Origin of the sequence: Arthrobacter sp. KNU-44, from assembly GCF_051843155.1 — a bacterium.
Classification (GTDB): domain Bacteria; phylum Actinomycetota; class Actinomycetes; order Actinomycetales; family Micrococcaceae; genus Arthrobacter.
In genome coordinates, this window is the sequence record NZ_JBPXNG010000002.1 from 3,743,502 (window position 1) to 3,799,986 (window position 56,485).

The following is a 56,485-nucleotide window of genomic DNA, read 5'->3' on the forward strand; positions in this document are numbered from 1 at the left end:
GTAGTCGACCCACTGGGCATGCCGATCGACGACCTCGGCGAGATCAAAGCCGAGACCACCCGTGCACTGGAACTCCAGGCTCCGGGCGTTACCCAGCGTAAGTCGGTCCACGAGCCCATGCAGACCGGTCTCAAGGCTATCGACGCCATGATTCCGATCGGCCGCGGCCAGCGCCAGCTGATCATCGGTGACCGCCAGACCGGCAAGACTGCCATCGCCGTGGACACCATCATCAACCAGAAGGCCAACTGGGCTTCGGGCGATGTCACCAAGCAGGTGCGCTGCGTTTACGTCGGTGTCGGCCAGAAGGCTTCCACCATTGCCGCTGTCCGCCAGACCCTGGAAGACCACGGCGCGCTGGAATACACCACCATCGTGGCTTCCCCGGCATCCGACCCCGCCGGCTTCAAGTACTTGGCTCCGTACGCCGGCTCGGCCATCGGCCAGCACTGGATGTACGGCGGCAAGCACGTACTGGTGATCTTCGATGATCTGTCGAAGCAGGCCGAAGCCTACCGCGCAGTGTCGCTGCTGCTCCGCCGTCCGCCGGGACGCGAAGCGTACCCGGGTGACGTTTTCTACTTGCACTCCCGCCTGCTGGAGCGTTGTGCCAAGCTCTCCGACGAGCTGGGCGCAGGCTCGATGACCGGTCTTCCGATCGTCGAAACCAAGGCGAACGACGTTTCGGCTTACATCCCGACCAACGTCATCTCCATCACCGACGGCCAGATCTTCCTGCAGTCGGACCTCTTCAACGCCAACCAGCGCCCCGCTGTTGACGTCGGTGTGTCCGTGTCCCGTGTTGGTGGTGCGGCACAGGTCAAGTCCATGAAGAAGGTCTCCGGTACCTTGAAGCTGGACCTGGCGCAGTACCGCGACATGCAGGCGTTCGCGATGTTCGCGTCCGACCTCGACGCGGCTTCACGCCAGCAGCTGACCCGTGGCGCCCGCCTGATGGAACTGCTCAAGCAGGGCCAGTACTCGCCGTTCCCGGTCGAGGACCAGGTTGTATCCATCTGGGCCGGTACGAAGGGCTACTTGGACGATGTTCCGGTTGAGGATGTCAGCCGTTTCGAGTCCGAGTTCCTGGAGCACCTCAAGCACAAGTCCTCCATCCTGACCACGCTGGCGCAGACCAACGTCCTGGACGACGACACCGCTGAAGCGCTGAAGTCCTCGATCATCGACTTCAAGAAGGGCTTCTTCGGAGAAGGCGACAACCGCTTGGTTGGTGCCGGCCACGAAGAGCACGAAGCGATTTCCGGCGGCGAAGTCGACCAGGAAAAGATCGTCAAGCAGAAGCGCTAGAGCATTGGTTCCCGGGCCTGCGGAATCCGCAGGCCCGGGGCCTTCGCCAAAGCCTTAGCCGCTGATCCATCGGGATCTTAGGAAAGGAAATGTATGGGAGCCCAGATCCGGGTCTACCGCCAGAAGATCAGCTCGACGACGTCGATGCGCAAGATCTTCAAGGCGATGGAACTGATCGCTACCTCGCGCATCGGTAAGGCCCGCGCCCGCGTTGCAGCTTCGACGCCCTACGCAAACGCGATTACCCGTGCTGTTTCTGCTGTCGCAAGCCAGAGCGAAATCGATCACCCGCTAGTCACCGAGCCCGAGCAGATCCGCCGTGCCGCAGTCCTGGTTATCACCTCGGACCGTGGCCTGGCTGGTTCTTACTCCGCAAGCGTGCTCAAGAAGGCCGAAGGTCTCAACGAGCTTCTCCGGGCAGAGGGCAAGGAAGTCAAGACCTACCTGGTTGGCCGCAAGGCCCAGGCATACTTCGACTTCCGCAGCCGTTCGTACTCCCGCGTGTGGACCGGCGGAACGGACGCACCGGAATTCGAGACTGCCAAGGAAGTCGGCGCCGCTCTTCTCGAAGAGTTCGCCAACGACTTCGCTGAGGGTGGCGTGGATGAAATCCACGTTGTTTACACCCGCTTCAAGTCGATGGTGACGCAGGAGCCCACAGTTGTCCGTCTGCTGCCTCTCGAAGTTGAAGAGCAAGCGGTCACTGAGTCCGAGCTTTTGCCGCTGTACGAGTTCGAACCGGAATCGGAGCAGGTGCTTGACGCACTGCTTCCGCGTTACATCGAGTCCCGCATCTTCGCAGCAATGCTGCAGGCAGCAGCTTCCGAGCTCGCCGCCCGCCAGCGCGCCATGAAGTCGGCAGGCGACAACGCGACCGAACTGATCAAGAAGTACACGCGTCTGCGCAACACGGCCCGCCAGGCTGAGATCACGCAGGAGCTTTCCGAAATCGTGGCCGGCGCCGACGCCCTGAGCGCGTAGTTGCCGGTGCATGGTTCGGCGCAAGCTACACCTGCACCAAATAGATAAACTTAACCCCACGCCATCTACTGAGTGAAGTGAGAGAGATGACTGCCACCGCTACCGAGCACGCAGCTGCAACGGCCGGCGCAACCGGCCGCATTGCCCGTGTCATTGGCCCGGTTGTCGACGTCGAATTCCCGGCTGACGCAATCCCGTCGATCTACCATGCGCTTACCACCGAGGTAACCCTCAACGGTGAGACCAAGACCATCACGTTCGAGACCTCCCAGCACCTGGGTGACAACCTCGTCCGCGCTATCTCCCTGCAGGCCACCGACGGACTCGTCCGCGGCACCTCCGTGCAGGACACCGGCGCCCCGATCTCCGTGCCTGTCGGCGACGGCGTCAAGGGCCACATCTTCAACGTTCTCGGCAAGCCGCTGGACGTTGACGAGTCCGAGATCAACGCGGACGCTTACTGGCCGATCCACCGCAAGGCTCCGGCCTTCGCGTCCCTCGAGGGCTCCACGGAGATGCTCGAGACCGGCATCAAGGTCATCGACCTTCTCACCCCGTACATCAAGGGTGGAAAGATCGGTCTGTTCGGTGGCGCCGGTGTCGGCAAGACTGTTCTGATCCAGGAAATGATCACTCGTGTCGCCCGCAACTTCGGTGGTACCTCGGTGTTCGCCGGTGTCGGCGAGCGTACTCGTGAAGGCAACGACCTCTGGGTTGAAATGGAAGAGGCGGGCGTCCTCAAGGACACCGCCCTTGTATTCGGCCAGATGGACGAACCGCCGGGAACGCGCTTGAGGGTCGCCCTGTCTGCGCTCACTATGGCGGAGTACTTCCGCGATGTGCAGAACCAGGACGTGTTGCTCTTCATCGACAACATTTTCCGCTTCACCCAGGCCGGTTCCGAGGTCTCCACCCTGCTCGGCCGCATGCCGTCCGCAGTTGGTTACCAGCCGAACCTCGCCGACGAGATGGGCCTCCTTCAGGAGCGCATCACCTCGACCAAGGGCCACTCGATCACGTCGATGCAGGCCATCTACGTGCCTGCTGATGACTACACCGACCCGGCTCCGGCAACGACCTTCGCACACCTCGACGCGACCACGGAACTTTCCCGTGAAATCGCCTCTCGTGGTCTGTACCCGGCCGTTGACCCGCTGACGTCGACGTCCCGAATCCTGGACCCGCAGTACATCGGCAAGGACCACTACAACACGGCTGTCCGTGTGAAGCAGATCCTGCAGAAGAACAAGGAACTCCAGGACATCATCGCCATCCTCGGCGTTGACGAACTGTCCGAAGAAGACAAGATCGTCGTGTCGCGTGCACGCCGCATCCAGCAGTTCCTGTCCCAGAACACCTACACCGCCAAGCAGTTCACCGGCGTCGAGGGCTCCACCGTGTCCATCAAGGACACCGTGGAAGGCTTCACGGCGATTTGCGACGGCGAGCTGGACCATATCGCAGAGCAGGCGTTCTTCAACGTCGGCGGCCTGGATGACGTCGAGCGCCAGTGGGCCAAGATCCAGGAACAGACCAAGTAGTATGGCTGAGCTCGAGGTTGAGATTGTCGCAGCGGACCACTTTGTGTGGTCCGGTGCGGCCAAGATGGTCAAGGCCCGCACCAGCGATGGTGAAATCGGGATCCTGCCGGGCCACTCGCCGCTCCTCGCCATTCTGGCCGCGGGCGAGCTGGCCATCGAGCCGGTTACCGGAGACCGCCTTGCAGTAGTTGTGGACGGCGGATTCTTCTCCGTCGACAACAACCGCGTGGTGATCGTCGCTGACAACGCCCAGCTGGGCGATTCAGCTACTGCGGGGATCCGATAGCAAGACCTTGATGGACGATTCTGCTATTCCGTTCATCGCCTTGGCAACGGCGTTTGCGTTGCTGATTTTTACACTGTGCCTCGTCGGGGTGCGCCGCTTCAATTTGCGGCGCGCCCTGGGCACAGTCGACGCCTCCATTTGCACGGCTGGAAACAGCTGGCGGATGGGGGTTTGTCGTTATCAGGACTCGGAGCTCGAGTGGTTTCGCCTGCTCTCGCTTAGCTTCCGTCCGAAACACAGCTTCCGCCGCAGCTCCTTGGAGCTCTTGGGCCGTCGGAAGCCCACGGAGGAAGAACGGACGAGGCTTCAGCCCGACGTCGTGGTAGTCGAACTCCAGCATGAAGGCCAATCGTTCATGCTGGCAATGAGATTTGATGCCTACGCCGGGTTGTCGTCCTGGCTGGAGGCCGGCCCTGTGGTGGGCGTCGGCACCTGGCGCTGAGGACAGTGGAATTCCTGTACAACCTAAGCCTTGTTGATGGTCCGTTCTATTGGACCATCCTTGGCACTGGAATTGCGGGGAGCGCATTCCTCCTGCTCCTGCGACGAGACCGGCGCTGGTTGCTTTCCATAGTTGTGTCGCTTGTCGTGGCAAGTGGAGTTGTCTCGGTCATCCATTGGCTGCTCGTCAACGTCCTGACCGTATTCCCGGAGGATCTCCCCTTCGACGTCCTCGCTTGGTCGACGGTTGCCTTCTCCGCACTGGCCCTCTTCCTTTTTCGGCTTCCTCGTTCGTCGTGGCGCGGCAGGAGCGCCGCAGGGGTCTCGTTCGTCGCCGTGCTGCTCCTCGCCGCCCTGCAGATCAACAGCTACTTCGGGCTCAATCACACGGCGGCTGATCTCTTGGGCCACAATGTGGGACGGATCCCCCAGCTTGAGGAAGGGCTCAAAAGGGGTTTTTCCCGGACCCTGCCCGTCTCACTGCCTGACGGGGGAATAGTCCGCAGGGCATCGATTCCCGGAATCGAATCCGGCTTCAAGGCCCAGGACGCTTTCCTCTACCTGCCACCGGCATATCAAGCCGCTGATCGCAGCCAACTTCCCGTGCTCGTCCTGTTTGCCGGCCAGCCCGGACGTCCCGCCGATTGGCTGACCGGAGGCCTGCTTGAACAGGCAATGAATTCCTTCGCCGCCCGGCACGGAGGCGTGGCGCCCGTCGTCGTCGTGGTCGATCCAAACGGGTCGGATACCGCAAACACCATGTGCATGGATAGCCGGATCGGGCGTGCCGACACCTACCTCGCGATCGACGTTCCGCGCTGGATCAACTCGACGCTCGAGGTTTCCGCCGACCCAAGGAAGTGGGCGGTCGGCGGGTTCTCCTTCGGTGCAACTTGTGCCGTTCAGATGACCACGCTGCATCCGGAAATCTACCCTTCCTTCATCGCCTTCTCTGGAGAGCGGGAGCCTTCGCTTGGCCCTGATCGCCAGCGGACCATCCAGACCGCATTTGGCGGGGACTCTGCCGCCTTCGACGCCCTCACGCCGTTGAACCTGATGAAACAGCGGCGCTACGACGGCCATGCAGGCTTCTTCGCCGTCGGGGCCGCGGACGGCGAATTCGTCCGCTACGCCGCCGAGCTGGCGGCAGCCGCCACTACTTCCGGGTTCGATATCAGGCATGCTCCAGTTTCCGGAGCGGGCCATTCGTGGGCCGTGGCCGTGCAGGAGCTTCCTTCGGCAATGGAATTCCTGGCGCCCCGGTGGGGACTCGTCCAGTGAGTACCCAGGAAGCCCAATTGTCCAAGGACCAGGCTGACCCCGAAGATGCCAGGCCGGCCCGGAAGATGGTGGCAGCCCTTGCCCGGGCCATCCTGGGCAACGTGGCTGCCCATATTGGCGCGATCCCCTTCACGGTGATTGTGCTCGCGCTTTACCTTCTCACTCCGGCGATCTTCGACTCCGATCTCGGGTACGGCCCTGACGTGTTGCGGCATCTTTCGAGCGTGAGCGGCGGAGGATTGAAGTCGGGGGACTGGTGGTCCATCTGGACCTCGATGTTTTTTGCCGCCAACCCTCTCGACTACGTCATGAGCTCATTGTTGTTGGTCGTGTTGTTGGGTTCTTCAGAGCGCAAGCTGGGGTGGTTCCGCACAGCGGCGGGCTTCTTTGGCGGGCAGTTTGCCACGGTCACGGCCTTTTTGCTGGTGGTCCAGTTGGCAGCCTATGCCGACGACGGCTGGCTGGGACGGATGATGGATGCCAGGACCTCCGGGCCCCTTCCGGCGACCCTCTTCGTCTCGATGGCAGCCAGTGGCCTTCTACCGACTCTGTGGCGTCGGCGCCTGAGGGCGACTGTCGTGTCCGTGGCGCTTCTCTTGGTCCTGTACGTTGGCGACCCCTCGGCTGTGATGGCCCTGACCGGTGCGGTGCTCGGTCTGGGGGCCGGACTGTGGCTCCAGCTCGACCACGGCATTCAACCGAGCCACTGGGCGACCAGGCGTGAAACGCGAAACCTGCTGTCCCTCATGGTGGCGATTTTCGGCGTCGGGCCCTTAGTGGCGGGTGCGGTGAGGAGCCCCGCGGGGCCGCTGGCGTTGCTGCGCGAAATGGTCCTGAACCCTGTTCCCACGCTCAACCAATTGCAGGCGAACTGCGGTGGAACCGTGGACATCAACTGCCTTCAACTTGGACGCCAGGGCTATCCCGGGCCCGCCGGCGTCGCCCTCGCGGTGGTACCCGCCTTGCTTCTCCTGATCTGCGCGGTGGGCATGCGCCAAGGAAGGCGCTTGGCCCTGAAAATCGCCATCGGCGTGCAACTTGGCGTGGTGGCGCTGTCCCTTGCCTACCTGGTGCTGTTTGCCAGCATTCCGCATTTTCCAGGACGGGGCCGTACCGTCGTCATCGGCTCCGCGGTGTTCCACATCCTGACCCTCGCCCTGGTTCCTCTGGTCCTGGCGGTTCTGCTTTTCCTGTTCAGGGGCAACTTTGTGGTGGGATCGAGGGCGCCGCTCCGCCGGAAGATGGCCTGGCTGGTTGGTGGTACGTGGCTCATTTTGGCGAGTGGCTACACCGGGGCGTGGCTCGGCTCGGGCGGTTTGGCGCACGACGGCGGCATCCTGGGCCTCATCGCCGAACTCGCCCGACAGTATCTTCCCTTGCCCATTCCCACGGCTTTCGGCCGCGTGTTCGCAGAGCGAAGCGCTGCCGAGTCGATATTGTTCGCGTGGTCGGGGATCATCTTCTGGCTTGTGGCCATGGGCGCAGTGTGGACGCTCCTTCTCAAACGGCAGCACGGCCCCGGCGGTGACGATCCGGCTCGCTTGGCGGCCAGGAATTTGGTCAAGCGCGGCGGGGAGTCCCTGTCCTGGATGGCGTTATGGGAGCCGAACAAGTTCTGGTTCACTCCCGGAATGGATGCCGGTGTTGCCTACCAGCAGCACGGAAACGTCGCATTGACCCTTGCCGGTCCGTTCGGTGATCCCGCGCAAGCCACTGCCGCGACCGAGGGATTCCTGGACTACTGCGCACACCATGCATTGGTGCCGTGCCTCTATTCCTGCACTGAGGAATTGTGGCCGATGCTGCAATCCACGGGATTTCGCCGAATTGCGGTTGCCCAGGAAACCCGGCTATCCATCCGCGACCTTGAGTTCACCGGCAAAGCGTGGCAAAACGTCCGTACAGCCAGGAACCGCGCACTGAAGGCCGGGATTGAAGCCCGGTGGGGGCGCTATTCGGAGTTCCCGCAACACATCCGCTCCCAACTCGGCGAAGTGTCGGAAGAGTGGGCCGCCAGGAAAAAGGTTCCTGAAATGGGCTTTACCTTGGGTTCCCTCGACGAGCTGATGGACGGTGAAGTGCTTTGCTGCATAGCTGTCGACAGCAAAGGGTTTGTCTACGGTGTCACCAGCTGGCTTCCGGTGTTCCGTGACGGCCAAGTGATCAGTTGGACACTGGACTTCATGCGCCGGCGCAGCGACGCCTTCCCCGGCATCATGGAATTCATGATTGCCTCGGCGGTCTACGAGTTGAGACAGGGAGTGGAGGTCATTTCTCTCTCGGGCTCGCCTTTGGCCGGGGAGACCGAGGAATTCTCCGGCGGGGAAGCCGGCTTGGAGGGCATTCTCGACCTCGTTGGCAGGACCTTGGAGCCTGTTTACGGATTCCGCTCTTTGGCCCGCTTCAAATCGAAGTTCCAGCCGGAGTACAGGACTTTGTATATGTATTACCAAGACAGCCTGGAGATTCCCGCGATCGGCGCCGCGCTAAGCAGGGCGTACTTGCCGGGGCTGTCCGTCCGGCAAACAGCGAGGCTTCTCCGCACCCTCGTTGCCTGAAACCCCAACTGACTCGCATTTGTTGTCGTTTTGAGACGCCATAACGACAACAACTGCGAGTTAGTTGGGAACGGAAAAGGGGTCCCGCAACCTGTGCGGAACCCCTCCCCTGAATCTGCCAGGCAGAATTCAAGCAGTCAAACTAGACGGCGGTTACGCCGGTGGCCTGCGGGCCCTTTGCGCCCTGACCGATCTCGAACTGAACACGCTGGTTCTCGTCGAGGGTGCGGAATCCGCCGGTCTGGATCTCGGAGTAGTGGACAAAGACGTCGCCTTCAGCGTCGTCCGGAGTAATGAAGCCGAAGCCCTTTTCAGCGTTGAACCACTTGACGGTGCCCAGTGCCATTTTTGTTTCTCCTCATTGTGGAACTATTAAGTCCGGCACACCGCGTGCCGGCCTTGGTTACTCCGCGAGAAGACCTGGTTGTCCGTCCAAGCAAGGCTTGGTTGGCTTCGCAGGAGCTTCACGCTCGCAACACGTCTTGCGAGCATGAATCACACCTACACAAAGACTGCTACAACACTTTCATGGCGGAAACTGGAGGTCAACGGTCTGCTGGGGAATTCCGACAAATTTTAAGTAAAAAGAAGGTAACGGAAGAAAGCGCGCCCGCCACTGGATGCGCCATTGGGAGCCTGCAAATTCGGCCAATCCCCCTACGCCAGCCAATCCCCATTGCGCAATACACCCGCGAGTTGAAGCTCTTTGTCGACGACGACGAGATCGGCCCGCAGGCCCCGGCGGAGGCCGCCGAGTTCATCGGAGAGCCCCAGGACCGCGGCGGGAACCGCCGTCGCCGAGGCAACCGCGTCGGCGAGCCCGACACCGGCCGCAACGGTGCGCCTGACGACGTCGAGCATGGTGGCAGTGCCACCGGCGATCGATCCCGTCGCATCCAAAGTAGCGACGCCGTCCGTCACGGTCACTGGCGAGGGGCCCAGCATGTAGTTTCCGTCGGAGAGTCCCGCCGCCGCCATTGAATCGGTCACAAGGACGACGTTTGCGGCGCCTACCAGCTGAAAAACGGTTGCGACGGTGCTCGGGTCAAGGTGGGTGCCGTCCGCTATCAGTTCCACCACGGCCTTGCCCTCCTGGGCCGTGCGAAGGGAGGCCGCCACGGGGCCGGGGGAGCGGTGGTGCATAGGAGGCATGCCATTGAACAAGTGAGTGACAGTCGGCAAGGAGCTGACGCCGTCGAAACCAGCGGATTCCAAGCCCTCCCGCGCCGCAGTGAGGGAGGCGGCCGCCGTCGCGTCATCGCAATCCGTGTGGCCGAGAGAAGGCGTCACTCCGTGGAACGTCATCAAGTCCACGAGTGCCGCGGCGCCGGGAAGCTCGGGGGCGTAGGTCATGGTGGCCAGCTTGCCGGCAGCGGCTTCAACCAGCTCGGTCATGAGGTCCAGGTCCGGATCCAGCAGATAGGCAGGGTTCTGCGCGCCGCAGCGGGCATGGGAGAGGAAAGGCCCCTCAAGGTGGATTCCCGCGACGAGTCCTTCATCGGCCAAACGTACGAACAGCTCGATGCCGCGGAGCAGGTCCTCCCGGGGTGCGGTGACCATGCTGGCGAGGAGGGTGGTGGTCCCGGAGCGGTGCAGGAAATCGATGGCCTTGCGTGCCGAGGATTCATCGGCTCCGGGGAAATCGCCTCCGTTGCCTCCATGGCAGTGCACATCCACGAATCCGGGAACGATGTACCGCTCAGCAGGGAAATCGGTCCGGGGAGTTTCCTCGAACCCTTCGAAGGCTGCTTCGTGGAATTCGGCGGCCGGCCCGGCGAAGGCGATGCGGTCGTCCTCCACCGCCACCAGGCCATCTTCGATCACCACGCCGTCGCTGACGATGGTTCCGGTAATCAAGTGGCGCACAGGCGCAGAAAAAGTTACAGGCCGGTCTGGGACAGTCATGTTTTGATTCTAGTTGCCGGGGCGCGCGCCTGACCCGGTTTATCCGGGATGACGGCCAGGACCGCTAGAACAAGCGCGACTCGCTGTCGTCTACGCCGCGCATCGCGTCATAGTCCAGGGTGATGCAGTCGATTCCGCGGTCGTTGGCAAGGACCTTCGCCTGCGGCTTGATCTGCTGCGCGGCGAAAATGCCCCGCACCGGGGCCAGCAGTGGATCGCGGTTGAGTAGTTCAAGGTAGCGCGTGAGCTGCTCGACGCCGTCGATGTCGCCGCGCCGTTTGAGTTCGACGGCGACTGTCCTGCCGTGGCCGTCGCGGGCGAGGATGTCCACCGGACCGATGGCAGTGAAGTACTCGCGCCGGATGAGCGAATAGCCTGCTCCAAGGGTTTCGATCTGCTCGGCTAGCAGTCGCTGCAGATCGGCTTCGACGCCGTCCTTGATGAGCCCCGGGTCAGTTCCGAGGTCGTGGGACGTGTCATGGAGGTGCTCGTAGATGTTGATGATGAGCCGGTCATCGGTCTTTGCCGACTGCACTGTCCACTGCTCCACCACGCCTTCTTCGACCTCGGTTTCCTCCGGCGTGGTCACCCGCAAGGTAGCGGGCGGGCTCATCCAGTTGAGCGGCTTGTAGGAGCCGCCGTCGGAGTGGACCAGCACGGAACCATCGGATTTGACGAGCAAAAGCCGGGTGGCAAGCGGGAGGTGGGCCTTGAGGCGGCCAACGTAATCTACGGAACAACGGGCTATGACGAGTCGCACCCGCTCCACTTTACTTCCTCTGCCGCCACCCCTGCCGCGCGCAACTAGCGACTGGGGCAGAATGGAGTCATGCCCCGCTCCAACCGCCCCCGACGCACCGAATCAGCCAAGGCAAGCTGGAAACGGACAGGCGAGTCGCCGGAACTGGATCTGGAACGTGCCCGTTCGGGCATTGCCCGCAGGGAAAGTGCCCCCGACGGCGACTGGATGGTCCGGACCATGACCGCACGGAATGCCGAGAAGACCTATATATGTCCTGGTTGTTCGATGGCCATCGTGCCCGGAATCGCCCATTTGGTGGTGTGGTCCGAGACGCACCTCTTCGGTGATGCCGCAGGGTTGGCGGAACGGCGCCACTGGCACAACAACTGCTGGACGGGCCGAACGTACCGGTACCGCTAACCACTTAAGCTTGGACACATGAGTTTCGATCCCGCTTCCCTCGTTTTCAGCCAGCCGGAGTCTGCCACGGACATCAGGGCATCCACGGTTTTGCCGGCGCACCGCGAAAACGTGGAGTTCCGCACCGAAGACGGCAAGTTGCTTGTGGGTGAGCTGGCACTGCCGGAATCGGGCGAGATCTCGGCGACCCTTATTACGCTGCACCCCCTGCCTACGCACGGTGGCTTCATGGATTCGCACGTCTACCGGAAGGCGTCCTATCGGCTTCCGGCACTCGCCGGCATCGCGGTGCTGCGCTTCAACACGCGCGGAACGCATTCGCCCCGGGGTACCAGCCAGGGGCAGTTCGACGAAGGAATCGGTGAGCGGTACGACGTCGAGGCCGCTGTTCGCTTCGCGGTGGAACGCGGTCTTCCTAATCGCTGGCTGGTGGGCTGGTCTTTCGGCACCGAGCTGGCCTTGATGTACGGTGCCGTGGAGCCTGTGGCTTCCCACGTGGAGGGTGCCGTCCTCCTGTCCCCGCCGCTCCACCGTGCCACGGATGTGCACTTGAAGGAATGGGCTGCTTCGGGGAAGCCGCTGACGGTCCTGGTTCCGGAACACGACGACTATCTTCAGCCGGCCGAGGCCGCCGCGCGATTCAGCCTGGTGCCTCAGGCCCGGGTCTTGGGGATCGACGGCGCGAAGCACCTGTGGGTCGGTGAGAAGTACGCGGCCCGGGTCTTGGACCAGATCGTGGACGACGTGACGGAAGCCGGTGCAGGACCCGACGGCCTTCCGCGCCAATGGACAGGCCCAGTGGCCACTGCCTAAATGGTTACGGCTTAACAGTCACCGCCTGACAGTCACCGCTCAGTGGCGGTCCTGCCGGACGATGAAGACTTCCTTGATCAGCAGCATGATGGCTGCCGCCGTCGGGATGGCGATCAAGGCGCCGAGTACGCCCAGTAGGCTGCCGCCCGCGATCACCGAGATCACGGCAACAGCACCCGGAACGGCAACGGCCTTCTGCATGATGCGCGGCGAGATGAAGTAGGCCTCGAACTGCAGATAAGCGAAGTAGCAGATGGCGTAGATCACGGCGGTCTGCCAACCGGCGGTCAGGGCTACCAGGATGACCACCACAGCGGCAATCAAGCCTCCCACCAAGGGGATGAACGCAAGCAGGGCAACCACGAAAGCCAGCAGGACGCTGAACGGAATGCCCAGGATGCTCATGACGATGAACGCGAACAACGCGTTGAGCAAGGCGACACAAACCTGGCCGATCACATAATTGCCCACCGAGCGTGTGATCTCCTCGGACAGCGCTTCCACCCGGGGCCTGCGTGACCGTGGTGCGAGCCGGTATCCCCATCTCTTCATGGCAGGCAGGGCGCCGAGGAAGTAGAGGCTGAGGACCAGGACGATCAGCGTTCCGAAGACCCCGTTGGCCACCGTGGATCCGAAACCGACGACGCCGCCGAAGATACCGCCCATGGCGTCGGGGTTCTTGACGAACTTGTCGAGCTCCTGGCTGATCTTGTCGCGGACGCCGAATTGGCTGTCGAGGGAGCGGAAGAAATCCGAATCCACGAAACCCCGGATCCAGTCCGGAGCCTGCCGCACAATCTGCGAGACCTGTTCGACGATGGTGGGGATCAGGGTGGCGAAAAACGCCGCTACTCCAGCAACGAGGACCCCGACGGCGATGACGACGCCGGCAGGGCGCGGCACCTTGCGCTCCTCAAGCCCACGGACCACGGGGTCAAGTCCCAAGGCAATGAACAGGGCCGTAACGATCCACAACAACAGTTGGACGGTACTGGTGCCGATGTAATACAGCATGAGGGCGACGCCGACGCCGGCCGTGCCCATGAAGCCGACGTACAGGGGGTGTTGCGCGGACATCCTGGGGCCGGGGGAACCGAAGCGCGCACCGTCGGATTCATCCTGGGCGGGCTCGGTTGTTGCATCGTGCTCAAGTTCGGGAGGCATTTCGAAACGGACCCGCGGTTGGGCTCCGGGAATGGGCTGGCGGAGGCGGCGCACGAAGGAGGCCATCAGTCCCTCACCATGATCTTTGCCGTCCCGGGCAGACCCATCACCCAAGCCATCCGGGCTGGTCCCCGGTTCTTGTCCGGCGGGAGTGGGATCCATGCGCTCTTTCACGTTCTTCAGCTGCCTTTTCGTTCCGCGGTCAGGCTCCAGGATCGCCCGATGTCATGTTGTTCGCCACACTATCAGCAGGCCGGAATCGGCGAATTCTAGAGGGTGAGCCATGCGGCGGGAAGCCCTTCGGGAGGGCCCCGAACTGACTCCTTGGTAACAAAACCGTTACCCTTGAAGTTCAACGACCGCTGATGATTGGTATTCCTGTGCGCTTGAAGACTGCAGTTTCGCTGGTGCTGCTTGGCCTGCTGACACTGTTGGCCGGCATTGGCCAGCTGACCTTTTGGGCCCCGGCCGAGACCGTAACCGCGTCCGCCCCCGGCGACTCCAAAGCCGCTCCGCTGACCGTGATAACCCAAGATGTGTTGACCCACAAGGGCGGTCCCAGACAAATCAGCATCAAGGGCGATGGCAAGTTCGTGTTGGCTGTCGGACGTCCGGATGACGTCGATGCGTGGGTAGGCAAGACCGCGCACAACAGCATCACCGGTGTCTCCGAGGACGGCAAGTCCCTCCAGGTTGCCGGCACCGACGGCGAAGCAAGCTCTCCGTCGCCTGCCGGATCGGACCTGTGGGTGCAAACGGAGAACGCCAACGGACAGCTGGACTACACCTTTACCCCTCCCGCGAGTGGCAACTGGTCCCTCCTCCTGGCTAGCGACGGAACCAAGCCGGCGCCGTCGTCGGTCTCCATAACTTTCGCCAACGATGCCACTATGCCGTGGGCGGTCCCGCTTATCGTCATTGGCGCGATCCTCATCGTCGCGGGTGCGGCGTTGCCGTTCGTCAGCAAGTTCACCAGGGGTCGGGGCTCCCGCCCGAACGGTCCGCGGGGCGGTGGGAACACGGAAACTGTTCCGGAGACCGCCGGCGAAGACACCGCCAGGGAAACCGGCAAGGAAATCATCGGCGAGGACGCACCTGCCGAGGAGACCAACAAAGGCACAAGCGGTGGTCCCGCACTTCGTATTTCACTTGTAGCTGCAGCTGTTGTGACCGCCCTCGTCGGTGGCACCGCGGCAAGCGCCCAGGCGGCCGAGACTCCGTCTCCCTCCGGATCCGCGGCACCGTCCGGATCCGCGACGGCGAGCCCCGCGGGGACCGCCGGTGCGCAGAACGTCCCCGTCTTGGTGGACGCTCAGCTCAAGCGCATCCTGGACCAGGTCGCCGGCGCCGTGGCTGCCGGGGATGCCGCTCGTGATGCCTCCAAACTCGCTCCCAGGGTTGACGGCACGGAGCTGCAGGTGCGCACACAGAACTATAAGATCCGGTCCCAGGTCGCCACGCACGAGGCGCGGATGCCCGTCCGGTCCAGCAAACTGCTGGGCAGCGTCATCTCCACCCAGCGAACCTGGCCGCGCACAGTGATCGCCCTGACCCAGGGCGATGGCAACGTGGTTCCCCAGGTCCTGACCCTCGTGCAGGCCTCGCCGCGGGAGAACTACAAGCTGAAGAGCACTTCCCCGCTTCAGCCGGGAACGTCCTTCCCGGCGATTCCCTTGGGCGGAACCGCGCAGTTGGCGGCCGGAGACAAGCCCGGGCTGCAGTACAGCGGGACCGAGGCGATGGCAGCCCTGGGCGATCGCTTGACGAAGGCCGATTCGGCGTTCAAGGACAAGCTCGTGGAAGGCACCAACTCGCCCTACATTGCCGATGTCCTTGACTACCAGGCGAGCACCGTCAAGTCCGGCACCAACGGCAATTTCACCTTCACGCACACGCCCTCTCCGACGGATACGGCTGTGTTCCGGACGTCCGACGGCGGCGCCGTGGTCGTGGGAAAGCTGAACTTCGATTTCACCAGCAAGCCCAAGTCGGATGGCGACACCCTGACCGTGGACAAAGCCGCGGCAGTGCTCGCGGGCGGGGATTCCACGAAAGTCGGCCTCGTGCAGACCTTCTCGGAGTCGGTAGCCATTTACGTTCCACCGGCAGGCTCGACTGCTCCCATGAAGCTCGTTGCCGCGGTCCGCGGTCTGGTGGGGGCCAGCTTCCAGTAGGCAAATGCTGTTGGCGCAGCGGCTAGAGTGGACGGTATGAGTTCGCCAGGATCCCGTCCCGTCTCTCCAGCCGCTGCCAGCCAGCTCAACCTGCGCGGCGCCGTCGACCTCTCTGCATTGCGGCGCCCTGCGCCGGCGGCACCGAGTGGTGCCCCGGCGGCGTCCGGCGGGAGCCCCGGAGGCAGCCAGCCCCTTCGCGTAGATGCCAGCGAGGCCAACTTCCAGGATCTCGTCCAGCTGTCCGCGAAGATTCCCGTCCTTTTCCTTTTGTGGTCCAACCGGTCCCTGGAGGCTTCGACCCTCCTCCACAGCCTCGAAGCTGTCGTCGAAGGTTACGCCGGCAAAGTCGTGCTGGCTGCGGCGGATGTTGACGCGTTCCCGCAGCTTGCGCAGGCATTCCAGGTCCAGGCCATCCCCACCGCCGTCGCGGTCTTGAAGGGCCAGCCCGTGCCGCTCTTCGAGGGGCCCGCGTCGGACCAGGAAATCCGTGCCCTCATCGACGAACTCCTCAAGGTGGCCGAAGCCAACGGAGTGACAGGCAGCATCGGCGCGGGCGCCGCGGGTGCGGAAGCCCGTCCTTTGCCTCCGCTGCACCAGGCAGCCTTCGATGCCATTGAAGCCGGAGATTACGCCGCTGCGGCCACCGCCTACCGCCAGGCGCTCGCTGAGAAACCGGCTGATGCCGAGGCGAAGGCCGGACTCGCCCAAGTGGAACTGATGGGCAGGCTCGAGCTCCTGACGGCAACGGAAGCCGGAGCCATGCGTCAGCGGGCGGCGGAGGAGCCGGACAACATCGAAGTACAGCTCACGGTGGCCGACCTCGACATCTCGGGTGGACACATCGAGGACGCGTTCAACCGCATCATCGCGTTCATTGGCCGCAACTTCGGTCCCGAGCGTGAGGCGGCGCGTGTGCGCCTGCTGGAACTGTTCGACGTCGTCGGCATTTCGGACCAGCGTGTCGCCAAGGCCCGGCAAGGTCTGGCGCGGGTCCTCTTCTAATGACGCAACCGGCGTTGTTCAGCCCGCTTCAATTGCGCTCCTTGACGGTCCCGCATCGTGGCTGGGTTTCCCCGATGTGCCAGTACAGCTGCTCGCCCGACGGCGGGGGCGGCGTACCCAACGATTGGCACCTGGTGCATCTTGGCGCGTTTGCCACGGGCGGCGCCGCGCTCATCCTCACCGAAGCGGCGGCCGTCAGCCCCGAGGGGCGGATCAGTCCGCGCGACGCTGGACTGTACACGGACGAGCAGGCGGCCGCCTGGGAGCGGATTGTGGACTTCGTCCACCGCAACAGTGCCGTGGGCGGCAAGATCGGCGTCCAACTGGCGCACGCCGGCCGCAAGGCTTCCACCTACTGGCCGTTCGCCGAAGAGAGCGGATCCGTCGCGGAGTCCGACGGCGGGTGGGTGGCCCGGGGGCCGGGTAACGAGGCGTTTGCCGGCCTTGCAAGTCCGCTTGCAATGAGCGATGAGGACATTTATGCCGTGATTTCGGATTTCGCGGCGGCAGCCTCACGGGCCGTCGACGCCGGGTTCGACACGGTGGAGATCCACGGCGCGCATGGCTACCTCCTGCACGAATTCCAAAGTCCCTTGATCAACAAGCGCGACGATTCCTGGGGAGGCAGCGAGGCCGCACGAAACCGCTTGATGCTTGAGGTCATCGACGCCGTCCGTGCGGTCATCCCCGATTCGATGCCGTTGCTGCTGCGGATATCCGCCAGTGATTGGGCCGAGGGTGGCGTAGACATTGACGCCTCCGTGCGCCTTGCGCGGGCGGCGGCCGAGCACGGCGTGGACTTGGTGGACGTCTCCAGCGGAGGCGCAGTGGCCCACCAGCGGATCAAGGCGGGTCCTGGATACCAGACGGGATTCTCGGAACAGATCCGGCGCGAAGCAGGGGTTCCCACCGGTGCAGTCGGCTTCCTGACATCCTCAGGACAGGCCGAACACACGGTGGCCACGGGCCAAGCCGATGGCGTATTCATGGCACGGGCAGCCCTCCGCGATCCGCACTGGTGGCTTCGCGCGGCTTTTGAACTCGGCTTTCCCTTGGATTGGGCTCCGCAGTATCAGCGCGCAGTTCCACGGCACAGCTTCTAAGAGCTAGTCCTTTGGGATGAGGCTGCTCCGGAAAAGGGGCCCCGTAGTTCCCCCTCCGGGACGACTCCTGGAACCGTCACCGGGGCTAGGCTGGCTGCATGACTGTCCAGCTTCCCGGTTCCCCTCCTATCTTCCCGGTGCCGGCCTTGGCCCTGCGCGGACTGGCAAAACGCTTCGGCGGCAAAATCGCCGTCGACGGCATCAGCCTCGATGTCCCCGCCGGCTCCTTCTACGGCGTCGTTGGTCCCAACGGGGCGGGCAAGACGACCACGTTGTCCATGGCCACCGGGCTCTTGCGGCCGGATTTCGGGACGGCCTTCATCCACGGCGTGGATGTGTGGACTAAGCCGCTCGAAGCCAAGAAACTGATGGGGATACTGCCCGACGGCGTCCGTCTCTTCGACCGCTTGACGGGTGAACAGCTGGTCACCTACGCCGGCTTGCTCCGTGGCATGGACCGGGACGTCGTTGCCCAAAGGGTGGGAGAGTTGATGGCCGCGCTGGATCTCAGCGGCGACGCCGGCACCCTCGTGGTTGACTACTCCGCCGGCATGACAAAGAAGATTGCCCTCGCGTCGGCGCTCATCCATGCGCCCAGGCTGCTCGTGCTGGACGAGCCCTTTGAGTCCGTGGATCCCGTGTCGGCAGCCAACATCAGGGGAATTCTTGACAACTATGTGGCCTCGGGAGGGACGGTCATCGTCTCGAGCCACGTCATGGACCTTGTGCAGCGCATGTGCGACCACGTAGCCGTCGTGGCTGCCGGCAGGGTCCTCGCCGCCGGAACCGTCGACGAGGTCCGTGACGGTGTCACGCTCGAGGACCGGTTTGTGCAGCTCGTGGGCGGCGGAAACCAGACAGGGGGCCTGGAATGGTTGCGCACCTTCTGAGCCTGAAGTGGCGGCTCCTGCGGAACGGCTTCCGGCGCAGCCCGGGCCAGCTTGTGGGCATCGCGATCGGCGGGCTCTATGCGCTGGGAGTCGTCGCGACCCTCGTGGTGACGCTCGTCGCCCTGCGCTGGGCCGACGCCGAGACGGCCCACACCGCCGTCGTCCTCGGTGGCGCCGCCGCGATCCTGGCCTGGGCGATCGTGCCCCTGATGGCCTCGGCCGCTGACATGACGCTTGACCCTTCCCGCTTCACGACGTCGGCGATCCCGATGCGCCAGCTGCTGACCGGGCTTGCCCTCGCCGGATTCATCGGATTGCCGGGCTTGTCCACGACGATTGTGGCATTATTCACCGCGGCGACATGGTGGCGCAGCGTGCCGGCGGTGCTCGGCGCCCTTCTGGGTGCCGTGCTGGGCGTGCTGAGCTGCGTGGTCTTGTCGAAAGTCATCACGACGGCGACTGCAAGCCTCGCTGCCTCCCGCCGTTTCAAAGATGCGAGCAGCATTGTGGTCTTTGTGCCACTCGTGCTGATGGGACCGATCGTGGCCGGCGTCTTCAGGGGAGTGTCCGGTTCCACGGGCTACCTCCCGGAACTTGCCCGGACGGTCTCCTGGACTCCACTCGGAGCTTCCTGGTCGCTTGGCGGGGATCTGGCGTCCGGAGATTTTGCCGCCGCCGGCCTGAAGGCATTGATCGCCCTCGCCACTCTCCTCGTGTTGTTTGCCGCCTGGAATGCCTTGCTCAAGCGGGCACTGGTCACTCCGCCATATTCCGGTGGATCAAGGAAACGCGGCGGGAAGCTTGGCTTGTTCGGACTGCTGCCGGCAACTCCCACCGGTGCCGTTGCCGCACGCTCCCTCAGCTACTGGATCCGTGATCCGCGCTACGCAGCCTCGCTGATGGTGGTCCCGTTGTTGCCCGTGATTTTCCTGTTCCAGTCCGGGCAGTCCGGAAGCTACTCCATGCTGGTGATTCTGGGACCAATGTCTGCCTTTGTCCTCGCATGGTCCATCGCCGCGGATGTCTCCTACGACAACACCGCATTTGCCTTGCATCTGGCCACCGGGGTCCGCGGCATTCATGACCGGCTCGGCCGGGCCTTGGCCTGCCTGGCATTCGCCCTCCCGGTGGTGTTGATCTTCGCCGTCGGGCCCTTTTTCCTGACCCGCGAGTGGGGCTGGTTGCCAGGTGTCCTGGGGCTTTCCCTGGGCGTGCTGTTCACGGGCCTGGGCTTGGCCTCCGTCGTGTCGGCGCGGTACACGTCCACTGTGCCGTTGCCCGGGGACAGTCCGTTCAAGAAGCCGCCGGGAAACGTTGCCCAGACACTGGCGGTCCAGTTCGGGGGAATGGCGGTGCTGTTCCTCCTGGTCCTTCCGGAACTTGTCCTCGTGATTGTCCAGTCGGTCACGGGCGATCCGCTGTGGGGATGGATCAATCTGGCAATTGGTACGGTTCTTGGGGTGGCATTGTTCGTGTCGGGAGTCCGGATCGGCGGACGTTGGCTTGACCGGCGCGGGCCCGAGCTCTTCGCACAATTGAGCGTCAACCGTTGATTCCATGACCAACAATGACAAGTTATGGGACATGGGATAACCTCGAGTTTGAATCAGTTCATCCGGGAAACACAGCTAGAAAGGTCGTGGACGATGGAAGTTGTCATCCTTCCGGGAAGCAAACAGATCGGGGCGCTTGCCGCGGATGCCATCGAGGCACTGCTCCGCCGAAAGCCGAACGCCGTCCTGGGCCTGGCCACAGGGTCCTCTCCGCTCCCTGTCTATGACGAACTGGCGCGCCGCCACCAGGAAAAGGGTCTCGACTTCAGCCAGGCACACGCCTTCGCCCTTGATGAATACGTCGGGCTCGAACCCGGGCATCCGGAGTCGTACCGTGAAGTCATCCGCCGTGAATTCACGGACCGGGTCAATATCGACCCCGCCAACGTGCACAGCCCGGACGGTACTGCGGCCGACCTTCCCGCAGCCTGCGAGGCGTACGAGGACTCCATGCGGGCACTCGGTGGCGTTGACCTGCAGATCCTTGGCGTGGGCACGGACGGCCATATTGGATTCAATGAGCCCGGTTCCTCGCTCGCTTCGCGGACCCGGATCAAGACGCTGATCGAGCAGACCCGCAAGGACAACGCGCGCTTCTTCAAGAGTATCGACGACGTTCCCCACCACGTGGTCACGCAGGGCTTGGGAACCATCATGGACGCCCGGCACGTTGTCCTGATTGCCACGGGGGCGCAGAAAGCCCAGACCGTCAGGGACTTTGTCGAGGGGCCGGTGGCGGCCATCTGCGCGGCATCGGTGTTGCAAATGCACCAGCACGCTACCATCCTGATCGATGAGGCTGCGGCTTCCTCGCTCAAGCTCGCCGATTACTATCGCCACACCTATGACAACAAGCCGAAATGGCAGAGCATCTGACACAGTGCATCTGATCGCGAAGCATCAGCGGCTAAGATGGATGGCATGACGACGCTGCCTCCGGACCCATTCGAAAACGATCCCATGCGCGAGCTTTCCGGAGCCGGAACTTCCACTGCAACCATTGAGCGCGAGGAAGTGCGCCAGGAAGTGGAACCCGGTGACCGGGAGCGTTTCTCGCACTATGTCCGCAAGGAAAAGATCATGGAGTCCGCCCTGACAGGCGAACCCGTGATTGCCCTGTGCGGCAAAGTGTGGACCCCTGGCCGGGACCCGCAGAAGTTCCCGGTCTGCCCCGAGTGCAAAGAAATCTATGAAGGACTTCGCCCCGGTAACGACGGCGGAGACAAAGGCGGCCCGGGCGGCTCCGAGTAGCGAGTAAGCCCAAGTAGTCGGGTATTTCCTGGTAGTAGGCGGGGGAGCGCTTCCTCCTGCCTGTTTGCTGCCCTGCGTGATTCGGCGCGTCCGGAACAGATTGGTGTTTTTTGTGGTTATTTGGGTTTCGCTGGCCGCAGCGGACTTGCTTGGAATCGTTGCTGGTCGGGGGGAATCCGCGTGACTGAAACACTCTTCGGCGGCCCCGCGCTGCCTCCGGCATATCCGGAACGCGCAGCCTGGGGAACCGCCCCGAAGCTGCGCGCCTGGCAGCAGGAAGCGCTGGACTTGTACCTCAACGCGAGCCCGCGCGATTTTCTCGCCGTGGCAACGCCGGGAGCAGGTAAGACAACCTTCGCCCTGCGGATTGCCTCAATACTCCTTGAGAGTGGAACCGTGAACCGCGTGACGATCGTCGCTCCCACTGACCACCTGAAACGGCAGTGGGCGGACGCCGCGGCCAAGGTGGGCATTGCTATCGATCCGAACTTCAAGAATTCCGACGGCCAGCACGGCAGGGGCTTCGTCGGCGTCGCGGTCACCTATGCGCAGGTGGCGAGCAAGCCCATGCTCCACAGGGCCAAGACCGAGGCCGCCCGCACGCTGGTCATCCTCGATGAAATCCACCACGGTGGCGAAGCGTTGTCCTGGGGCGACGGATTGCGCGAGGCCTTCGATCCTGCCGCGCGACGCTTGGCGCTCACAGGCACGCCTTTCCGTTCCGATACCTCACCCATCCCTTTCGTGGAATACGCCGAAGACCGCGATGGCATCCGCCGCTCGAAGGCGGATTACACCTATGGTTACGGCAATGCCTTGAGGGACCACGTTGTCCGTCCCGTGCTGTTCATGGCGTATTCGGGCCAGATGCGTTGGCGTACCAGCGGGGGAGATGAAATGGCGGCATCGCTCGGCGAGGCCGCCGTCACCAAGGACATCACCTCCCAGGCATGGCGGACCGCGCTGAACCCCGGCGGCGAATGGATCCCCGCGGTTCTTGCTGCCGCCGACAAGCGCCTCGGCGAGGTGCGCCGTACCGTGCCCGACGCCGGCGGCCTCGTCATTGCCACGGATCACGACGACGCCCGCGCCTATGCAGGTCAGCTCAAGAAAATCACAGGTCAGTCGCCCACGGTGATCCTGTCCGATGATTCCAAGGCTTCGCACAAGATCGAGGAGTTCACCGCCAGCGACAAGCGCTGGATGGTGGCTGTCCGGATGGTGTCTGAGGGCGTCGACGTCCCCAGGCTTTCGGTCGGCGTCTACGCGACGTCCACCTCGACGCCCCTGTTCTTCGCCCAAGCTGTGGGCCGCTTCGTCCGTGCCCGCAAACGCGGGGAAACGGCCTCGGTCTTCCTGCCGTCGGTTCCGCCCCTCATGGCCTTGGCCAACTCCATGGAAGCCGAGCGGGACCACGCCCTGGACCGGCCCGAGAAGGAAGATCCGGACGGCCTCTTCAACCCCGAAGAGAACCTGATGGCCGAGGCCAACCGCGAAGAGAAGGCCTCGGACTCCCTCGAGAAGGGCAAATTCGAGGCCCTCGATTCGCAGGCATCCTTTGACAGGGTGCTGTTCGACGGCGGCGAGTTCGGCACGGGAGCCGATATCGGCTCCGAGGATGAACTTGATTTCCTCGGGATCCCCGGGCTGCTCGACGCTGAACAAGTGGGAACGTTGCTCCGGCAGCGGCAGCATGATCAGCAGTCGAGGAAGAAGCGCCAATCTCCGTTGGCTGCCGCCGCGTCACCCGCGGTTCCGGACCACCGGATGTTGATGGACCTGCGCAATGAGCTCGCAAAAAACGTCGCGGCCTGGTCGGCCCGCACCGGTACCCCGCACGGCGTCGTCCACAACAAGTTGCGCGAGGTGTGCGGCGGACCGGCAGTCGCGCAGGCGAACGAGGAGCAGTTGCAGTCACGGCTGCGCAAGCTCCAGGATTGGTTCATCGGACGGAAGTAGGACTGCTTGGCCGGGCCCTACCCCTTAGCGCTGCCCCAGTTCGACGCCGTTTTCTTCCAGTTCCGCGTAGGTTTCGTCGAGATCCTCGGCGATTCCGGCGGTGAGTTCACCGATCACTGTCACGGAGTAGCCCGCCTGCACGGCGTCCAGTGCCGTGGCCCTGACGCAGTAGTCCGTGGCGATACCTACCACGACCACTTCCTCCACTCCGTGGCTCTGCAGCCAGTCATCGAGCCCGAGGGCGTCCTCGTCCAGCTCGACGGAGGGGTCGGCGCCGGGCGCTAGTTCGCCCATGGGCACTTCGTCTTCGGGAGCGAGGACTCCTTCGAAGCCTGAGTAGGCCGCGGTGTATTGTCCCTTGCGGAAGTAAGCTTGGATGTACTCGGCGTCGAGATCCGGGTGGAGTTCGGCGCCCTTGCTCCCTGCGCGGCAATGCGGGGGCCAAGTGTCCACAAGGTCCGGTGTTTCCGAGAAATGGCTGCCCGGGTCTACGTGCCAGTCCTGCGTGGCCACGACGTGGTCGAAGTGCTGGTGGTTCTCGTCAAGGTATTCGCTGATGGCGGCAGCCGTGGCGGCGCCACCTTCCACCGCGAGGGACCCGCCCTCGCAGAAATCGTTCTGGACGTCCACGATAATCAGGGCACGGGACATTCAGTCCTCCTCATAGACGGTGGGGATTGCCGGCTCGCCGCGCTGCAGCCGCCGGACTACCGGGGGGAGTTCGGCCATGCTGGCAGCGTGGCGTTCCTGTGCCCGGACGACGCCCTCGTGTCCCGTCCATCCCGGGAGCAGTTCGCCGTTCTTGATGAACTGCTGGAGCAGCGGGCGGTCGTTGCCGTCGTCCTCCGGCCGGTGTCCGATGCCCACGATCTCCTGGGTGGCGATGCCGAGTTCGTTGAGTTTGCGCAGGGCGTATTTGCGGCCGCCCACGCTGGCCTTGTTTTTGGCTACCTTGGCCACCGGAACGAATTCCCCGGCATCGTTGGTCCGGCTGACGAGCTTGTAGACCATGCTGGCCGTCGGGGCTCCCGATCCTGTGACCAGGGAGGTGCCTACGCCGTAGACATCCACGGGCGCCGATTGCAGTGCCGCGATGGCATATTCATCGAGATCCGAGGTGACGACGATCCGGGTGTTGGTGTTGCCAAGGTTGTCCAGCAGCTCTCGAACCCACTGGGCCTGGGCCACGAGGTCTCCGGAGTCGAGGCGGACTGCCCCGAGCTTGTCACCCGCGAGTTCCACCGCGGTGCGTACCCCGGCCTCGACGTCGTACGTGTCCACCAGCAGCGTCGTGCCCGGCCCGAAGGCGGCGATCTGGGCTTCGAAGGCCTCGCGCTCGGTATCGTGCAGGAGCGTGAACGAGTGGGCGGCCGTGCCCACGGTCTTGATGCCATAGCGCCGGCCGGCCTCAAGGTTGGACGTGCTGCCGAAACCGGCGATGACCGCGGCACGGGCTGCCGCCGTCGCGGATTCCTCCTGGGTGCGCCGGGAGCCCATCTCGATGCACGGCCGGTTGCCGGCCGCGCTGGTCATCCGGGAGGCAGCCGAAGCGATCGCGGTGTCATGGTTGAGCACGGACAAGATGTATGTTTCCAGGATGCATGCTTCCGCGAACGTGGATTCGACGATCAAGATGGGGGAGCCGGGGAAGTAGGCCTCGCCCTCCGGATAGCCCCAGATGTCGCCGGAAAACCTGTAGTCGGCGAGGAAGTCCAGTGTCTGCCTGTCAACTACTTTGTGTTGATCGAGAAACGCGAGCTCGGCGTCTCCGAATCGGAAGTCCTTGATTCCCTCAAGCAGCCGGCCGGTGCCGGCGACGATTCCGTAGCGGCGGCCGTCGGGCAGGCGGCGCGCGAAGGCCTCGAAGACGGAGCGCCGGTGCGCCGCGCCCGAATGGAGGGCAGCTTCCAGCATGGTCAGCTCATAGTGATCGGTGTACAACGACGTGCGGGGGTGGTCCCAGGCGACGGATCTACTCACGAAATTCACTCTAGTCCCCAGCGGCTCCCAGGTCTCGCCGCTGTGGGTGCTTCGCTCAACCGCCATTAGTTCGCCCATCCATCACCATTAGAATGGACAGATGACCACTACCGTCGGCCCCGGCACAGCCCCCGGCACCTATACAGCCACCTGCACAGTGACAGACGCAGGCTTAAAGGGGAAAGAACGGACGGACCTCTCGGAGCAGTCGTCCACCGACGTCCTCAGCGCTGCCGACATCCCTTGGAACCTGGTGGTGTGGAACGATCCCGTCAACCTGATGAGCTATGTGAGTTACGTGTTCCAGAGCTATTTCGGCTATTCCGAGGCCAAATCCAACAAACTCATGCTCGAGGTCCACAAGAAGGGCCGTTCCATCGTGGCGCACGGAGGCAAGGAACAAGTGGAGCAGCACGCGGTTGCCATGCACGGCTATGGTTTGTGGGCAACGGTTGAAAAGGCAAGCAGCAGCGGCGACGGCCGGGGACGGAAGGGTGGCGCACGTGGCTAAGGCTTTCAAGTACGGACTCAAGGGCATCACCGGCTACCTTGAGCCCGCCGAGCGCGAACTCCTGCGCGGACTCCTGGATGATGTCATTTCAATGCTCGAACCGGAGCTGTCCAGCAACGAAGATCCCCTGACGGCCATGATCGGCCTGGACATGAACGTCAAGGAACCGTCCGATCGCGCCCTTTTGCGGCTCTTGCCGAACGTCATGAAGAACGACGACGCCGCGTCCCTCGAGTTCCGTCAGCTCACCGAGCGCTCGCTGCGGGAAGGAAAAATCGGCGCCCTTCGGGCCGCCGCGATGGGCCTGGACCGCAACGAGCTCGTCCTCACCCCGGAGGAGGCGAAGCTCTGGTCCATGGCCCTCAACGATGTTCGTTTGGTGCTGGCCGAGCGCCTCGATATCCGCGACGAGGCGGATGCCGACCATGTCCACGCCATGCAGGACTGGTCCCAGGCCGAAGACGTAGAGAGCTACCTGGCGCTCGTCTACAACTTCACCACCTGGCTCCAGGAATCGTTGGTCCAGGCCATGATGGCCTCGATGGACCGGAAGCCCTGAAGGGGCTTGTGGCCGGCCGTGTGACAAAACAGACACGAGGCCCCCGCCACATGTCGTGGCTGCAGCACATGCCTTGGCTTATTCTCTAAGAATCATGAACTCAGCATCGGACGCGGTATCGGATGGGGAGAGCGCCGCAGCGGCGTTGGAGTCCCAGCGCAAGCCGGAAACACTGAACAGCACAGCACCCAACCCGTTGCTGGGATCACGCCCCATCGGTGTCTTCGATTCCGGAGTCGGCGGACTCACCGTCGCACGGTCCATCATCGACCAGTTGCCCCATGAATCGATCATCTACGTGGGAGACACTGCCAACGGACCTTACGGGCCGCTGCCCATCGCCGAAGTCCGGGCCAATGCCCTCGGCGTCATGGACGAGCTCGTGGACTCCGGCGTCAAGCTCTTGACCATCGCCTGCAACTCAGCTTCGGCCGCGGTCTTGCGCGATGCCCGTGAACGCTACACGGCCCGCTACGGGATTCCCGTCATCGAGGTCATCCAACCCGCAGTCCGGCGCGCGGTGTCCGCGACGAGGTCCGGCCGGATCGGCGTGATCGGGACGTCAGCCACGGTGGGTTCCCGCGCTTACGAGGACACCTTCGCCGCTGCCCCGGACCTGAGCATCACCTCGGTGGCCTGTCCGGAATTCGTGAGTTTCGTGGAAGCCGGCATCACCACCGGTCCCGAGCTGCTGGCCGCGGCCCACGAATACCTGGAACCGCTCAGGGATGCCGGTGTGGACACTGTGGTCCTGGGTTGCACGCACTATCCCTTGCTCACCGGCGTGATTTCCTTCGTCATGGGGGAAGACGTCACCCTTGTGTCGAGCGCCGAGGAAACCGCCAAAGACGTTTACCGCGCCTTGGCCACCCACGGGATCCAGCGGACCGATCCCGGCTTGCCGCGGCACGACTTCATGGCCACCGGCGACGCTGTCCAGTTCGAAACCCTGGCGCGCCGTTTCCTCGGCCCGGAGGTCCTGTCCGTAAGGCACGTGGACCATGTGGCCGCCCAATACCCGACCGGAAGCCTCGCCCGCATCACCCCGGAAATGTTGGAGGCCGCCCGCGCCGGCGGACATCATGCGAGGACGTCCAATTTCGTCGACCCTGCAGCGTTCAGCGTGAACGAATTCGGCGCGGCCCGCGGGGGCCGCATCCAGTGAAACTGACCATCGTTGGCTGCACGGGTTCCTTCCCCGGTCCCGGCTCTCCGGCGTCGTGCTATCTGCTGACCGCGCACGACGGTGAACGCCAGTGGAAGATCGTCATGGACCTCGGCAGCGGTGCCCTCGGGGCCATCCAGCGCTACACGGACCTCGAAGATATCGACGCCATCTTCCTGACCCACCTGCACCCGGACCATTGCATGGACCTCTGCGGACTGCACGTGGCCGTCCGATGGAAGCCGGGCGGCTGGGGACGGGACAGGATCCCCGTCTGGGGTCCCGCCGCGACAGCCGACCGGATGGCCACCGCCTACGGGCTTGAGCTGGACCCCGGAATGCACGAGGAATTCGACTTCAGCAACTGGAGCGAACGCCAATCCGTGCAGCTAGGACCGTTCACCGTGACACCGTATGCCGTGAACCACCCGGTGGAAGAGGCCTACGCCTTGCGCGTCGAGGTCACCGAGCCGGGCAAGGACGGCAAGGCTGTGAGCAGGGTCCTCACGTACTCGGGAGACACCGACTCGTGCCAGGGCCTTGAGGATGCCGCCCGCGACGCCGATCTCTTCCTGTGCGAGGCTGCCTTCGAAGAAGGGCGCGACGACGACATCAAGGATGTGCACTTGACCGGCAAGCGCGCGGGGCAGGCAGCGACAGCCGCCGGAGCCCGACGCCTCCTGCTGACGCACATCCCGGTCTGGACATCGCAGACTAAAGTCATGGCCGAGGCGCGGCCCGAGTTCGCCGGCGATGTCGCCGTCGCGGTGGCCGGAGTCCACTACACCGTCTGACCCCGGAGTCCGGCTGCCCAGACCGACCGTGCAGTCCAGCGGAGGCCGGGAGATCGCTAAGCTTGCAGTATGACTTCCGAAGCCACATCTGCCCCCGTCATCCGTGCCGACGGCCGTACGCCCGATCAACTCCGTCCCATCAGCATCACCCGCGGCTGGTCCAAGCAGGCCGAAGGTTCGGCCCTGATCGAATTCGGCAACACCCGGGTGCTGTGCACGGCTTCCCTGACCGAGGGCGTCCCGCGCTGGCTCAAAGGCGAAGGCCGCGGCTGGGTCACGGCCGAGTACGCGATGCTGCCGCGGGCCACGAACACCCGTTCCGACCGTGAGTCCGTCAAAGGCAGGATCGGCGGACGCACCCACGAAATTTCGCGCCTGATCGGCCGCTCATTGCGTTCCATCATTGACACCAAGGCCCTGGGCGAGAACACGATCGTGCTGGACTGCGATGTCCTGCAGGCCGACGGCGGCACCCGCACCGCCGCCATCACCGGCGCCTACGTGGCACTCGCCGAAGCGATCCGCTTCGCCCGCGAGAACAAGATGATCGCAAAGAATGCGCAGCCGCTGATCGACACGATTGCTGCCGTTTCCGTGGGAATCATCGACGGTATCCCGATGCTGGACCTGCCCTACGTCGAGGACGTGCGCGCCGAAACCGACATGAACGTCGTGGTCACGGGCTCCGGCAAGTTCGTGGAAGTCCAGGGCACCGCCGAGGGAGCCCCCTTCGACCGCGATGAACTGAATGCCTTGCTGGATCTTGCCCTCATCGGCACGGGGGAGTTGGCAGCAATCCAGCGCGAGACCCTGGCCGAGGCCCCGTGAGCATCGACACCACGCCGCGGCTAGTCCTCGCCACCCACAACAAGGGAAAACTGCGCGAACTCAGGGAACTGCTCAGGGGGCAAGTGCCAGGACTCGACGTCGATACCCAGGTGATTGACGCGGCCGCGGCCGGCGCTCCCGATGTTGCCGAGACCGGCGTGACGTTTGCAGAGAACTCCCTGCTCAAAGCACGGGCCGTGGCTGAAGCCACGGGAATGGTGGCGATTGCCGATGACTCCGGCCTGGCCGTGGACGTCCTGGGTGGAGCTCCGGGCATCTTCTCGGCCCGCTGGTCCGGGCGGCACGGTGACGACGCCGCTAACCTCCAGCTCTTGCTGGCGCAACTCTCGGACGTTCCCGACGCACACCGGGGAGCCGCGTTTGTCTGCGCGGCAGCACTCGCTGTACCGGCCGCCGTCGACGGCGGGGCACGCGAGGTGGTCGAGTACGGCCAGCTGGAAGGCACTCTCTTGCGTGTACCCCGCGGCGCCGGTGGATTCGGGTACGATCCCGTGCTCCAGCCGCAGGGGCTGGACCGCAGTTGCGCGGAGCTGAGTGCCGAGGAGAAGAACGCCATCAGCCACCGCGGCAAGGCGTTCCGGGCGCTGCTACCGGCCATTGTGGACGCCCTGCGCTAAGACTCCGGGCAAGCATTAACGCCAGAGGCACCCCGCAAACGAACTGCGGGGTGCCTCTTTCTTTAAGCCAGTGCGCTTAGCGCTCGCCGTGCTTTCCGGCTTCGCTTCGGTCCCCGAATTCTTCGGCGGGTTCCGCTCCGCGGGCAGTGGCCTTGCGCTTGGCGAGCAAGCCGCGGATGACCTCGATGGCCACGGGAACCACGGAGAGCAGCACGATGACCACGAAGATGATGTCGAGGTTGTCCCGGACCCACGGAACCTTGTCGCCGAGAAGGTAGCCGAGCAGCGTGACGCCACCGCCCCAGAGCACCGCCCCGATGACGTTGAAAATGAAGAACTTGCGCTTGTCCATCTGCGCGACGCCGACAATCACCGGGACGAAAGTGCGGATGATCGGAACGAAGCGGGCCAGGATCAGGGCCTTGCCGCCGTGCTTTTCGAAGAAGGCGTGCGCGCTCTCGACGTTCTCCCGCTTGAACAGCTTGGAATCAGGTTTGTTGAAGATGGCGGGTCCGGCTTTGGAACCGATGAGGTAGCCGCTCTGGTTGCCGATGATCGCTGACACGACGATGAGGGCGGCGAGTGCCCAGATATTGAACTTGATGGTGTCCGTGGCGACGAGGAGCCCCGCGGTGAAGAGCATCGAGTCACCCGGCAGGAAGAAGCCCACCAGGAGTCCCGTCTCGGCGAACACGATGCCGCACACGAGCAGGACTACCCATGGCGCCAAGGCGGGGTCGGCCAGGAAGATCTGGGGGTTCAACCAGTCGGGGAGGAGCGCGGACATATGCGGCTGCACCGGTCCTGCACCCACCAAAGCGGATACGGCAAAGTCGTTCATCGCAGAAAGGGTCACCCTTCAAGGGTACGGGACAACCGCCGTCGGGCCCTTGGGACCTCCGTTGGGGGTGTCTGGTAGACCCTGCCTCCAGTCGCCCGACGTGCGTAGCGTGGTGGAGGTGGGCAGAAGACATGAAGACTTCTGCATGCGCAGCTAACTGCACGTGAATGACGAGGAAGAACTTTTGAAGCGAGATGTAGCCATATCCAGGACACCGGCGACGGTCGCTGCTGGGTCAGCCCCGGTGTTCCCGTGGGGAAGCCTTTTGATCCTCGCCGCAGCAGGCTTCACTGCCGTCACCACCGAGCTCCTGCCGTCCGGACTGCTGCCCCAGATCAGCCGGGACCTGGGAGTGGACGAATCGGCCGTAGGTTCCCTGACTGCCGCCTATGCGGCCGTCATCGTCTTCACAGCGCTTCCCTTGTCCAGACTGCTCGGCGGACGAGTTCCCCGAAAGGCGTTGTTGATCGGCACCGTGCTCGCGTTCGCACTCAGCAACGTACTGTTGGCGTCCAGCCCGAGCCTGGGATTGGCAGTTGCGGCGAGGCTCCTCGGGGGCGTCGCCCACGGGATGCTGTGGTCAAGCATGGCCCCTTACGTTGCCAGGATCGTCCCCGCGCACTCTGTCGGAAAAGCCATGGCCATGGTCTTCAGCGGTAACAGCATCGCGCTGGCGGTCGGCGCTCCGATCGGCACACTCATGGGCTCGGTGCTCACTTGGCGCGGTTCCTTCCTTATCCTGGCCGGAGTCGGTGCGGTTCTCGCCTTGTTCGCCGTTTGGGTGCTCCCCGCAGCCCCCGACGAGGACGGCCATACGACGCCGACCCTCCGTGGAGCCCTGAAGCTGCCCGGCGTGATCGCCGTGGCCACAGCCTGGCCGCTCTTGCTTTTGGGCCATTTCACCCTGTTCACCTACATCGCGCCGTTCCTCCACGTCTCCGGACTGCCGGATGCCTTCACGAGCATTTCGCTGTCCGTCGTGGGGGCGGCTAGCCTCGTGGGGATCTGGATCGCCGGTCTCACCGCCGATTCCCATCCGCGGCGTTCCCTGCTTTGCGCGGTCGCCCTGCTCGTGGTGGCCTTCGGCCTCTTGCCGCTACTTGGTGGCACATGGGTGGGCGAACTCGTCCTGGTCACCATGTGGGGAAGCGCCTTTGGGGCCATCGGCATCTACAACCAGGCAGCAATCCTCCGCGCCGGCGGAGAGCACAGGGACGCCGCGAACGGCTTGACCGTGGTGACCATTCAACTCGGCATCGCCGTCGGCGCCGGTTATGGCGCCCTGGCCTTGACTACTGTCGGCGCACTGTGGGTGCCACTGGCTGCAGCCGTCCCGACGGCGGCAGCGCTCGCAATCATCCTGGCCAGCCGCCGCGGCGGTTACCCTGCCGGTCCCCGGGAGACGAAACCCAAGGGGACTCGGTAGGTCCCACCCGTGCTGCGCCAGACATTGCGGGCGCGACCCTCGTCGGGAAGAGAAGATAAGCCTGCTGATAATCTAGGGCGCAGGCGGCTGGCACTGGACCACAGGGCCAGCCACAATCGGAGGAGCGAGATGAACATCTTGATCAAACTACTTGGCCTGGTCGTGGGCATGGGCGCCGGAGTTGCGGCGAACAAGGCCCTGGAGGCCATCTGGAGTAAGTCCACCGGGAAGCCCGCACCAAAGGATGCGACCAATCTGGAGGACTCCTTGCCGGGCGTAGTGCTGTTCGCCTTCGCCGGGGGTGCGGTAGGGGCGGTCATCCATGTCCTGACCCAAAGGACAACCAAGAAGGCGCTGACCAAGCTGCAGGAGACCGCGGACGAGGTCTGAACGACGATTCGTAGCAAGTGGCGGCCATCACCACCGCTATAGGAAGCCATATCCACCTGTAACCTTGACCAGTGGCATTGGACTTTACGGCGATCGACTTTGAAACTGCGAATGGCTTCAGGGGTTCTCCGTGCTCGGTCGGGCTGAGCAAGGTCCGCGGCGGAGTCGTGGTGGAGGAAGCCTCCTGGCTCATGCGGCCGCCGGAAAACCACGACCACTTCGAGTACCACAACACCCGGATCCACGGCATTCGCGCCGAGGACGTCGCCGGTGCTCCACGCTTTGGCGAACTCTTCCCTGAAATAGGGGCGTTCATCGGCGGAGATATCCTTGCCGCCCACAATGCTGCGTTCGATCTGGGGGTGATCCGCTCCGGACTCGAAGTTTCCGGCCTGCCCGGCCCCGGCTACGAGTACGTCTGCACGGTGATGATGTCCCGGCGCTGCTACTCCTTGGTATCCAATTCCTTGCCCTACGCCGCGGAGGAGGCTGGCGTGCCCCTCGTGAACCATCACGACGCCGCGGAGGACGCACGGGCGTGCGCCGGAATTTTGGTGGACATCGCACACCGGAACAACGCCAACAGCATCGCCGAGCTCTACTTGTCCCTTGGCCTGGCCATACCCAAACAGCAGGCCTTCCAGCCCGGAGACGGACTGTCCAAGCAAACGATGGCCGCGCTCGCGGGCGTCGGAGGAGGGGGCAGTGCTGTCGCCGGGCGAACCGGCGTCGGGAATGGCGCCGGCCAGCTTGGACGCGCCTGGAGTAATTGGCCGGAAGAGGGCACCAACCCGGCCCCCAACCCTGCGGCCGAACCGGGCCACCCCCTGTTCGGGCAGACTGTCGTCTTCACCGGTGAGCTTGCCATTGCCCGGCCGGAAGCGAAACAGCGGACGGCCGAGTTGGGCGCGCGTCCAGAGAGCCGCGTGACCGGAAGGACCACGGTCCTGGTGGTGGGCGACGGCTTCGTTGCCGGCGATCTCCGGAACGGCCGCCTCACCGGCAAGGCCAAGCGGGTCTTGGAGTTGCACAGCCGCGGCCAGCAGATCGAGGTCCTGTCCGAAGGGGAGTTCCTGCAGATGGTCGGCGGACGCTAGCGGGGGCAACGTTCACACGGAGCAACAAAGCTTCCCGTTGTGTCGCGGCGCTCCTAGCCTTGAGCCATGACTCAGGGAAAACAGGCAGCCACTGCACGGCTCACCGCAGGAACGCCGGCTCCGTCAGCCACTGGATGGCGCGCCGTCTTCGCTTTCCCCAACCCCGTCAATGAGTACGCCGCGAGGATCACGGCCGGCCTGGTGGTTCTTGCGGCAGTGGCCACCCTCGTGAGCGGCCTCGGCTGGGGACTCGTGCTGATCGCCGTCGGCTTCTGGCTGCGGGTGTTGTTCGGGCCGAGGATCTCGCCGTTCGCCTTGCTGTCTGTCAAGGTCCTGGCACCCAGGGTGGGTCCCGCCAAACTTGTCCCGGGCCCGCCCAAGCGTTTCGCACAGGGAATCGGCGCGGCGCTCAGCACGGCGGCCGCGGTCCTGTTCTTCGCCGGTTTCGCCGTAGGTGCCTGGATCCTGCTCGCCTTGCTGATCGTCGCTGCGTCCCTCGAATCGTTTGTCGGATTCTGCCTTGGCTGCGCCATTTTCGGGTTCCTGCAGAGGCACGGACTCATCCCTGAGGACGTGTGCGAAGCGTGCAACAACATCGAGCTTCGCAGGCTTTGAACCTGCTGCTTCCTAGCCGACCGTGACTGCGATCAGCCGCTGCGCCATCCCGCGGATGACGTCGGGAGCTTCGAGGGCCTCAAGCCACTCCGGGGGCAGGGCCTCTTCCCCATGGAGGGCCCCGAGGATATTGCCCGCGATCGAAGCGGTGGAGTCACTGTCACCGCTGTGGTTCAGCGCCACCGCAATGGCCTGGCGGAAATGGTCGGACGGATCACGCTGTCTCTTCGCTGCCGCGGTGGTTGCCAGCACGGCATAGAGCCCGACGGCGAGTGCCTCCTCCGCGACCCAGCCTTCGCCCAGTTGCGCCGTGAGTTCTTCCGGGCTGAGCAGCGTGCCGGAGAAAGAAAGTTCCAGCGCCTGGCGGAGGCGCTCCAGGAGCTCGGGAGCTGGATCCGGCAGCGCTGACACCACGCTCAAGGCGTGCTCGGCCGCAGTCCGTACATCCGAGCCCGCGGTCAGTTGGTGCACCAGCACGCTGAAGGCACCCGCGCTTTGCCGCGCCGAAGGGTGCCCGTGGGTCAAACACGCGGCATCGGTGCTCAGTTTGTAGACCGTGGCTTCGGAAATATGCGGGACCAAGCCAAAGGGAGCGGACCGCATCACCGTGCCGCATCCCTTCGATTCCGGATTGACGGGCCGGAACTTGGTCCCCATCTGGCCCGTGGCGAGTCCGCTCAGGCACGCCTTGCCCGGATGCCTGCGGTGCCGGAGCACCTCCTGGCTGTCGATCCAACGCGGTTGGGGAACGGGGGCCGACGACGGCAACGCGACGCCCTGGGTCGCGAGCCATCGCAGGTAAGCCAGCCAGAGACATGCTGTTTCATCCGCCGCTACGCCGTCGTTGGCCCACTCGAGGGCTTCCACGAGTCCGTCGACGGTGTACAGCGTCATCTGGGTGTCGTCTGAGAAGTGGCTGCCGCCGTCGAGCTGGCCGAAAGAGCTGAGGCCCGCGGGGCCGAAGCGGGATCGGATGGTGGCTACGTCGTCGAACTCGACGGCGTAGCCGAGCGAATCGCCCAAGGCACCGCCCAGCAGGCAGCCGTGGACCCGCGATTCGAAGGATGGCACGGCGGAGGGGGACGGTTCAGCACTCATAGTGGTAATTTACCGTGGCTGCTTCGTCGGTCTTCACATCGCCGCTGATACGGTGGCTCGTGAACCAGGAGGCAGTGATGCGTGAACCCGCGTGGCGGAAAACCGGGAAGACCCCGGACTACAGATTCTCCCTCGCAAATGAGCGGACTTTCCTTGCATGGATCCGTACCTCGTTGGCCCTGCTGGCGGGTGCCGTCGCCATCGACCAGCTTGCTCCGAACATTGCGCCCCAGCCCGTGCGCATCGTTTTGTGCGTCGTGCTATCCATGATCGGCGCGGGCCTCGCGACGCTTGCCTACCGCCGGTGGGCGCAGATGGAGGCCGCCATGCGTAACGAGCAGGCCTTGCCGTTCTCCCGGGTCATGCTGCTCATGACCATCGTGGTTGCCGTGGCAGCCTTCACCTTTGCCGTGTTGATCCTGGTGGCGCGTTGACGATTGACGCCAGGGATCCGGGGCTGCAACCCGAGCGCACCACGCTCGCTTGGCGCCGGACCCTGATTTCGCTTCTTGTGGTGGATCTCTTTATCTGGCGAAGGTGGTTGACGGCCAAGTCCGGCGCGGGGCAACTTCCCACCGGGATACCGGGACTCGACTACCAAGGAATCTGCGCCTTGACGGCCGCGGCTGCCACGATCGTCCTGGGCTGCGTTGTCTGGGTCAGGTCCCACCAGTTGCACCACGGCGCAGAGGAAGCGTCGGCTGCGTTGATGCTTGCAAGCGCAGTGTCCATCATCGCGCTCGCCTGTGCTGCGGTCGCAGCAATCGCGTTGGGCGGCTAGGCTCGGATTCAGGAAGCGTCCAGACTCGGCTGACAGGATGCTGCGGGGCAGGAATGCGGTCCGCCGCGTGGCTTGTTGCCCTGGCTTGAGCATTCGCCTCCGCACAAGACCACCCGATCTTCGAACTAAGGAATCCCTCGACATGACCACGACTGTGTCCATTCCCTCCTCCCGCGGCCCCCGGCTCCTTGCCCGGGCGTTCGCTGAAGCTCTGGGGACGCTGTTCCTTGTGGTTATTGGCCTGGGCGTGTTGATCTTCATCAATCCCCAAGCGGTTCCGATGCCGGCCTCGCTAGCCAGCGGGCTGACCGTCACAGCGGCCATGCTTGCCTTCGGTTACCTGTCAGGCGGGCACTTCAACCCCGCCATCACGGTTGGTCACCTGGTTGCCGGCCGGATGAAGCTCGTAGATGGGGCTGCGTACGTGGGGGCCCAGATCGTGGGTGGCTTGCTGGGCGCGCTGGCGATTTTCGCTGTCGTGCGAACCGTTCCCGGGATCACTGACAGCCGGACTGTCTTTGACACGGCAACCTCCGGCTTTGGTACCCATTCCAGCTTCCAGGTGCCCGTGACCGGCGTGATGCTCATCGAGGTCCTCGGCGCCGCTCTCCTCGTGGGAGTCTTCCTAGGCGTCACCGCTCGACGAAATCCCAGCAAGCTCGCAGCACCGTTTGCCGTCGGCCTGACGGTTGCAGTCCTGCTGCAGCTGGGTCAGTCCACGGGCAACCTTGCCTTCAACCCGGCCCGTGCCACTGCATCCGCCATCTTCAGTTCCAGCTGGGCAGCGGAGCAGCTCTGGCTCTTCTGGGTGGCACCGTTGGTCGGAGCGGCGATCGCAGGCCTCATCTTCCGCGGTTTCGGCGAGACCACCCCGGTTGCCGTGGCTGAGATCGAGGAGCCTTTGCCGGCCGACGGCCTGGAAGAAAAGTCCGACGACGACGCTGAAGCGGTTGTCCCGGAAAGTGCGGCTGAGGTTTCCACACCGGCTGATGCGCCCGCTGAGGCTCCCGCTGTGGCTCCCACTGAAGTGAAGCCCGACGTCGACCCGGCCCGTGATTTCTTCGACGGCAAGCGGGGCTGACGCGGGAATTCAGCTGCCTGGAAGGCCTTGTTACGGACGGTGCCGCCGCGCCGCGCCAATAATGTCCGGGCCTCCAGTTAGCTTGAAAACATGAGGCTTTTGCACACTTCGGATTGGCACCTGGGACGCTCGTTCCATGGCGTCGGGATGCTTGACGCCCAGCGCGACTTCATTGAGCAATTGCTCGCAGTCATCCGGGAGCAGTCGGTAGACGTCGTCCTGATTGCAGGCGACGTCTACGACCGTGCCCTTCCGGGCCTTGACGTCGTGAAGCTCCTCGACGACGCCCTCGTGCGGATTACGGACGCCGGCGCAAAGGTGGTGCTGACCAGCGGCAACCACGATTCCGCGATCCGCCTTGGTTTCGCTTCACGCCTGCTGGAGCGCGGGGGAGTCCATCTGCGGACCCGGGTAGAGGATCTCGATTCCCCTATCCTGTTTCCACTGGACAGCAAGCACCGGCCAGCTCAGGCAGGCGCCCCGGTACTTGCCGTCTACGGTATTCCTTACCTTGAACCGAGGCTTGTCGCCGAACGGCTCGGTACACAAACCGCGAGTCATTTTGACGTCACGCAGGCCGCAGTGCAGCTTATCCGCGCGGACGTTGCCCGGAGAAGTGAGGCAGGACCGGTGCACTCCGTTGTGCTGGCACATACTTTCGCGAGCGGCGGCATCACTTCGGACAGCGAACGCGATTTGAGCATCGGAGGTCTCGGGGCAGTGCCCCTGGATCTCTTCGACGGCTTCGGCTACACGGCCCTTGGACATCTGCACGGGCGACAGGAACTTTCGGAGCACGTCCGGTATTCCGGTTCGCCGCTGGCGTACTCGTTCTCCGAGGCCAAGCATCGCAAGGGTGCATGGTTGATTGACGTCGGCGTCGACGGTGTGGAGAGCGTCGAGGAAATTCTGTGGAAAGCGCCACGGGAGCTGGCGATTCTCCGGGGGAAGCTTGCCGAGCTGTTGGAATCTGAGGAATACTCCTGGGCCGAGACTGCGTATTGCCAAGTCACCCTCACGGACTCCGCGCGGCCGGCGCAGGCCATGGAACAGTTGCGAGCCCGGTTCCCTGACACACTAGTGCTGGGCTTTGACCCTGAAGACGCTGCGGGAAAGGTCAAGGCCAGCTACAGCAGCAGGCTTGCAGAGGCCGAGGACGATCTTGGCGTTTGTTGCGGCTTCCTTGACCATGTGCGCGGAAGGCCGGCAGACGACGCTGAACTTTCCGCCCTTCGAGAAGCCTTGGAAGCGGTCCGGCTGGAAGGGGCGGAGCTGTGAGAATCCACCGCCTTGAAATTGAGGCTTTCGGGCCGTTTGCCGGGCTTCAGTCGATTGATTTCGATCAGCTGGGAGCCCAGGGCCTGTTCCTCTTGAACGGCGCCACCGGTGCGGGAAAGACCAGTGTGCTCGACGCTATCTGCTTTGCGCTGTATGGCTCGGTACCGGGCGCACGCCAGGACGGCAAACGCTTGCGGAGCGACCACGCGGAACCGACTGCGGAGCCGCGGGTTGTCTGCGAATTTTCGGCGCGCGGCAGGCGCTTTGAGGTCACTCGTTCCCCGGCGTGGGGCAGGCCAAGTGCCCGCGGGCGCAAGGGCTTTACCACCCAGCAGGCCAAAACGCTTCTGCGCGAACGGGTCAATGGATCGTGGGAAGAAAAGACCTCACGCAACGACGAAGCCGGCATGGAAATCGGCGACGTCCTGGGGATGGACCGGGAACAATTCACCCGCGTGGTCATGCTTCCTCAGGGAGACTTCGCGGCTTTCCTGCGTTCCAAGGCGTCCGACCGGCTGGATCTCCTGCAGAAGCTCTTCGGAACCCAGCGTTTTGAAGCGATCGAGCAGCAGCTGGCCCTCCAAGCCAACGCCGCGCGCGCAAAAGTGCAGGACAACCAGAACGGACTTCAGTTGCTCGTGCAGCGGGCGGAGTCAGAGTACGCGCAACTGGGTATTGAAGAGGGCGCTGACCCGGATCTTGATGACTCCGGATCCGGTGAGCATACGCCTGAACTCCGTCTCGGGAACCTCGAGGCCCGGGCCCGGAGCGAATCTTTGGAGCGGCATCAAGCTGCTGGCTCTGCCGATGCCTTCCGGCGTCAGCTGGCAGACAAGCTCAACTCCGCCCGGGAACGGGTTCAGCGGCACGCAAAGCTCGACGCCGCCACGCGCCGGCACGAAGCCCTCTCCGCACGCGCGGCTGAAGTGCAGGAATTCCGGGAGCGACTTGGACGCCACCGCAAAGCCGCCGTCCTCGGCGGACAGCTCGACGCCGTCGACCGTGGCTCTAAGGCCCTCGACCTGGCGGCCTCGAAGGCGGAATCGGCGACGGCGAAGCTACTCGCCGCTTCTCTTGACACGAAGGACCCCGGCACCTCGCTCGCCAGGATCCAAGAGACGATGGCTGTCGTCGAGGCCAGGGTCGGGGACGAACAAAAGCTCGAGGACATCACTGCAAGGCTTGAAGCCCTCGACCTCGCTGCACGGCAGCGGGAATCGGCCGATGCGGCGCGGTCCCTTGCGTTGACCGGGCTTCGCTCGGAGGCGGTAGCTTTGGAACGCGCGCTGGGCCAGCTGGATGCGGCCGCCTCGGAGCTGCCCCTCCGGGAAAGCGAAGCTGCAGCAGCGCAGAACACCGTCAAGACCGTAGCCCGCTACGCAGGCGCCCTTGATTCCCAGTCCGCGGCGGTGAAGCGCCACGCGTTTGCCCGGGCGCTTTCCCAAGACCTCCGACAACTCTGGCTGGATCTCCGTGAATCCCGCTTGACCAATGCGGCAGCGGAACTCGCCGCCAAGCTGCATGACGGCGAAGCATGCCCTGTCTGCGGAAGCGCCGAGCACCCTTCGCTTGCGCCAGCCGGGCTAACCGCACTGGCCCTTGCCGAGGAAGAGCAGTCCGCCCACGAACGCTATGACGCTAGTGAGCACGAACTTCTCCAGGCGGCAGGCGAGCTGGCGTCCGCCGAGCAGGAAGTTGCCGTGCTCGCCGCCCAGGGCGGAGACATCGATCCTCAGGAAGCCGCTTCGGCGGAGGCCTTGGCCAAAGACGCCCTGGCCTCGGCTCGTTCCGCCGTTGACGGGCTCAAACGGGGACAGGCAGACCTCGCCCGCATGACGGAGCGCATTGCCGGCTTGGAGGAAGAGCAACTCCGGGAGGACACAGCTGCGGCGCAGGCCGGGTCCACCATGGTCCTGCTGGGGGAACAACGCGAGTCCCTGGACACCTTGCTTCGCGGGCTTCGTGATGGCTTCGACACGCTGCGCGAGCGGATTGAGGCCCTGGCCAGGCACCGCGAGCTACTGCATTCCGCTGTGGCTGCAGGCGTGCAGTTGGAACGTGCCCGGGAGGCTTTTGGCGATGCATCCACTGCCTTGGAAAGCGCCCTTTCCGCGAACGGATTCGACACCGCCGAAGCCGCGCGGCTTGAAATCCTCGAGGAGCAGCACGCCGCGAGGCTTGACGAAACCATCAGGGCAGCCGATACCGAAAGCGCCCGGCTCGCGGAGCTCTTCGAGTCCGAGGAACTTGTGCTCGCTGCCAAGGAAGTGCAGATCGGAGAGGCGCCCCTGACCGCCGTCGAGCTCGCCGCCCTCGAACAGGAGGCCGTACAGGCTGGAGAAACGGCCCGCCGCCTGGATCTTGCTGCGGGACTCGCTGTCCGAACCGTGACGAGCCTGGCTGCGATCCGCTCGCAGTACGAAGGAGCCGCGGCCTCCGGGCGCGGCCCCCGTGAACGCGCCCGGGTACTCAACGAGCTTGCCGAAACCGCCAGGGGTGCAGGCGATAACGGCTACAAAATGAGCCTCAACAGCTATGTGCTGGCCGCTCGCCTAGAACAAGTCGCCGCAGCGGCGTCAGAGCGGCTGATCGCCATGAGCGATGGCCGTTACACCCTGCAGCACACCGACGCGAAGGCAGCCCGTGGCGCGAAATCCGGGCTGGGCCTGGAAGTCGTGGATGAGTGGACTGGCCAGCGGCGGGACACCGCCACGCTGTCCGGAGGGGAGTCGTTCATGGCTTCGCTCGCGTTGGCCCTGGGGCTCGCGGATGTAGTCCAGCAAGAGGCCGGCGGTGTGGACATCGAAACCTTGTTCGTGGATGAGGGCTTCGGAAGCCTCGACGAGCAATCCCTTGAACAGGTCATGGATGCGCTGGAGGGACTGCGCGACGGGGGCAGGGTAGTGGGGCTGGTCAGCCACGTTGCGGAGATGAAGCAGAGAATCAGCAGCCAGCTGCAAGTGATTAAGAACCGGAACGGCTCCACCGTGCGAATCGTCGACGCCGCGGCAGCCTAAAAACGGCGGACGCCCCGACACAACGGCCTGCGTTGGGCCGTCCGGTAGACTTGGAGGGTTACACCGGGTCGCGCGCATCGGGAGGAGGGACGATGCGCACCATTCAGCGAACCCGGAATCATGAACTCCTACCCACAGAACTCCGCGGCGAACACCGCACTCCAGGCCGCCCCTTCATTTCCTTCTGCGCCCCCTTTGGCCGAGTCCCCATCGGCCGCGCCCCGCCGCTCGCGCCTGCCTGGGCGCTTCGCCCGCTTGCCCGAACTCGCAGGCCGCAACTTCCTGCCGCTGGGACTCTTCGCGAGGCTGCCCCTCGCCATGCTGACAGTCGGCACCCTCACCCTTGTAACGGCCGTCAGCCATTCTTACGCCATCGGCGGCCTGGCTGCCGGAGCCGTCGGCATCGGATCGGCCTTGGGCGCGCCGATACTCGGCTCGCTCGCTGACCGCTCAGGCCAGCGCCCTGTCCTTCTCGTAGCCGCGGCTGTCAACGCCGTCACCGTCATCGCCTTGCTCGTTGCCGCGTACTTGACGCCCGATTTCAACGCCCCCACGGACGCGATTGCCATTTTGGTGACGGCTTTCCTCGCCGGGGCAAGTTGCCCGCAGGTGGGGCCCATGGCCCGTGTGCGTTGGATGGCCCTGACTACCCGAAACCTGAACACCCGGAATTCGGTCCCCGGGGCCGGGGCCAATGCCACCGGTCCCGGAAGCGTGGCGTCCAGTCGTGCAGACCTGGACACCGCCTTGTCCTACGAGGGAACCGCGGACGAGGTCACTTTCGTCCTGGGTCCCGCGCTGGTCGGTATTCTCGCGAGCCTCGTAGCGCCTTGGCTTCCCCTCGCACTGGCGGCAGTCCTTACTGCCACGCTCGTGCCGGCTTTCGCGGTGCATCCTTCACAATTGGCTGTGGTGCCGGCAAAGCGCAAGGGAAGCACCGGCGTCGGGAGTGTTCCTACGGAGCAGCAGTCAAGTGTCCGTTCCTTGGCCTGGCTGAAGGTCGCGGTGCCGGTGCTGGCCATGGTCTGCATGGGAACATTCTTTGGTGCGACGCAGAATGCGTTGAGCGCTTTCTCCGCCCAGTTCGCCACGGCGGAAATTGCGGGGCTGATGTATTCCGTGATGGGCCTGAGCTCCGCCGTCGCTGCGCTGTCCGTTGCCTATTGGCCGCGGCGCTTCGGGCTGGCGATCCGTTGGGCGCTCGCCGCTGCCGCGATGACGGCGTTCTCTCTTCTCTTGTTCCTTCCAGTCGGGATCTGGCCGATGGTCATTGTTCTTTTGGTGCTCGGAATTCCCGTGGGACCCGTTATGGTGACGGTCTTCAGCATCGGGGGAGTCGTGGCCCCGGCCGGCCGTATGGCAACCGTCATGACCGCGCTGGCGAGCGGCATCGTGGCGGGTACGGCGTTGGGCGCCTACCTTGCCGGCCAGTTGGCCCAAACCCAAGGTCCTGGCGCCGCTTTTGTGGTGTCCACGGCCGCTTCGGGCGCACTTCTGGTGCTCGGCATCGTTGCCGGACTCGTCCTCCGGCGCCGGCCAAGCACGCAGCAATAACAACGCTCGCTCACTTATGGGCCGCTTTTTGGCAACCCTCGCTCACATCATCTGCACATGGGTGCCCGGTTTTGGCCTTGTAAGGGAGCGAGCGTTGGAAAACAAGAGGCATCAAACGGCGACGTGCGGGATCCCTACGCCAGCTGGGACTCTATGCGGGCCGCGCTCGCTGCCAGTGCTTCGCCGACGGCGGCCTGGTCCTGTTCGCGGCGGATGTAGACGACGGCGATCGCCGCGGGCCGGCCGCCCGGCACCTGGACGGGGGCGGCCAAGGAAGACAACCCGGCAATGACTTCGTCGTGGCTTGCCGCATAGCCGAGCCGGCGCGCTTCTGCCGCTTCCGGTCGATACGGCAGGCCCGGAGCGCGGGCGGACCATTCTTCTTCGCTCATGGTGGACTGGATCGCGATTCCAGGTGCCCCGGTGTTCACGGGGTGGCGCGTGCCGGGATGTTGAGCCAGGGTCGCGGCCGAGTGGCGAGGCTCGACCGTGACCAGTGTGACGCAATCCTGATGGTCCCAGACCGCTACGAAGGCCGTCATGTTCAGGGTGTTGGCAAGCTGGGTCAGCTCCGGCAGGGCGGCCGTCTGGAGGTCGCGGGAGACGCCCCTGGCCAGCACCGCAAGGCCCGGACCTGGCTGGACGCGTCCGGCGGCGTCGCGCACCAGCAGGGAGTGATCCTCCAACGTGCGGAGGATCCGGTAGGCCACTGAACGATGGACGCCCAAGGCGCCGGCGAGTTCTGCGATGGTCAGGGGGCGCTCGGCAGCCGCGAGGATTTCCAAGGCTTGGATTCCGCGGGAGAGGGTCTGCGACGGCGAGACCGTCGCCGTCGTTTCCTGCAGACTCTTCGCGGCGCTGGGAGACATCATGCGCTCCATCCTATGTTGGGGCCTGACGCGGCCGGCCCGCCGTCTTGTGCTGTAGCACGCAAAAGACTATGGTTCTGTATGAGAATTTGTTGTTCAAATATAGAACAAATTCACATACAGAACAATCTCCAACCAGGAATCTACGATGATTGCCAAGTCCAGCCAGAACGCGGAGCCCGGACCCCTGGGCCGCACTTCTCGGCCGCGGGCACATCACTTCCGCGGCAGCCTGGGCCGCTTTGCCACAGGCGTTGCCATCGTGACGTTCGACGGCGCCACCAAGCGGCATGGCATCACCGTCAATTCCTTCACCTCTGTGTCCATGGAACCGCCTCTGGTCCTGGTCAGCATCGCCCGCAACACCAAAGCGCACGACGAACTCGCCGGGCGCCCCTTCAGCGTCAATATCCTGGGCGCCGAACAGAAGCAGCTCGCCCTGCATTTCGCGGGCCGACCCGGGCCCGAGCCCCGCTGGGTCGAAGGCGGGACCGCGCCGCGGCTATCCAACGTCCTCGCCTATTTCGAATGCACTCCATGGGCGGCCTACGACGGCGGCGACCACACCCTCTACCTGGGTGAAGTGGTGGACTTCAACTACCGCAGCGGCGATGCGCTTGCCTTCGCCAACAGCTCCTTCACCACCGTCCCGGAAAGCCAATTGGGAATGGAGGATCTTCTGTAGTTGCCGGCGCCCGTCGACGCCGCATCCATATGCCGTTTCAGCTCAACCATCATTGGAGACAACCATGGGAATCCGGACCGGACAGCAGTACCTGGACAAGCTCAACTCGATGAACCCCCACGTCCTGATCGACGGCGAAATGGTCACCGAGAAGATCGCCGACCACCCGTCCTTCAGGAACGTGGCCCGCACGTACGCGAAGCTCTTCGACATGCAACATGACCCGAAGTATGCCGACGCGCTCACCTACGAATCCCCGACGACGGGTGACCGGGTGAATGCCTCCTTCCTGGTGCCGCGCAGCAAAGAAGACCTCGAACACAGGCATGCGGCCATCCGCACCTGGGCTGAGTACTCCCTTGGGTTCCTGGGCCGGACGGGTGACTACATGAACGGCGCCCTCACGGCGCTCGCGGCCGCAGAAAAATGGTTTGCCCAGGCCGATCCGATGTTCGGCGAAAACATCCGCAAATACTACGAGCATTGCCGCGAGAACGATCTCCTGGCCACGCACACGCTGATCCCGCCACAGGTCAACCGTTCGGTGTCAGGTTCCGAGCAGCTCGGAGGGCAGCTCTCGGCGAGGGTCGTGGAAGAACGCGAAGACGGAATCGTGGTCCACGGCGCGCGTATGCTCGCGACGATCGCGCCGATCGCCGACGAGCTTCTCGTGTTCCCTTCGACGCTCCTGCGCTCGACGCCGGAAGATGCTCCGTATTCTTACGCGTTCGCCCTCCCGAACGATGCGCCGGGCATGCGCTATCTGTGCCGGACCTCGCTCTACAACGGCGGAGGCACCCACGACGAGCCGCTCGCCAGCCGCTTCGAGGAGATGGACGCCGTCGTCGTTTTCGACCATGTATTCGTTCCCAACGAGCGCATCTTCATGCTCGGCCATCCCGAACTGTGCAATGCCTTTTACTCCGAGACCGGCGCCGGTGCCCTCATGACCCATCAGGTGGTCACGCGGACCATCGCGAAGAGCGAGTTCTTCCTTGGCCTTGCCTCGGAGATCGCGGCATCGATCGGGGTTGACGGTTTCCAGCACATCCAGGAGGACCTGGCGGAGCTGATCGAAACCGTCGAAATCGGCAAGGCCCTCATGGTTGCCGCTGAAGCCCAGGCGGCTCCAAGCCCGGATGGCGTGTTCTTGCCGCATTGGCCCACCCTGAATGCGGCACGCAACTGGTACCCCAAGGTTGCCCAGCGTTTCCCCGCCATCATCCGGAAGTTCTCGGCCTCCGGCCTCATGGCCCTGCCGGGCGAAGCGGACGTGGCGAGTGAGGCGTTGCCGGACATCGAACTGTACCTGCAGGCGAAGACGCTGACCGGCCCGGAGCGCGTGCGCCTCTTCAAGCTCGCTTTCGATGCCAGCATTTCAGCGTTCGCCGGGCGCCAGGCCCTGTATGAGTACTTCTTCTTCGGTGACCCTGTCCGCATGGCAGCCGCCCTCGTGAACAGCTACGACCGCGAGCCGGCCCGCGCCCGCGTGCGGGAGTTCCTCGAGCGGAAGGACTGAACCCGCCGCGGCATGTACGACGACGGCGGCGAGCTATCGCCGACGACGTCGCTTTGTGCTGTCCCTCCCCTTCGCAGTCAGACGCTCGCTCACGTATGACGCGAAATTCTCCAACGCTCGCTCACGTATGACGCGGAAACCGGCAACGCTCCTGCGGCTCACTAACTACCCCGCCTGCTCTAAAAGCCGCACCGCGTCGTCGTCGGTCAGTTGTTCGAAGTGCTCGTAGAACGCGCCAACGGCGTGGAACTTGCCGGGCGTGTGCAGGCACATCATGAAATCGCACACGCGGCTGATGGACGCTTGGGCTTCGAGGGATGACACGGGGACGGCGGCCACCACAGTCGCCGCCCCGCCTGCGCGGACGGCCTCGACGGCGGCGCGCATCGTTGCGCCCGTGGCGAGTCCGTCGTCGACAAGAACCACGGTCTTGCCCGTGAGGTCAAAGATGATGCCAGGGTAGGTCTTCACACGCCGCAGGAGTTCTCCCCGCTCGCGTACCTCCACCGCTTCAAGGGAAGCCTGGGTGATTCCGTGCCGCAGCATGCGTTCGCCGAGGGGCCGGTTGAGTATGCGGACGATCCTGCCGTTGGACCAGGCCAAGGCGCCGAACGCTGTTTCTTCACGCCCCGGAATGCCGAGTTTACGTACCAGAATGGCGCCGTATGGCTGGTGGAGTTCGACGGCGGCAGCGGCCGCCACGGGGACCCCACCGCGGGCGAGGCCCAGCAAGATGGTGTCCGGCCGTTGCCGGAGCTGCGGAAGCCCTGCTGCCACACGGCGTCCGGCGTCCGCACGGTCCTTGAAGCGCATGCCCATTCGTCTCACTTCCACGTCATCCAGCGCTGAATCAAGCCTACCTTTGTTGCTGGGACCGCTCTGCGCTGCCACGATGGGCCATGTGAACAAGCCGATCGGTTACTGGACCAAACGCCTGGACGCCGCATTGGAGGCGCACCTGGACAGCACCTTGGCGAGGTTGAAACTCAGCCGGAGGCAGTGGCAGACCCTCAATGTCCTCGCTGAGACACCCCTTGGCCCCGAGGATCTTGACGGAATACTCAACCCGTTTTGGGGCGGAGACACGCGACGTCGCGAAAGCGAACTCGCCGCGCTCGTAGGCCGCGGCATGATCATCATGGTGGACGATCGCCTCAGCCTCAGCGAACTGGGCCACGCAAAACACACTGAAGCCCTGCGGCTCGTTGAAGACTCCCGCCGGGACCTCTCGATGGGGATCGGTATCGACGAATACGCCATGGCAGTCAGCGTGCTGGAGCGTATGACGCTCAATGCGGAGCGGCTGGCCGGCTAACCCCGCCGTTCCGCCAGCACTCTAGACGCCGAGGAACGCCACCGCTGCATCCTTGAAAACCCGGCTGGTCACGGCGTTGCTGTGGTTCCGCCCCGGGACCAAAAGCTGTTCAACCATGCCGCCGGCGTGGGCCGCGATCGAAGCGAGCTCCGGCATCGTGACGGCGCGCTCGTCCTTTTCGCCGGCCACCAGGAGCATCGGCATATGGGGCACGGCTTCGGCAGGATCGAATGGTTCCCCCTTGATGGCCTCGATGAGGGACAAGAGCGCAAAGAGATCGTTGCTCGGCAAGAGCTGTGCCATCTTGAGCAACCCTGCGGTGGACTCGTCTTCAATCGGCGTGCCGTCCGCGAGGTAGCGCTGGGCTGCCGGGAGATCGAAGGACGCCAGCGGGTCTTCCTTGTTCGGGCCGCCCAACACCAGCCGGTGCACCAGTTCGGGCTGGGTTGCCCCGAATTCCCAGGCGAGCCGGGAGCCCAAAGAATAGCCGATGACGTCGAGCCCGCTGGTAGGGTCACCGGCGCGCACGGGGCGCGCACCGGCGTCGGCGACTATCTGGAGAAGGTCCGCGCGGATCCGGCTCGGGGAGTAGGAGTCCAGGTCCTCGGGTGAACTGCTCTGGCCATGCCCTGGAAGGTCCACCGTGATGACACGCCGGCCGGCGGCTTTGAGGGTGGAAATCCAGCCGGTGTCGCCCCAATTGAGTTTGGTGGACGAGGAGAAACCGTGCAGCAGCAGGACAGGGCGCAACCCGGCGTCGGTGCCTTCGGCGGGCTCATGGACTTCCACGAACAGATGCGGGTCTGTGCCCTCCACCGTGTGGATGTGCGCTTCCGTGTGCCTGCCGCTCATGGTGTCAGTCCTCATCAAGTACAGCGCTCAGGCGGACCCGGCGCTTCGGTGCGTCATCTTTGGGAACGGTGCCCACGATGCCGGCTGTATTGTCCGGCACCTCGAACACCACCAGCGGCTCACCGACATTGATGGTCTCGCCCGGCGCGCCGTGGATACGGATCACTTTACCCGCCTGCGGGCTCGGCAACTCGAGGGCGGATTTACTCGTTTCCAGTTCCACGAGCGGCTGGTTCCGTTCCACCTGGTCGCCCGGAGAGACGAGCCAGTCCAGGACGGTCGCCTCGATGAGGCCTTCGCCAAGATCGGGCAGGGGGAAGCTGATTTCAGCCACGTCGATACTCCAGTACTCGTTGGATCCCCAGGAGGATGCGGTCAATGTTCGGAATGTATTCGTCCTCGAGGTCGCCGGAGGGATACGGCACGTCGAAGCCCGTGACCCGTTCGACGGGCGCCTTGAGCGTGTCGAAGCAGCTTTGCGTGATGAGTTGGGCCACTTCGGCCCCCAGCCCGGAGGTCAGCGGAGCTTCATGCACAACGACGGCGCGCCGCGTCTTTCCGACGGAAGTCGCCAGCGCTTCGGCGTCGATCGGCTTGAGCCAGCGCAGATCAAGGACCTCGACGTCGATTCCGTCTTCCGCTGCGAGTTCGGCAACCTGCAGGCACCGGGCCACCATGGCACCCCAGGCCACGAGGGTCAGGTGGCGACCAGGCCGGACAATGCGGGCGCCGGTGAGGGTACCGCCGTCGGCTGTGTCGACGTCGCCCTTTTGCCAGTACCGGGACTTCGGTTCCATGAAGATCACCGGGTCAGGCCGCGAAGCCGCGTACTTGAGCAGGTGGTAGGCATCGTGCGGGTCCGACGGTGAGACAACCTTGAGCCCTGGAACGTGCGCGAAGAGGGCCTCGAGGCTTTCGCCATGGTGTTCGGGGGCGCGGATCCCGCCGAAGCTGGGGACCCGGAGCGTGATCGGCATCGGCAAAGTGCCTCGGCTGCGGTAGTTCATCCGGGCAATCTGGCACACGATTTGGTTGATGGCGGGATACGCGAAGCCATCGAACTGTACTTCCGGAATCGGGTGGAAGCCGGCCATGGCCAGCCCTACGGACATGCCCAGGATGCCCGATTCTGCGAGCGGCGTGTCAAAGACCCGGGATTCTCCGTGCTTGGCCTGCAGTCCGTCGGTGATACGGAAGACTCCGCCCAATTGGCCGCAGTCCTCGCCGAAGACCACCGTTTTTGGATCGGTGGAGAGGGTCTCGTCCAACGCGCGGTTGAGTGCCTGCTGCATGGAAAGCTTTACGGACTGGGTCCGGGCCGCTGCCTCGGCTTCAAGGATGGCGGTGGTGCTCTCAGACATGTTCGGACTCCTCGCGCCAACGGGCGGCCTGGTTTTCAAGTGCGGGGGTGGTTTCCTGGAAGACGAAATCGAACATTTCGTTGCCGGGCCGGGGGCCGAGGGCTTCGATTCCGGTGCAGATCGCTTCTTCTTCCGCCCGGGCTGCTTGGTTGGCGGCGGTGAAGAATGCCTCGTCGGCTACGCCTTCGGCCAGCAAACGCTTGCGGAGGCGTTCCAGCGGGTCCTCGCCGGCGTCGATGCGCTCGTCGTCGAGGCTCCTGTAGCGACCGGGATCGTCGGCGGTGGAATGCGGCCCGCGGCGGTAGGTCATGGCCTCGACCACGACCGGACCGTTTCCTGCGCGGCAGTGGGCGAAGGCGTTGCGGGTGGCCTCGTAGACGGCGACCACATCGTTGCCGTCAACCTGAATGCCCGGGATTCCGTAGCCCGCGGCGCGTGCAGCTACCGAGCCGCCGGCCACCTGCCGTTCGGTGGGCACAGAAATCGCCCAGCCGTTGTTCTGGATGAAAAAGACAACAGGTGCATTCATCACGGCGGCGAAGTTCATGGCTTCGTGGACGTCGCCTTGGGAGGAAGCACCGTCGCCGAAGTAGCTGAGGGCCACTCCGTGTTCGCCGCTCAGCGTCTGGCCGTGGGCCCAGCCGACGGCGTGAAGCACCGAGCCTGCCACCACGGCCTGGATGGGCGCGAGGCGGCTTGCCAGTGGATCGTACATTCCGCCGTGCCACGTTGCCTTGTGGGTGGACATGTATGCCACCATGTCCACACCCATGGTCCTCGCGACGCCCATTTCGCGGTACGTCGGGAAAGCGAAGTCGCGGGCAGTGTCGAGGGCGTAGGCGCTGCCGACCTGGGCGGCTTCCTGGCCGAGTTCCGGAGCGTAGCCGGGGATGATTCCCTGGCGCTGCCAGGCGACGGCCGAGGTATCGAGGTACCGAACGGCAGCCATCAGGGAATACAGCTCCCTGAGCTGTCCGGGAGACAGGGGCGCGGCGTCGGCTGCGGCCACGACGGGAAGAAATGAGTCCATGGACGTGACCGTAGTCACTGTTTGGATCGTAGGCAATCCGCCTATTCGGCGCTAGTCAAACTGCCATGGACTGCCAGCTTTCCCGTGGGAACACATAGCAGTTTGTGCACCGCTCTGCCCACCCAACTGACTCGCAGTTAATGTCGTTATGAGGGCTCAAAACGACAACAACTGCGAGCTAGTTGGGTTTGTTTAGGCGCTTCGTGCGGACTTGACCTTGGCGCCGATCCTGCAGGCCACGGCGATGCACGCGATCAACAGGAACGTGCCGCTGAGCTGGCCCGCGCTCTCGGCATTCGAGAAGCCCACCACGAAGATCAGGGCGAGCAGCACCAGGCCGAATACCGTGAGGAACGGGAATCCCTTCATGCGAAGCGGCAGTTCAGTTCCTTCGCGGTCGGCGCGGCGGCGCAGGATGAACTGTGACACGAGCGCCGTTCCCCAGACCACGAGGCAAGTGGAGCCTACGAGGTTGAGCAAAGCCGGGAGCACATGGTCGGGGAAGAGGAGTTCCAAGACAGTGGCGATGAAGCCGAAAGCAACGGAAACCCCGACGGCGGCCATGGGCACCTGGGCGCCGCGCAGCCGCGACAGGAAGGCCGGTGCTTCGCCGCGCTCAGACAGGGAGAAGACCATGCGCGAGGCGCCGTAGAGGTTGGCGTTGAGCGCGGAAAGCAGGGCCACGACGGCAACGAGGGTGATGGCCGTGCCGGCTCCCGGGATGCCGGCAAGGTTCAGGACACCGGCGAACGGGGACTTCAATCCTTCGGAGTCGGAGGGCAGCACTGCTGCAATGACGAAGACGGAACCGATGTAGAAAACCAGGATGCGCCACACCACTGTGCGGATGGCTTTGCCCACGCTGTGTGCAGGGTTCTGCGTCTCCGCAGCGGCCACGCTCACGATTTCGGTGCCGCCGAAGGCAAAAATGACGACGAAAAGCGCCGCTGCAATTCCAGACCAGCCGGACGGTGCAAAGTTGCCGGTCAGGTTTCCGAGGCCAGGGGAAGCCACTCCGGGCAACCAGCCGAACAGCAAGGCCGCCCCGATGACGAGGAAGGCGACAATGGCTGCAACCTTCAGGATGGCGAACCAGAATTCGAACTCACCGAAGTTCCGGACCCCGGCGAGGTTGATCGCCGTAAAGGCCACCATGAACACCAGCGCCAGCGCCCACACCGGGATGACCGGCCAGACGGAGAACAGCAGCCCTGCTGCGCCGAGTGCCTCCGCGGCGATGACCACTACCAGCTGCAACCACCACAGCCAGCCGACCGTGGATCCGGCCGTCTTGCCCATGGCCTTTTCCGCGTAGACCGAGAAGGCGCCGCTGTTGGGGTTGGCGGCTGCCATCTCGCCGAGCGCCCACATCACCACGATGATCAGGGTGCCTGCCACAAGGTAGGAGATGAGTACTGCGGGGCCGGCCGCGTGGATTCCGGCACCCGATCCCAGGAAGAGTCCCGCTCCGATCGCGCTGCCCAGTCCCATCATGGTGAGCTGGCGCGGCTTCATCGAATGGCCGAGGCCTTGCGAAGGAATGGCGGGTCGAACAGCGGTGGACTTCGTTGTCATTCGTGTTTGCCTTCTTGTGGATGGTTTGTCAGCTGGTCCTCGTAGGACTTATCGAATTTACCGCTTCCGAGGGAAAGTGGCGAAAAACACTCGTGAGAGGATGGTTACAAGCTGGTATGACATCTCGGCATCGAGTACCGATTTGTACAGCTCCTGGGCGGAAGTAGGAAAAACTGATGGTTGTGGACGAGTTGGATGCCAAGATTGTCCGATTTTTCACCGACTCCCCGCGGGCCTCTGTTCTCGAGGCATCCAGGGTCCTGAAGGTCGCCCGCGCCACGGTCCAGTCGCGGCTGGACCGGATGGCCGAGCGCGGGGTTGTGGCTCCCTGGGTTCCGCAGCCCGATCCTGCTGGCTTCGGCTATCCTGTGGTCGCCTTCTGCTCCCTGACCATCAACCAGGACCTGGGTCACGACGCCGTCGTCGAAGCCCTGGCCGCCATTCCCGAGCTCATTGAGGTTCACACCGTTTCCGGCAGTTCGGATCTCATGGTGCGGGTGGTGGGCAAATCGAACTCTGACCTGCAGCGCGTGCTGGACAAGCTCATCGGCACCAAGACCGTGCTTCGTTCGTCCTCGGTGATCGTGCTGAATACGCATTTCCAAGGCCGCACTTTGCCCCTCCTGGAAGCTGCGGCCAAGGAGAGCGCGGGCTGAAACATTTGGACACTGCGCGCTGACAGTCGTACCATTAGTTCTAGTCATTTTGACTATAACTAACTTTCTCGTCCCTACGGCAAAGAAGCGGGGTGAATACCGTGTACGCCACCTCCGCCAATGTCGCAGAGCGCAGGCTCGCGCCGCCGTCGTTGGCCATATCCACGGTGATCTTCGCCCTCCGCCCGAGTGAAAGCTCCGGCCGCCCCACGCTGTGGTTGCCGCTCGTGCGCCGCATCCGCGAACCTTTCAAGGGCATGTGGGCACTGCCCGGCGGCCCGCTGCAGCACGACGAATCCCTCCAGGACGCCGCATCCCGGAACCTCCGCGAGACCACGGGGCTGGCTCCCCAATACCTCGAGCAGCTCTATGCCTTCGGCGGCCTGCACCGCTCGCCTGCCCAGCGGGTTGTCTCGATTGTCTACTGGGCGTTGGTGCAGCCCACGGAAGCCGCCTTGGCCGATGAATCCGAGAATGTCCGTTGGTTTCGGGCAGACCGGCTCGCGGAATTGGCCTTCGACCACAACGCGATTGTGGACTACGCCTTGTGGCGGCTGCGCAACAAGATGGCTTACGGATCCATCGCCTATCACCTGCTGGGAGAGTTCTTCACCCTGGCACAGGTCCGCGAAGTCTACGAAGCTGTCCTGGACCGTCAGCTGGATCCGGCGAACTTCCGCCGGCAAATCAAGGGAACACCGGAAATCGAGGAAACCGGTGAATACCTCCAGGGCGGAAAACACCGCCCGCCCCGCCTCTACCGCTTCACCGGCACGCCCGGACTCGGGCCAGACAACAGGAGTACACCATGAGCAGCGTCAACACGGCTATCCAGCTGATCACGCGGGAAGAAGCCGAAAGCGGCCGTTCCGCGGCCGGCTCAACGTGCAGTCCCGCTCTGGCCAAGGGCCCGTGGGAGTACGACCTTGCTGAAGCCCTCGCCGGCATACCGGCTTACGGTCCCGGCGCGTCCAGCTCCGACGACGCCCCCAAGGCGACCCCCCGCCAAGGCCAGTTGCCCGAAGAGTACAAGTTGGCCAGCGACGCCGAGCTCGACGCCCGGATCCGCGCCGCCAAGGAGACGCTGGGGGACCGGGCCGTCATCCTGGGCCACTTCTACCAGCGCGACGAGGTTGTCCAGTACGCGGATTTCGTCGGTGACTCCTTCCAGCTCGCCAACGCTGCCCTGACCAAGCCCGACGCCGAGGCCATCATCTTCTGCGGCGTGCACTTCATGGCAGAGACTGCCGACATCCTGTCCAGCGAGGGCCAGGCCGTGATCCTGCCGAACCTCGCCGCCGGCTGCTCCATGGCGGACATGGCGGACGAGGACTCGGTGGAGGAATGCTGGGAGCAGCTCGAAGAGCTCTTCGGGACCGCCCCCGATTCTGAAGGCCGCGCCCCGGTGATCCCGGTGACCTACATGAATTCCTCGGCGGCACTAAAGGCCTTCTGCGGACGCAACGGCGGCATCGTCTGCACGTCCTCCAACGCCAAGACGGTGCTCGAGTGGGCCTTCGAACGTGGCCAGCGGGTTCTCTTCTTCCCTGACCAGCACCTGGGCCGCAACACAGCCAAGGCCCTCGGCGTGCCGCTGGAGCAGATGCCCATGTGGAACCCGCGCAAGGAACTCGGCGGAAGCGACGAACAGACCCTGCTGGATTCCCGCGTCATCCTCTGGCACGGCTTCTGCTCCGTGCACAAGCGCTTCAACGTAGGCCAGATCGAGAAGGCGCGCGCCGAATTCCCTGGCGTGAACGTCATCGTGCACCCCGAGTGCCCCATGGAAGTCGTTGACGCGGCGGACGGCGCGGGTTCCACCGACTTCATCAAGAAGGCCATCGCCGCCGCAACCGAGCCCACCACTTTCGCGATCGGCACCGAGATCAACATGGTCAACCGCTTGGCCGCCGAGAACCCTCAGCACACCATCTTCTGCCTCGACCCGGTGATCTGCCCTTGCTCCACGATGTACCGCATCCACCCCGGCTACCTCGCCTGGGTACTCGAGGAACTGGTGGAAGGCCGCGTGGTCAACCGCATCACGGTGGACGACTCGGTCAAGGACAACGCCAAGATCGCCCTCGAACGCATGCTCGCAGCACGGCCGCTCTAGGCCACACCCTGTACCAACCAGTCGAATCGAGCCTCACATGACTGCAGAACGCATTCCCGGTGCTCCGGCGCGGCGGCGGCTCGTCGTCGTCGGAAGCGGCATCGCCGGCCTCTACTCCGCGCTTCTGGCCGCCGATGCCGGTGCGGAGGTCGTCATGCTCAGCAAAGGCGCGCTGGCGGACAGCAACACCTTCTTCGCCCAGGGCGGGATTTCGGCAGTGCTGGACGAGCCCGCCCCCGGGGATACCGTCGCCGCGCACATCGCGGACACCCTCAACGCCGGCGCGGGCCACTGCAATGTGGAGGCCGTGCGGGTGCTGTGCACCGAAGCGCGCCTCGACATCATGGGGCTCGAGCGTTTTGGCGTCCGGTTCGACGCGGACGACGACGGCGATCCCGCCTTGGGGCTCGAAGCCGCCCACTCCGCGCCAAGGATCCTGCACACCGGCGGAGACGCCACCGGTGCCGGGGTCGCGAACGCGCTCATCCTGGCCGTCCTTGACGCGCAGGATGCCGGGAAGATCCAGGTGCTGGGACATGCCCAGGCGACTTCCCTGCTCCAGTCCGAGGGGCGTGTGACAGGCGTTGAATTCCTGCGCAACGGCCGCCTTGAGAACGTAATCGGCGATGCCGTACTGCTGGCCACCGGTGGGGCTGGGCAACTGTTTGCCCAGACCACCAATCCTTCGGTGGCAACGGCTGACGGGCTCGCGCTCGCATGGCGGGCAGGCGCCGAGCTCGCAGACCTGGAGTTCTTCCAATTCCACCCCACGAGCATGGTCCTCGCAGCTGCCGATGGACCAGCTCCCCTCGGCGCCGATCCGCTCCTCATTTCCGAAGCGGTCCGCGGCGAAGGCGCCATCCTGCTGGACACGAATGGCCAGCGATTCATGCCGGGCTACCACCCGGACGCCGAACTGGCGCCGCGCGACGTCGTCTCCCGCAGCATCGCCCTCCACCTGGCTTCGCTTGGTGATCCGAATGGCCACGTCTTCCTTGACGCCCGGGTCGTGGAAGCGAACAAGGGGGACGGCTTCCTTGAGAAGCGCTTCCCCACGCTTAGCGCCCGGACCCGCGAAGCCGGCATCGACTGGACCATCGAACCCGTTCCGGTTGCCCCTGCGGCCCACTACTGGATGGGTGGCGTAGTCACAGACCTGTTCGGCCGTACTTCCGTTCCCGGGTTGCTCGCGGCGGGCGAAGTAGCGTGTACCGGAGTCCAGGGCGCGAACCGTTTGGCCAGCAACTCCTTGCTCGAAGGGCTGGTGTTCGGGCGGCGGGCTGTTGAAGGGTTCCTTGGCGAGGTGTTCCCTGGGTGGGCGCCGCCGAACGGCACCCCTCCGCGTGCTCCCCACGATCTCCCTAACTTCGCAAGCTCGGCCAGGGAACCCGGATCGCGTGGGCCCGCGGCCGCGGGCGGCCTCGCTTTTACGCACGCTTCCGGGATACCGCACGACGGCGCTCGGCGCACCAACGCTGCCGG

55 protein-coding genes (2 of these 55 only partly in view) are annotated in these 56,485 nt (G+C 64.3%); 40 read left to right on the plus strand and 15 right to left on the minus strand.

From position 1 onward, the window contains the following. The 7 genes from atpA to ACSVHC_RS18595 form a co-directional block, all read left to right on the plus strand. A protein-coding gene (gene atpA / locus ACSVHC_RS18565) for a F0F1 ATP synthase subunit alpha (RefSeq protein ID WP_234748626.1) crosses the window boundary here: on the plus strand, positions 1–1,308 show its 3' portion. It extends 330 nt beyond the left edge of the window; only the last 1,308 of its 1,638 coding nucleotides appear in the window; its start codon lies beyond the left edge, outside the window; the stop codon is at positions 1,306–1,308. Positions 1,309–1,401: 93 nt separating this feature from the next. Next, a complete protein-coding gene (locus ACSVHC_RS18570; protein WP_236811718.1) occupies positions 1,402–2,289 on the plus strand; it encodes a F0F1 ATP synthase subunit gamma in 888 nt (295 codons plus the stop codon). A gap of 86 nt (positions 2,290–2,375) precedes the next feature. Beyond that, positions 2,376–3,830, plus strand: a complete 1,455-nt coding sequence (gene atpD / locus ACSVHC_RS18575) for a F0F1 ATP synthase subunit beta (RefSeq protein ID WP_284984685.1) — start codon at positions 2,376–2,378, stop codon at positions 3,828–3,830. A 1-nt stretch (position 3,831) separates the two neighbouring features. Further along, positions 3,832–4,116, plus strand: coding sequence for a F0F1 ATP synthase subunit epsilon (locus ACSVHC_RS18580; RefSeq protein WP_059387616.1), 285 nt, complete (start codon positions 3,832–3,834; stop codon positions 4,114–4,116). A 10-nt stretch (positions 4,117–4,126) separates the two neighbouring features. After that, positions 4,127–4,558 carry a DUF2550 domain-containing protein gene (locus ACSVHC_RS18585; RefSeq protein ID WP_437770756.1) on the plus strand — a complete coding sequence of 144 codons (432 nt, stop codon included), beginning with the start codon at positions 4,127–4,129 and terminating at the stop codon, positions 4,556–4,558. A 146-nt stretch (positions 4,559–4,704) separates the two neighbouring features. Beyond that, positions 4,705–5,838 carry an alpha/beta hydrolase gene (locus tag ACSVHC_RS18590; protein WP_439181196.1) on the plus strand — a complete coding sequence of 378 codons (1,134 nt, stop codon included), beginning with the start codon at positions 4,705–4,707 and terminating at the stop codon, positions 5,836–5,838. A gap of 65 nt (positions 5,839–5,903) precedes the next feature. Next, the gene (locus ACSVHC_RS18595) at positions 5,904–8,396 is read left to right on the plus strand and encodes a bifunctional lysylphosphatidylglycerol flippase/synthetase MprF (RefSeq protein ID WP_437774059.1); all 2,493 of its coding nucleotides are present in this window, start codon (positions 5,904–5,906) and stop codon (positions 8,394–8,396) included. Between the two features lie 142 nt (positions 8,397–8,538). Here the strand turns inward: ACSVHC_RS18595 and ACSVHC_RS18600 are convergent, their stop codons facing one another. The 3 genes from ACSVHC_RS18600 to nucS form a co-directional block, all read right to left on the minus strand. After that, the gene (locus ACSVHC_RS18600; protein WP_028264741.1) at positions 8,539–8,742 is read right to left on the minus strand and encodes a cold-shock protein; all 204 of its coding nucleotides are present in this window, start codon (positions 8,740–8,742) and stop codon (positions 8,539–8,541) included. 311 nt (positions 8,743–9,053) lie between these two features. Continuing rightward, positions 9,054–10,301 carry an N-acetylglucosamine-6-phosphate deacetylase gene (nagA, locus tag ACSVHC_RS18605; protein ID WP_437770754.1) on the minus strand — a complete coding sequence of 416 codons (1,248 nt, stop codon included), beginning with the start codon at positions 10,299–10,301 and terminating at the stop codon, positions 9,054–9,056. 64 nt (positions 10,302–10,365) lie between these two features. Beyond that, positions 10,366–11,061 (minus strand): endonuclease NucS, encoded by a 696-nt coding sequence (gene nucS, locus ACSVHC_RS18610; RefSeq protein WP_439181197.1) that lies wholly within the window; start codon positions 11,059–11,061, stop codon positions 10,366–10,368. 69 nt (positions 11,062–11,130) lie between these two features. On the opposite strand from nucS, the gene ACSVHC_RS18615 reads away from it, so the two are divergent. Both ACSVHC_RS18615 and ACSVHC_RS18620 read left to right on the plus strand, forming a co-directional pair. Further along, positions 11,131–11,463 (plus strand): ATP/GTP-binding protein, encoded by a 333-nt coding sequence (locus tag ACSVHC_RS18615; RefSeq protein ID WP_236811708.1) that lies wholly within the window; start codon positions 11,131–11,133, stop codon positions 11,461–11,463. An 18-nt stretch (positions 11,464–11,481) separates the two neighbouring features. Next, the gene (locus ACSVHC_RS18620; protein WP_437770752.1) at positions 11,482–12,276 is read left to right on the plus strand and encodes an alpha/beta hydrolase; all 795 of its coding nucleotides are present in this window, start codon (positions 11,482–11,484) and stop codon (positions 12,274–12,276) included. 39 nt (positions 12,277–12,315) lie between these two features. Here the strand turns inward: ACSVHC_RS18620 and ACSVHC_RS18625 are convergent, their stop codons facing one another. Beyond that, positions 12,316–13,506, minus strand: coding sequence for an AI-2E family transporter (locus ACSVHC_RS18625; RefSeq protein WP_437774058.1), 1,191 nt, complete (start codon positions 13,504–13,506; stop codon positions 12,316–12,318). A 299-nt stretch (positions 13,507–13,805) separates the two neighbouring features. On the opposite strand from ACSVHC_RS18625, the gene ACSVHC_RS18630 reads away from it, so the two are divergent. From ACSVHC_RS18630 to ACSVHC_RS18665, 8 genes are all read left to right on the plus strand, one after another. After that, positions 13,806–15,614 carry a hypothetical protein gene (locus tag ACSVHC_RS18630; RefSeq protein WP_437770751.1) on the plus strand — a complete coding sequence of 603 codons (1,809 nt, stop codon included), beginning with the start codon at positions 13,806–13,808 and terminating at the stop codon, positions 15,612–15,614. A 36-nt stretch (positions 15,615–15,650) separates the two neighbouring features. Continuing rightward, positions 15,651–16,616 carry a co-chaperone YbbN gene (locus tag ACSVHC_RS18635; protein ID WP_437770750.1) on the plus strand — a complete coding sequence of 322 codons (966 nt, stop codon included), beginning with the start codon at positions 15,651–15,653 and terminating at the stop codon, positions 16,614–16,616. After that, positions 16,616–17,719: an NADH:flavin oxidoreductase/NADH oxidase gene (locus ACSVHC_RS18640; RefSeq protein ID WP_437770749.1), complete on the plus strand. Its 1,104-nt coding sequence runs from the start codon at positions 16,616–16,618 to the stop codon at positions 17,717–17,719. The genes ACSVHC_RS18635 and ACSVHC_RS18640 overlap by 1 nt, the downstream gene beginning before the upstream one ends. A 98-nt stretch (positions 17,720–17,817) precedes the next feature. Next, positions 17,818–18,609, plus strand: a complete 792-nt coding sequence (locus ACSVHC_RS18645; protein WP_437770748.1) for an ABC transporter ATP-binding protein — start codon at positions 17,818–17,820, stop codon at positions 18,607–18,609. Next, entirely contained in the window at positions 18,591–20,162 is a 1,572-nt protein-coding gene (locus ACSVHC_RS18650; protein WP_439181198.1) for an ABC transporter permease family protein, read from the plus strand. The genes ACSVHC_RS18645 and ACSVHC_RS18650 overlap by 19 nt, the downstream gene beginning before the upstream one ends. Positions 20,163–20,255: 93 nt before the next feature. After that, the gene (nagB, locus tag ACSVHC_RS18655; protein WP_437770746.1) at positions 20,256–21,038 is read left to right on the plus strand and encodes a glucosamine-6-phosphate deaminase; all 783 of its coding nucleotides are present in this window, start codon (positions 20,256–20,258) and stop codon (positions 21,036–21,038) included. A 36-nt stretch (positions 21,039–21,074) separates the two neighbouring features. Next, the gene (locus ACSVHC_RS18660) at positions 21,075–21,413 is read left to right on the plus strand and encodes a DUF3039 domain-containing protein (protein WP_437770745.1); all 339 of its coding nucleotides are present in this window, start codon (positions 21,075–21,077) and stop codon (positions 21,411–21,413) included. Positions 21,414–21,593: 180 nt separating this feature from the next. Beyond that, positions 21,594–23,372, plus strand: coding sequence for a DEAD/DEAH box helicase (locus ACSVHC_RS18665; protein WP_437770744.1), 1,779 nt, complete (start codon positions 21,594–21,596; stop codon positions 23,370–23,372). Between the two features lie 24 nt (positions 23,373–23,396). Here the strand turns inward: ACSVHC_RS18665 and ACSVHC_RS18670 are convergent, their stop codons facing one another. Both ACSVHC_RS18670 and ACSVHC_RS18675 read right to left on the minus strand, forming a co-directional pair. Next, on the minus strand, positions 23,397–24,023 hold the full coding sequence (locus tag ACSVHC_RS18670) for an isochorismatase family protein (RefSeq protein WP_437770743.1): 627 nt from the start codon (positions 24,021–24,023) through the stop codon (positions 23,397–23,399). Further along, positions 24,024–25,352, minus strand: a complete 1,329-nt coding sequence (locus ACSVHC_RS18675) for a nicotinate phosphoribosyltransferase (protein WP_437770742.1) — start codon at positions 25,350–25,352, stop codon at positions 24,024–24,026. Between the two features lie 100 nt (positions 25,353–25,452). Here ACSVHC_RS18675 and clpS point away from each other — a divergent pair, with 100 nt between their 5' ends. From clpS to rdgB, 6 genes are all read left to right on the plus strand, one after another. Next, entirely contained in the window at positions 25,453–25,863 is a 411-nt protein-coding gene (gene clpS, locus ACSVHC_RS18680) for an ATP-dependent Clp protease adapter ClpS (protein WP_345449878.1), read from the plus strand. Beyond that, positions 25,856–26,422 carry a DUF2017 domain-containing protein gene (locus ACSVHC_RS18685; RefSeq protein ID WP_345449879.1) on the plus strand — a complete coding sequence of 189 codons (567 nt, stop codon included), beginning with the start codon at positions 25,856–25,858 and terminating at the stop codon, positions 26,420–26,422. Before clpS ends, ACSVHC_RS18685 begins: the two co-directional genes overlap by 8 nt. A gap of 94 nt (positions 26,423–26,516) precedes the next feature. Then, positions 26,517–27,587 carry a glutamate racemase gene (gene murI, locus ACSVHC_RS18690; protein ID WP_437770741.1) on the plus strand — a complete coding sequence of 357 codons (1,071 nt, stop codon included), beginning with the start codon at positions 26,517–26,519 and terminating at the stop codon, positions 27,585–27,587. Next, entirely contained in the window at positions 27,584–28,381 is a 798-nt protein-coding gene (locus ACSVHC_RS18695) for an MBL fold metallo-hydrolase (protein WP_437770740.1), read from the plus strand. Before murI ends, ACSVHC_RS18695 begins: the two co-directional genes overlap by 4 nt. A gap of 69 nt (positions 28,382–28,450) precedes the next feature. Continuing rightward, on the plus strand, positions 28,451–29,209 hold the full coding sequence (gene rph / locus ACSVHC_RS18700) for a ribonuclease PH (RefSeq protein WP_345449882.1): 759 nt from the start codon (positions 28,451–28,453) through the stop codon (positions 29,207–29,209). Next, positions 29,206–29,847 (plus strand): RdgB/HAM1 family non-canonical purine NTP pyrophosphatase, encoded by a 642-nt coding sequence (rdgB, locus tag ACSVHC_RS18705; protein ID WP_437770739.1) that lies wholly within the window; start codon positions 29,206–29,208, stop codon positions 29,845–29,847. Before rph ends, rdgB begins: the two co-directional genes overlap by 4 nt. A gap of 76 nt (positions 29,848–29,923) precedes the next feature. Here rdgB and ACSVHC_RS18710 read toward each other — a convergent pair whose 3' ends face one another. Beyond that, entirely contained in the window at positions 29,924–30,688 is a 765-nt protein-coding gene (locus ACSVHC_RS18710; RefSeq protein ID WP_437774057.1) for a VTT domain-containing protein, read from the minus strand. 202 nt (positions 30,689–30,890) lie between these two features. Between ACSVHC_RS18710 and ACSVHC_RS18715 the strand changes: the two genes are divergently transcribed. The 4 genes from ACSVHC_RS18715 (at position 30,891) to ACSVHC_RS18730 (ending at position 34,216) form a co-directional block, all read left to right on the plus strand. Next, entirely contained in the window at positions 30,891–32,114 is a 1,224-nt protein-coding gene (locus tag ACSVHC_RS18715; RefSeq protein WP_437774056.1) for an MFS transporter, read from the plus strand. A 129-nt stretch (positions 32,115–32,243) separates the two neighbouring features. Further along, on the plus strand, positions 32,244–32,504 hold the full coding sequence (locus tag ACSVHC_RS18720; protein ID WP_345449885.1) for a DUF4235 domain-containing protein: 261 nt from the start codon (positions 32,244–32,246) through the stop codon (positions 32,502–32,504). Positions 32,505–32,575: 71 nt separating this feature from the next. After that, positions 32,576–33,601, plus strand: coding sequence for a 3'-5' exonuclease (locus tag ACSVHC_RS18725; RefSeq protein ID WP_439181199.1), 1,026 nt, complete (start codon positions 32,576–32,578; stop codon positions 33,599–33,601). A 66-nt stretch (positions 33,602–33,667) separates the two neighbouring features. Next, positions 33,668–34,216 carry a DUF4395 domain-containing protein gene (locus ACSVHC_RS18730; RefSeq protein WP_437770737.1) on the plus strand — a complete coding sequence of 183 codons (549 nt, stop codon included), beginning with the start codon at positions 33,668–33,670 and terminating at the stop codon, positions 34,214–34,216. Positions 34,217–34,228: 12 nt separating this feature from the next. Here the strand turns inward: ACSVHC_RS18730 and ACSVHC_RS18735 are convergent, their stop codons facing one another. After that, positions 34,229–35,314, minus strand: a complete 1,086-nt coding sequence (locus ACSVHC_RS18735) for an ADP-ribosylglycohydrolase family protein (RefSeq protein ID WP_437770736.1) — start codon at positions 35,312–35,314, stop codon at positions 34,229–34,231. A gap of 77 nt (positions 35,315–35,391) precedes the next feature. Between ACSVHC_RS18735 and ACSVHC_RS18740 the strand changes: the two genes are divergently transcribed. The 6 genes from ACSVHC_RS18740 to ACSVHC_RS18765 all read left to right on the plus strand — a co-directional run bounded on the left by ACSVHC_RS18740 (position 35,392) and on the right by ACSVHC_RS18765 (position 43,025). Beyond that, on the plus strand, positions 35,392–35,748 hold the full coding sequence (locus tag ACSVHC_RS18740) for a YidH family protein (protein ID WP_437770735.1): 357 nt from the start codon (positions 35,392–35,394) through the stop codon (positions 35,746–35,748). After that, positions 35,745–36,095 (plus strand): DUF202 domain-containing protein, encoded by a 351-nt coding sequence (locus tag ACSVHC_RS18745; RefSeq protein WP_236811668.1) that lies wholly within the window; start codon positions 35,745–35,747, stop codon positions 36,093–36,095. Before ACSVHC_RS18740 ends, ACSVHC_RS18745 begins: the two co-directional genes overlap by 4 nt. Positions 36,096–36,237: 142 nt before the next feature. Further along, positions 36,238–37,176 (plus strand): MIP/aquaporin family protein, encoded by a 939-nt coding sequence (locus tag ACSVHC_RS18750; RefSeq protein WP_439181200.1) that lies wholly within the window; start codon positions 36,238–36,240, stop codon positions 37,174–37,176. Between the two features lie 90 nt (positions 37,177–37,266). Further along, entirely contained in the window at positions 37,267–38,454 is a 1,188-nt protein-coding gene (locus tag ACSVHC_RS18755) for an exonuclease SbcCD subunit D (protein WP_437770733.1), read from the plus strand. Next, positions 38,451–41,471: an AAA family ATPase gene (locus ACSVHC_RS18760; RefSeq protein ID WP_437770732.1), complete on the plus strand. Its 3,021-nt coding sequence runs from the start codon at positions 38,451–38,453 to the stop codon at positions 41,469–41,471. The genes ACSVHC_RS18755 and ACSVHC_RS18760 overlap by 4 nt, the downstream gene beginning before the upstream one ends. A 120-nt stretch (positions 41,472–41,591) precedes the next feature. Beyond that, on the plus strand, positions 41,592–43,025 hold the full coding sequence (locus tag ACSVHC_RS18765) for an MFS transporter (RefSeq protein ID WP_437770731.1): 1,434 nt from the start codon (positions 41,592–41,594) through the stop codon (positions 43,023–43,025). Positions 43,026–43,159: 134 nt separating this feature from the next. Here the strand turns inward: ACSVHC_RS18765 and ACSVHC_RS18770 are convergent, their stop codons facing one another. Further along, a complete protein-coding gene (locus ACSVHC_RS18770) occupies positions 43,160–43,894 on the minus strand; it encodes an IclR family transcriptional regulator (RefSeq protein WP_437774055.1) in 735 nt (244 codons plus the stop codon). Between the two features lie 148 nt (positions 43,895–44,042). Between ACSVHC_RS18770 and ACSVHC_RS18775 the strand changes: the two genes are divergently transcribed. Both ACSVHC_RS18775 and hpaB read left to right on the plus strand, forming a co-directional pair. Continuing rightward, the gene (locus ACSVHC_RS18775; protein ID WP_437770730.1) at positions 44,043–44,579 is read left to right on the plus strand and encodes a flavin reductase family protein; all 537 of its coding nucleotides are present in this window, start codon (positions 44,043–44,045) and stop codon (positions 44,577–44,579) included. Positions 44,580–44,643: 64 nt separating this feature from the next. Beyond that, on the plus strand, positions 44,644–46,098 hold the full coding sequence (gene hpaB, locus ACSVHC_RS18780) for a 4-hydroxyphenylacetate 3-monooxygenase, oxygenase component (protein ID WP_437770729.1): 1,455 nt from the start codon (positions 44,644–44,646) through the stop codon (positions 46,096–46,098). A 165-nt stretch (positions 46,099–46,263) separates the two neighbouring features. Here hpaB and ACSVHC_RS18785 read toward each other — a convergent pair whose 3' ends face one another. Beyond that, positions 46,264–46,917 (minus strand): phosphoribosyltransferase, encoded by a 654-nt coding sequence (locus tag ACSVHC_RS18785; protein WP_439181201.1) that lies wholly within the window; start codon positions 46,915–46,917, stop codon positions 46,264–46,266. Positions 46,918–46,999: 82 nt separating this feature from the next. On the opposite strand from ACSVHC_RS18785, the gene ACSVHC_RS18790 reads away from it, so the two are divergent. Continuing rightward, positions 47,000–47,413 (plus strand): MarR family transcriptional regulator, encoded by a 414-nt coding sequence (locus ACSVHC_RS18790; RefSeq protein WP_437770728.1) that lies wholly within the window; start codon positions 47,000–47,002, stop codon positions 47,411–47,413. Positions 47,414–47,434: 21 nt separating this feature from the next. Here the strand turns inward: ACSVHC_RS18790 and ACSVHC_RS18795 are convergent, their stop codons facing one another. The 5 genes from ACSVHC_RS18795 to ACSVHC_RS18815 form a co-directional block, all read right to left on the minus strand. Next, a complete protein-coding gene (locus tag ACSVHC_RS18795) occupies positions 47,435–48,265 on the minus strand; it encodes an alpha/beta fold hydrolase (RefSeq protein ID WP_437770727.1) in 831 nt (276 codons plus the stop codon). A gap of 4 nt (positions 48,266–48,269) precedes the next feature. Beyond that, positions 48,270–48,599, minus strand: coding sequence for a biotin/lipoyl-containing protein (locus tag ACSVHC_RS18800; protein WP_234747729.1), 330 nt, complete (start codon positions 48,597–48,599; stop codon positions 48,270–48,272). Further along, positions 48,592–49,626 carry an alpha-ketoacid dehydrogenase subunit beta gene (locus ACSVHC_RS18805; protein WP_437770726.1) on the minus strand — a complete coding sequence of 345 codons (1,035 nt, stop codon included), beginning with the start codon at positions 49,624–49,626 and terminating at the stop codon, positions 48,592–48,594. The genes ACSVHC_RS18800 and ACSVHC_RS18805 overlap by 8 nt, the downstream gene beginning before the upstream one ends. Then, positions 49,619–50,656 (minus strand): thiamine pyrophosphate-dependent dehydrogenase E1 component subunit alpha, encoded by a 1,038-nt coding sequence (locus ACSVHC_RS18810; RefSeq protein WP_439181203.1) that lies wholly within the window; start codon positions 50,654–50,656, stop codon positions 49,619–49,621. Before ACSVHC_RS18810 ends, ACSVHC_RS18805 begins: the two co-directional genes overlap by 8 nt. A 192-nt stretch (positions 50,657–50,848) precedes the next feature. Continuing rightward, positions 50,849–52,231 carry an amino acid permease gene (locus ACSVHC_RS18815; protein WP_437770725.1) on the minus strand — a complete coding sequence of 461 codons (1,383 nt, stop codon included), beginning with the start codon at positions 52,229–52,231 and terminating at the stop codon, positions 50,849–50,851. 176 nt (positions 52,232–52,407) lie between these two features. Between ACSVHC_RS18815 and ACSVHC_RS18820 the strand changes: the two genes are divergently transcribed. From ACSVHC_RS18820 to ACSVHC_RS18835, 4 genes are all read left to right on the plus strand, one after another. Beyond that, entirely contained in the window at positions 52,408–52,887 is a 480-nt protein-coding gene (locus ACSVHC_RS18820; RefSeq protein WP_437770724.1) for an Lrp/AsnC family transcriptional regulator, read from the plus strand. A 101-nt stretch (positions 52,888–52,988) separates the two neighbouring features. Then, complete coding sequence (locus ACSVHC_RS18825; RefSeq protein WP_437774052.1) at positions 52,989–53,699, plus strand: NUDIX hydrolase; 711 nt, start codon at positions 52,989–52,991, stop codon at positions 53,697–53,699. Continuing rightward, positions 53,696–55,003, plus strand: coding sequence for a quinolinate synthase NadA (gene nadA, locus ACSVHC_RS18830; protein ID WP_437770723.1), 1,308 nt, complete (start codon positions 53,696–53,698; stop codon positions 55,001–55,003). The genes ACSVHC_RS18825 and nadA overlap by 4 nt, the downstream gene beginning before the upstream one ends. A gap of 37 nt (positions 55,004–55,040) precedes the next feature. Further along, on the plus strand, positions 55,041–56,485 hold the 5' portion of the coding sequence (locus tag ACSVHC_RS18835; protein WP_437770722.1) for an L-aspartate oxidase. 376 nt of this gene lie beyond the right edge of the window; only the first 1,445 of its 1,821 coding nucleotides appear in the window; the start codon lies at positions 55,041–55,043; the stop codon falls past the right edge of the window.

Coding starts and splice junctions, on each gene's coding strand:
- ACSVHC_RS18570 (WP_236811718.1), top strand. CDS start 1,402: ATGGGAGCCCAGATCCGGGTCTACCGCCAGAAGATCAGCTCGACGACG.
- atpD (WP_284984685.1), top strand. CDS start 2,376: ATGACTGCCACCGCTACCGAGCACGCAGCTGCAACGGCCGGCGCAACC.
- ACSVHC_RS18580 (WP_059387616.1), top strand. CDS start 3,832: ATGGCTGAGCTCGAGGTTGAGATTGTCGCAGCGGACCACTTTGTGTGG.
- ACSVHC_RS18585 (WP_437770756.1), top strand. CDS start 4,127: ATGGACGATTCTGCTATTCCGTTCATCGCCTTGGCAACGGCGTTTGCG.
- ACSVHC_RS18595 (WP_437774059.1), top strand. CDS start 5,904: ATGGTGGCAGCCCTTGCCCGGGCCATCCTGGGCAACGTGGCTGCCCAT.
- ACSVHC_RS18600 (WP_028264741.1), bottom strand. CDS start 8,742: ATGGCACTGGGCACCGTCAAGTGGTTCAACGCTGAAAAGGGCTTCGGC.
- nagA (WP_437770754.1), bottom strand. CDS start 10,301: ATGACTGTCCCAGACCGGCCTGTAACTTTTTCTGCGCCTGTGCGCCAC.
- ACSVHC_RS18615 (WP_236811708.1), top strand. CDS start 11,131: ATGCCCCGCTCCAACCGCCCCCGACGCACCGAATCAGCCAAGGCAAGC.
- ACSVHC_RS18620 (WP_437770752.1), top strand. CDS start 11,482: ATGAGTTTCGATCCCGCTTCCCTCGTTTTCAGCCAGCCGGAGTCTGCC.
- ACSVHC_RS18625 (WP_437774058.1), bottom strand. CDS start 13,506: ATGGCCTCCTTCGTGCGCCGCCTCCGCCAGCCCATTCCCGGAGCCCAA.
- ACSVHC_RS18630 (WP_437770751.1), top strand. CDS start 13,806: ATGATTGGTATTCCTGTGCGCTTGAAGACTGCAGTTTCGCTGGTGCTG.
- ACSVHC_RS18635 (WP_437770750.1), top strand. CDS start 15,651: ATGAGTTCGCCAGGATCCCGTCCCGTCTCTCCAGCCGCTGCCAGCCAG.
- ACSVHC_RS18640 (WP_437770749.1), top strand. CDS start 16,616: ATGACGCAACCGGCGTTGTTCAGCCCGCTTCAATTGCGCTCCTTGACG.
- ACSVHC_RS18645 (WP_437770748.1), top strand. CDS start 17,818: ATGACTGTCCAGCTTCCCGGTTCCCCTCCTATCTTCCCGGTGCCGGCC.
- ACSVHC_RS18650 (WP_439181198.1), top strand. CDS start 18,591: ATGGTTGCGCACCTTCTGAGCCTGAAGTGGCGGCTCCTGCGGAACGGC.
- nagB (WP_437770746.1), top strand. CDS start 20,256: ATGGAAGTTGTCATCCTTCCGGGAAGCAAACAGATCGGGGCGCTTGCC.
- ACSVHC_RS18660 (WP_437770745.1), top strand. CDS start 21,075: ATGGATGGCATGACGACGCTGCCTCCGGACCCATTCGAAAACGATCCC.
- ACSVHC_RS18670 (WP_437770743.1), bottom strand. CDS start 24,023: ATGTCCCGTGCCCTGATTATCGTGGACGTCCAGAACGATTTCTGCGAG.
- clpS (WP_345449878.1), top strand. CDS start 25,453: ATGACCACTACCGTCGGCCCCGGCACAGCCCCCGGCACCTATACAGCC.
- murI (WP_437770741.1), top strand. CDS start 26,517: ATGAACTCAGCATCGGACGCGGTATCGGATGGGGAGAGCGCCGCAGCG.
- rph (WP_345449882.1), top strand. CDS start 28,451: ATGACTTCCGAAGCCACATCTGCCCCCGTCATCCGTGCCGACGGCCGT.
- ACSVHC_RS18710 (WP_437774057.1), bottom strand. CDS start 30,688: ATGAACGACTTTGCCGTATCCGCTTTGGTGGGTGCAGGACCGGTGCAG.
- ACSVHC_RS18720 (WP_345449885.1), top strand. CDS start 32,244: ATGAACATCTTGATCAAACTACTTGGCCTGGTCGTGGGCATGGGCGCC.
- ACSVHC_RS18730 (WP_437770737.1), top strand. CDS start 33,668: ATGACTCAGGGAAAACAGGCAGCCACTGCACGGCTCACCGCAGGAACG.
- ACSVHC_RS18735 (WP_437770736.1), bottom strand. CDS start 35,314: ATGAGTGCTGAACCGTCCCCCTCCGCCGTGCCATCCTTCGAATCGCGG.
- ACSVHC_RS18740 (WP_437770735.1), top strand. CDS start 35,392: ATGCGTGAACCCGCGTGGCGGAAAACCGGGAAGACCCCGGACTACAGA.
- ACSVHC_RS18750 (WP_439181200.1), top strand. CDS start 36,238: ATGACCACGACTGTGTCCATTCCCTCCTCCCGCGGCCCCCGGCTCCTT.
- ACSVHC_RS18755 (WP_437770733.1), top strand. CDS start 37,267: ATGAGGCTTTTGCACACTTCGGATTGGCACCTGGGACGCTCGTTCCAT.
- ACSVHC_RS18765 (WP_437770731.1), top strand. CDS start 41,592: ATGAACTCCTACCCACAGAACTCCGCGGCGAACACCGCACTCCAGGCC.
- ACSVHC_RS18770 (WP_437774055.1), bottom strand. CDS start 43,894: ATGTCTCCCAGCGCCGCGAAGAGTCTGCAGGAAACGACGGCGACGGTC.
- ACSVHC_RS18775 (WP_437770730.1), top strand. CDS start 44,043: ATGATTGCCAAGTCCAGCCAGAACGCGGAGCCCGGACCCCTGGGCCGC.
- hpaB (WP_437770729.1), top strand. CDS start 44,644: ATGGGAATCCGGACCGGACAGCAGTACCTGGACAAGCTCAACTCGATG.
- ACSVHC_RS18785 (WP_439181201.1), bottom strand. CDS start 46,917: ATGGGCATGCGCTTCAAGGACCGTGCGGACGCCGGACGCCGTGTGGCA.
- ACSVHC_RS18795 (WP_437770727.1), bottom strand. CDS start 48,265: ATGAGCGGCAGGCACACGGAAGCGCACATCCACACGGTGGAGGGCACA.
- ACSVHC_RS18805 (WP_437770726.1), bottom strand. CDS start 49,626: ATGTCTGAGAGCACCACCGCCATCCTTGAAGCCGAGGCAGCGGCCCGG.
- ACSVHC_RS18810 (WP_439181203.1), bottom strand. CDS start 50,656: ATGGACTCATTTCTTCCCGTCGTGGCCGCAGCCGACGCCGCGCCCCTG.
- ACSVHC_RS18815 (WP_437770725.1), bottom strand. CDS start 52,231: ATGACAACGAAGTCCACCGCTGTTCGACCCGCCATTCCTTCGCAAGGC.
- ACSVHC_RS18820 (WP_437770724.1), top strand. CDS start 52,408: ATGGTTGTGGACGAGTTGGATGCCAAGATTGTCCGATTTTTCACCGAC.
- nadA (WP_437770723.1), top strand. CDS start 53,696: ATGAGCAGCGTCAACACGGCTATCCAGCTGATCACGCGGGAAGAAGCC.